General features: G+C 69.8%; 59 protein-coding genes (1 of these 59 cut by a window edge). 26 read left to right on the forward strand and 33 right to left on the reverse strand.

The features are described 5' to 3' along the window. Positions 1 to 99 precede the first annotated feature (99 nt). The 5 genes from ORI60_RS19625 to ORI60_RS19645 all read right to left on the reverse strand — a co-directional run bounded on the left by ORI60_RS19625 (position 100) and on the right by ORI60_RS19645 (position 6,011). On the reverse strand, positions 100 to 1,836 hold the full coding sequence (locus ORI60_RS19625) for an LpqB family beta-propeller domain-containing protein (RefSeq protein WP_266039027.1): 1,737 nt from the start codon (positions 1,834 to 1,836) through the stop codon (positions 100 to 102). After that, the gene (mtrB, locus tag ORI60_RS19630) at positions 1,833 to 3,587 is read right to left on the reverse strand and encodes an MtrAB system histidine kinase MtrB (RefSeq protein ID WP_266039029.1); all 1,755 of its coding nucleotides are present in this window, start codon (positions 3,585 to 3,587) and stop codon (positions 1,833 to 1,835) included. Before mtrB ends, ORI60_RS19625 begins: the two co-directional genes overlap by 4 nt. 10 nt (positions 3,588 to 3,597) lie before the next feature. Beyond that, a complete protein-coding gene (gene mtrA, locus ORI60_RS19635; protein ID WP_030471262.1) occupies positions 3,598 to 4,275 on the reverse strand; it encodes an MtrAB system response regulator MtrA in 678 nt (225 codons plus the stop codon). A 184-nt stretch (positions 4,276 to 4,459) separates the two neighbouring features. Beyond that, a complete protein-coding gene (locus tag ORI60_RS19640) occupies positions 4,460 to 5,290 on the reverse strand; it encodes an SAM-dependent methyltransferase (RefSeq protein WP_266039032.1) in 831 nt (276 codons plus the stop codon). A 76-nt stretch (positions 5,291 to 5,366) separates the two neighbouring features. Next, the gene (locus ORI60_RS19645; protein WP_266039034.1) at positions 5,367 to 6,011 is read right to left on the reverse strand and encodes a dTMP kinase; all 645 of its coding nucleotides are present in this window, start codon (positions 6,009 to 6,011) and stop codon (positions 5,367 to 5,369) included. Between the two features lie 142 nt (positions 6,012 to 6,153). Here ORI60_RS19645 and ORI60_RS19650 point away from each other — a divergent pair, with 142 nt between their 5' ends. Then, entirely contained in the window at positions 6,154 to 7,122 is a 969-nt protein-coding gene (locus tag ORI60_RS19650; protein WP_266039036.1) for a hypothetical protein, read from the forward strand. Between the two features lie 194 nt (positions 7,123 to 7,316). On the opposite strand, the gene ORI60_RS19655 is transcribed toward ORI60_RS19650, so the two are convergent. Continuing rightward, complete coding sequence (locus ORI60_RS19655; RefSeq protein ID WP_266039037.1) at positions 7,317 to 9,359, reverse strand: hypothetical protein; 2,043 nt, start codon at positions 9,357 to 9,359, stop codon at positions 7,317 to 7,319. Between the two features lie 21 nt (positions 9,360 to 9,380). Then, the gene (locus ORI60_RS19660; protein WP_266039038.1) at positions 9,381 to 9,755 is read right to left on the reverse strand and encodes a hypothetical protein; all 375 of its coding nucleotides are present in this window, start codon (positions 9,753 to 9,755) and stop codon (positions 9,381 to 9,383) included. A gap of 207 nt (positions 9,756 to 9,962) precedes the next feature. On the opposite strand from ORI60_RS19660, the gene ORI60_RS19665 reads away from it, so the two are divergent. Beyond that, positions 9,963 to 10,667, forward strand: a complete 705-nt coding sequence (locus tag ORI60_RS19665; protein ID WP_266039039.1) for a DUF5753 domain-containing protein — start codon at positions 9,963 to 9,965, stop codon at positions 10,665 to 10,667. Further along, entirely contained in the window at positions 10,642 to 10,812 is a 171-nt protein-coding gene (locus ORI60_RS19670; RefSeq protein WP_266039040.1) for a DUF397 domain-containing protein, read from the forward strand. The genes ORI60_RS19665 and ORI60_RS19670 overlap by 26 nt, the downstream gene beginning before the upstream one ends. Here the strand turns inward: ORI60_RS19670 and ORI60_RS19675 are convergent. Beyond that, positions 10,802 to 11,275, reverse strand: coding sequence for a hypothetical protein (locus ORI60_RS19675; protein WP_266039042.1), 474 nt, complete (start codon positions 11,273 to 11,275; stop codon positions 10,802 to 10,804). The genes ORI60_RS19670 and ORI60_RS19675 overlap by 11 nt on opposite strands. Positions 11,276 to 11,324: 49 nt before the next feature. Continuing rightward, the gene (gene ahcY, locus ORI60_RS19680; RefSeq protein ID WP_266039043.1) at positions 11,325 to 12,788 is read right to left on the reverse strand and encodes an adenosylhomocysteinase; all 1,464 of its coding nucleotides are present in this window, start codon (positions 12,786 to 12,788) and stop codon (positions 11,325 to 11,327) included. A 98-nt stretch (positions 12,789 to 12,886) separates the two neighbouring features. On the opposite strand from ahcY, the gene ORI60_RS19685 reads away from it, so the two are divergent. Genes ORI60_RS19685 through ORI60_RS19695 form a run of 3 tightly spaced genes read left to right on the forward strand, consistent with a single transcriptional unit; the run spans position 12,887 to position 16,143 of the window. Next, complete coding sequence (locus ORI60_RS19685) at positions 12,887 to 15,292, forward strand: hypothetical protein (RefSeq protein ID WP_266039045.1); 2,406 nt, start codon at positions 12,887 to 12,889, stop codon at positions 15,290 to 15,292. A 1-nt stretch (position 15,293) separates the two neighbouring features. After that, entirely contained in the window at positions 15,294 to 15,608 is a 315-nt protein-coding gene (locus ORI60_RS19690; protein ID WP_266039046.1) for a hypothetical protein, read from the forward strand. A 10-nt stretch (positions 15,609 to 15,618) separates the two neighbouring features. Further along, complete coding sequence (locus ORI60_RS19695; protein WP_266039047.1) at positions 15,619 to 16,143, forward strand: GNAT family N-acetyltransferase; 525 nt, start codon at positions 15,619 to 15,621, stop codon at positions 16,141 to 16,143. Here ORI60_RS19695 and ORI60_RS19700 read toward each other — a convergent pair. Continuing rightward, the gene (locus ORI60_RS19700) at positions 16,136 to 16,714 is read right to left on the reverse strand and encodes a TetR/AcrR family transcriptional regulator (protein ID WP_266039048.1); all 579 of its coding nucleotides are present in this window, start codon (positions 16,712 to 16,714) and stop codon (positions 16,136 to 16,138) included. The genes ORI60_RS19695 and ORI60_RS19700 overlap by 8 nt on opposite strands. Positions 16,715 to 16,791: 77 nt before the next feature. Here ORI60_RS19700 and ORI60_RS19705 point away from each other — a divergent pair, with 77 nt between their 5' ends. The 3 genes from ORI60_RS19705 (at position 16,792) to ORI60_RS19715 (ending at position 17,910) form a co-directional block, all read left to right on the forward strand. After that, a complete protein-coding gene (locus tag ORI60_RS19705) occupies positions 16,792 to 17,271 on the forward strand; it encodes a DUF2975 domain-containing protein (RefSeq protein WP_266039049.1) in 480 nt (159 codons plus the stop codon). Continuing rightward, on the forward strand, positions 17,271 to 17,489 hold the full coding sequence (locus tag ORI60_RS19710) for a helix-turn-helix domain-containing protein (RefSeq protein ID WP_266039051.1): 219 nt from the start codon (positions 17,271 to 17,273) through the stop codon (positions 17,487 to 17,489). The genes ORI60_RS19705 and ORI60_RS19710 overlap by 1 nt, the downstream gene beginning before the upstream one ends. 64 nt (positions 17,490 to 17,553) lie before the next feature. After that, the gene (locus tag ORI60_RS19715; RefSeq protein WP_266039053.1) at positions 17,554 to 17,910 is read left to right on the forward strand and encodes a hypothetical protein; all 357 of its coding nucleotides are present in this window, start codon (positions 17,554 to 17,556) and stop codon (positions 17,908 to 17,910) included. A gap of 67 nt (positions 17,911 to 17,977) precedes the next feature. Here ORI60_RS19715 and ORI60_RS19720 read toward each other — a convergent pair whose 3' ends face one another. Then, positions 17,978 to 19,213: a glutamate mutase L gene (locus tag ORI60_RS19720; RefSeq protein WP_266039055.1), complete on the reverse strand. Its 1,236-nt coding sequence runs from the start codon at positions 19,211 to 19,213 to the stop codon at positions 17,978 to 17,980. Between the two features lie 17 nt (positions 19,214 to 19,230). Between ORI60_RS19720 and ORI60_RS19725 the strand changes: the two genes are divergently transcribed. Continuing rightward, entirely contained in the window at positions 19,231 to 19,836 is a 606-nt protein-coding gene (locus ORI60_RS19725; protein WP_266039057.1) for a hypothetical protein, read from the forward strand. Here ORI60_RS19725 and ORI60_RS19730 read toward each other — a convergent pair. The 8 genes from ORI60_RS19730 to ORI60_RS19765 all read right to left on the reverse strand — a co-directional run bounded on the left by ORI60_RS19730 (position 19,833) and on the right by ORI60_RS19765 (position 27,287). After that, the gene (locus ORI60_RS19730; RefSeq protein ID WP_266039059.1) at positions 19,833 to 20,288 is read right to left on the reverse strand and encodes a MarR family winged helix-turn-helix transcriptional regulator; all 456 of its coding nucleotides are present in this window, start codon (positions 20,286 to 20,288) and stop codon (positions 19,833 to 19,835) included. The two genes, ORI60_RS19725 and ORI60_RS19730, sit on opposite strands and share 4 nt — an antisense overlap. Positions 20,289 to 20,313: 25 nt before the next feature. Next, positions 20,314 to 21,852 (reverse strand): amino acid permease, encoded by a 1,539-nt coding sequence (locus ORI60_RS19735; protein WP_266039061.1) that lies wholly within the window; start codon positions 21,850 to 21,852, stop codon positions 20,314 to 20,316. Positions 21,853 to 22,010: 158 nt separating this feature from the next. Then, entirely contained in the window at positions 22,011 to 22,934 is a 924-nt protein-coding gene (locus tag ORI60_RS19740) for a cation diffusion facilitator family transporter (RefSeq protein ID WP_266039063.1), read from the reverse strand. Between the two features lie 43 nt (positions 22,935 to 22,977). After that, positions 22,978 to 24,192, reverse strand: a complete 1,215-nt coding sequence (manA, locus tag ORI60_RS19745) for a mannose-6-phosphate isomerase, class I (protein ID WP_266039065.1) — start codon at positions 24,190 to 24,192, stop codon at positions 22,978 to 22,980. A 19-nt stretch (positions 24,193 to 24,211) separates the two neighbouring features. After that, on the reverse strand, positions 24,212 to 25,276 hold the full coding sequence (locus tag ORI60_RS19750; RefSeq protein ID WP_266039066.1) for an SIS domain-containing protein: 1,065 nt from the start codon (positions 25,274 to 25,276) through the stop codon (positions 24,212 to 24,214). A gap of 5 nt (positions 25,277 to 25,281) precedes the next feature. After that, entirely contained in the window at positions 25,282 to 25,482 is a 201-nt protein-coding gene (locus ORI60_RS19755; protein ID WP_189154297.1) for a Trm112 family protein, read from the reverse strand. 10 nt (positions 25,483 to 25,492) lie between these two features. Next, on the reverse strand, positions 25,493 to 26,845 hold the full coding sequence (locus tag ORI60_RS19760) for a phosphomannomutase/phosphoglucomutase (RefSeq protein WP_266039068.1): 1,353 nt from the start codon (positions 26,843 to 26,845) through the stop codon (positions 25,493 to 25,495). An 82-nt stretch (positions 26,846 to 26,927) separates the two neighbouring features. Then, a complete protein-coding gene (locus ORI60_RS19765) occupies positions 26,928 to 27,287 on the reverse strand; it encodes a DUF3499 domain-containing protein (RefSeq protein WP_189154299.1) in 360 nt (119 codons plus the stop codon). 93 nt (positions 27,288 to 27,380) lie between these two features. On the opposite strand from ORI60_RS19765, the gene ORI60_RS19770 reads away from it, so the two are divergent. Continuing rightward, positions 27,381 to 27,824, forward strand: a complete 444-nt coding sequence (locus ORI60_RS19770) for a metallopeptidase family protein (RefSeq protein WP_030476538.1) — start codon at positions 27,381 to 27,383, stop codon at positions 27,822 to 27,824. A 100-nt stretch (positions 27,825 to 27,924) separates the two neighbouring features. Here ORI60_RS19770 and ORI60_RS19775 read toward each other — a convergent pair whose 3' ends face one another. Beyond that, positions 27,925 to 31,101 carry a glycosyltransferase family 2 protein gene (locus ORI60_RS19775; protein WP_266039070.1) on the reverse strand — a complete coding sequence of 1,059 codons (3,177 nt, stop codon included), beginning with the start codon at positions 31,099 to 31,101 and terminating at the stop codon, positions 27,925 to 27,927. 39 nt (positions 31,102 to 31,140) lie between these two features. Then, positions 31,141 to 31,446: a WhiB family transcriptional regulator gene (locus ORI60_RS19780; RefSeq protein WP_051784712.1), complete on the reverse strand. Its 306-nt coding sequence runs from the start codon at positions 31,444 to 31,446 to the stop codon at positions 31,141 to 31,143. A gap of 245 nt (positions 31,447 to 31,691) precedes the next feature. Here ORI60_RS19780 and ORI60_RS19785 point away from each other — a divergent pair, with 245 nt between their 5' ends. The 4 genes from ORI60_RS19785 to ORI60_RS19800 are packed head-to-tail and all read left to right on the forward strand — an operon-like array spanning position 31,692 to position 35,273. Next, positions 31,692 to 32,447 (forward strand): site-2 protease family protein, encoded by a 756-nt coding sequence (locus ORI60_RS19785; RefSeq protein WP_266039074.1) that lies wholly within the window; start codon positions 31,692 to 31,694, stop codon positions 32,445 to 32,447. A gap of 33 nt (positions 32,448 to 32,480) precedes the next feature. Next, a complete protein-coding gene (gene cofD, locus ORI60_RS19790; protein WP_266039076.1) occupies positions 32,481 to 33,434 on the forward strand; it encodes a 2-phospho-L-lactate transferase in 954 nt (317 codons plus the stop codon). After that, positions 33,427 to 34,749 (forward strand): coenzyme F420-0:L-glutamate ligase, encoded by a 1,323-nt coding sequence (locus ORI60_RS19795; protein WP_266039078.1) that lies wholly within the window; start codon positions 33,427 to 33,429, stop codon positions 34,747 to 34,749. Before cofD ends, ORI60_RS19795 begins: the two co-directional genes overlap by 8 nt. After that, on the forward strand, positions 34,746 to 35,273 hold the full coding sequence (locus ORI60_RS19800) for an NUDIX hydrolase (protein ID WP_266039080.1): 528 nt from the start codon (positions 34,746 to 34,748) through the stop codon (positions 35,271 to 35,273). The genes ORI60_RS19795 and ORI60_RS19800 overlap by 4 nt, the downstream gene beginning before the upstream one ends. A 43-nt stretch (positions 35,274 to 35,316) precedes the next feature. On the opposite strand, the gene ORI60_RS19805 is transcribed toward ORI60_RS19800, so the two are convergent. The 3 genes from ORI60_RS19805 to ORI60_RS19815 are packed head-to-tail and all read right to left on the reverse strand — an operon-like array spanning position 35,317 to position 37,457. Beyond that, entirely contained in the window at positions 35,317 to 35,505 is a 189-nt protein-coding gene (locus ORI60_RS19805; RefSeq protein WP_266039082.1) for a hypothetical protein, read from the reverse strand. 10 nt (positions 35,506 to 35,515) lie between these two features. Further along, the gene (locus ORI60_RS19810; protein WP_266039084.1) at positions 35,516 to 36,397 is read right to left on the reverse strand and encodes a DNA-3-methyladenine glycosylase family protein; all 882 of its coding nucleotides are present in this window, start codon (positions 36,395 to 36,397) and stop codon (positions 35,516 to 35,518) included. Further along, a complete protein-coding gene (locus ORI60_RS19815) occupies positions 36,390 to 37,457 on the reverse strand; it encodes an NDP-sugar synthase (RefSeq protein WP_266039086.1) in 1,068 nt (355 codons plus the stop codon). The genes ORI60_RS19810 and ORI60_RS19815 overlap by 8 nt, the downstream gene beginning before the upstream one ends. Before the next feature lie 101 nt (positions 37,458 to 37,558). Between ORI60_RS19815 and ORI60_RS19820 the strand changes: the two genes are divergently transcribed. Further along, positions 37,559 to 37,945 (forward strand): hypothetical protein, encoded by a 387-nt coding sequence (locus ORI60_RS19820; protein ID WP_266039088.1) that lies wholly within the window; start codon positions 37,559 to 37,561, stop codon positions 37,943 to 37,945. A 15-nt stretch (positions 37,946 to 37,960) separates the two neighbouring features. On the opposite strand, the gene ORI60_RS19825 is transcribed toward ORI60_RS19820, so the two are convergent. The 3 genes from ORI60_RS19825 to ORI60_RS19835 all read right to left on the reverse strand — a co-directional run bounded on the left by ORI60_RS19825 (position 37,961) and on the right by ORI60_RS19835 (position 41,020). Beyond that, positions 37,961 to 38,824 carry a glycosyltransferase family 2 protein gene (locus ORI60_RS19825; protein ID WP_266039090.1) on the reverse strand — a complete coding sequence of 288 codons (864 nt, stop codon included), beginning with the start codon at positions 38,822 to 38,824 and terminating at the stop codon, positions 37,961 to 37,963. 16 nt (positions 38,825 to 38,840) lie between these two features. After that, on the reverse strand, positions 38,841 to 39,968 hold the full coding sequence (locus ORI60_RS19830; RefSeq protein ID WP_266039366.1) for a glycosyltransferase family 4 protein: 1,128 nt from the start codon (positions 39,966 to 39,968) through the stop codon (positions 38,841 to 38,843). Between the two features lie 80 nt (positions 39,969 to 40,048). Beyond that, positions 40,049 to 41,020, reverse strand: coding sequence for a glycosyltransferase family 4 protein (locus ORI60_RS19835; RefSeq protein ID WP_266039092.1), 972 nt, complete (start codon positions 41,018 to 41,020; stop codon positions 40,049 to 40,051). 20 nt (positions 41,021 to 41,040) lie between these two features. On the opposite strand from ORI60_RS19835, the gene ORI60_RS19840 reads away from it, so the two are divergent. Genes ORI60_RS19840 through ORI60_RS19860 form a run of 5 tightly spaced genes read left to right on the forward strand, consistent with a single transcriptional unit; the run spans position 41,041 to position 46,588 of the window. Further along, positions 41,041 to 41,943, forward strand: coding sequence for a glycosyltransferase family 2 protein (locus tag ORI60_RS19840; protein ID WP_266039093.1), 903 nt, complete (start codon positions 41,041 to 41,043; stop codon positions 41,941 to 41,943). Next, on the forward strand, positions 41,940 to 42,458 hold the full coding sequence (locus ORI60_RS19845) for a hypothetical protein (protein WP_266039094.1): 519 nt from the start codon (positions 41,940 to 41,942) through the stop codon (positions 42,456 to 42,458). Before ORI60_RS19840 ends, ORI60_RS19845 begins: the two co-directional genes overlap by 4 nt. Further along, positions 42,455 to 43,006: a hypothetical protein gene (locus ORI60_RS19850; RefSeq protein ID WP_266039095.1), complete on the forward strand. Its 552-nt coding sequence runs from the start codon at positions 42,455 to 42,457 to the stop codon at positions 43,004 to 43,006. The genes ORI60_RS19845 and ORI60_RS19850 overlap by 4 nt, the downstream gene beginning before the upstream one ends. Positions 43,007 to 43,009: 3 nt before the next feature. Further along, positions 43,010 to 45,496, forward strand: a complete 2,487-nt coding sequence (locus ORI60_RS19855) for a glycosyltransferase (protein ID WP_266039097.1) — start codon at positions 43,010 to 43,012, stop codon at positions 45,494 to 45,496. Continuing rightward, positions 45,497 to 46,588: a glycosyltransferase family 4 protein gene (locus ORI60_RS19860; RefSeq protein ID WP_266039098.1), complete on the forward strand. Its 1,092-nt coding sequence runs from the start codon at positions 45,497 to 45,499 to the stop codon at positions 46,586 to 46,588. 237 nt (positions 46,589 to 46,825) lie between these two features. Here the strand turns inward: ORI60_RS19860 and rfbD are convergent, their stop codons facing one another. Further along, positions 46,826 to 47,674 (reverse strand): dTDP-4-dehydrorhamnose reductase, encoded by an 849-nt coding sequence (rfbD, locus tag ORI60_RS19865; RefSeq protein ID WP_266039100.1) that lies wholly within the window; start codon positions 47,672 to 47,674, stop codon positions 46,826 to 46,828. 4 nt (positions 47,675 to 47,678) lie between these two features. Beyond that, positions 47,679 to 48,665: a dTDP-glucose 4,6-dehydratase gene (rfbB, locus tag ORI60_RS19870; RefSeq protein ID WP_090067301.1), complete on the reverse strand. Its 987-nt coding sequence runs from the start codon at positions 48,663 to 48,665 to the stop codon at positions 47,679 to 47,681. A 195-nt stretch (positions 48,666 to 48,860) separates the two neighbouring features. Between rfbB and ORI60_RS19875 the strand changes: the two genes are divergently transcribed. The 3 genes from ORI60_RS19875 (at position 48,861) to ORI60_RS19885 (ending at position 52,303) form a co-directional block, all read left to right on the forward strand. Beyond that, entirely contained in the window at positions 48,861 to 50,333 is a 1,473-nt protein-coding gene (locus ORI60_RS19875; RefSeq protein WP_266039105.1) for an LCP family protein, read from the forward strand. A gap of 68 nt (positions 50,334 to 50,401) precedes the next feature. Next, positions 50,402 to 51,607, forward strand: a complete 1,206-nt coding sequence (locus ORI60_RS19880) for an LCP family protein (RefSeq protein ID WP_266039107.1) — start codon at positions 50,402 to 50,404, stop codon at positions 51,605 to 51,607. A 9-nt stretch (positions 51,608 to 51,616) separates the two neighbouring features. Further along, entirely contained in the window at positions 51,617 to 52,303 is a 687-nt protein-coding gene (locus ORI60_RS19885) for a TIGR03089 family protein (protein ID WP_266039108.1), read from the forward strand. Here the strand turns inward: ORI60_RS19885 and ORI60_RS19890 are convergent. Next, positions 52,284 to 52,700: a DoxX family protein gene (locus tag ORI60_RS19890; RefSeq protein WP_266039109.1), complete on the reverse strand. Its 417-nt coding sequence runs from the start codon at positions 52,698 to 52,700 to the stop codon at positions 52,284 to 52,286. The two genes, ORI60_RS19885 and ORI60_RS19890, sit on opposite strands and share 20 nt — an antisense overlap. A 162-nt stretch (positions 52,701 to 52,862) precedes the next feature. Between ORI60_RS19890 and ORI60_RS19895 the strand changes: the two genes are divergently transcribed. Further along, complete coding sequence (locus ORI60_RS19895) at positions 52,863 to 53,375, forward strand: hypothetical protein (RefSeq protein ID WP_266039110.1); 513 nt, start codon at positions 52,863 to 52,865, stop codon at positions 53,373 to 53,375. A 42-nt stretch (positions 53,376 to 53,417) separates the two neighbouring features. On the opposite strand, the gene ORI60_RS19900 is transcribed toward ORI60_RS19895, so the two are convergent. The 3 genes from ORI60_RS19900 to ORI60_RS19910 form a co-directional block, all read right to left on the reverse strand. Further along, positions 53,418 to 54,191: an META domain-containing protein gene (locus tag ORI60_RS19900; protein ID WP_266039111.1), complete on the reverse strand. Its 774-nt coding sequence runs from the start codon at positions 54,189 to 54,191 to the stop codon at positions 53,418 to 53,420. Between the two features lie 8 nt (positions 54,192 to 54,199). Continuing rightward, complete coding sequence (locus ORI60_RS19905; protein ID WP_266039112.1) at positions 54,200 to 54,961, reverse strand: META domain-containing protein; 762 nt, start codon at positions 54,959 to 54,961, stop codon at positions 54,200 to 54,202. An 85-nt stretch (positions 54,962 to 55,046) separates the two neighbouring features. Then, positions 55,047 to 55,979, reverse strand: a complete 933-nt coding sequence (locus ORI60_RS19910) for a trypsin-like serine peptidase (RefSeq protein ID WP_266039113.1) — start codon at positions 55,977 to 55,979, stop codon at positions 55,047 to 55,049. A gap of 312 nt (positions 55,980 to 56,291) precedes the next feature. Between ORI60_RS19910 and ORI60_RS19915 the strand changes: the two genes are divergently transcribed. Then, a protein-coding gene (locus ORI60_RS19915) for an ArsR/SmtB family transcription factor (RefSeq protein WP_266039367.1) crosses the window boundary here: on the forward strand, positions 56,292 to 56,423 show its beginning. Its footprint extends 195 nt past the window's final position; the window shows 132 of its 327 coding nt (coding positions 1–132); the start codon lies at positions 56,292 to 56,294; its stop codon lies off the right edge, out of view.

Raw genomic sequence — 56,423 nt, forward strand, 5'->3', positions numbered from 1 at the left:
GCCGCGCGACCCAGCTCAGCCGTGCCAATCCAGCCGCGTCAGCCCAATCAACTGAGCCGCGTCAGCCCAACCGTGCCAGCCCAGCCACCCCGAGCCGCGTCAGCCCGGGTAGAACACCAGCGCCCCCGCCGGCACCCGAATCCCGCTCGACCTCCACACATCGGTGATGTCCGAAGCCGACCACAGCCCGGAAGGGTCCACCACCTGCACCTGACGCGCCGCCGCGGCCGCCACCGAACCGACGGGCACGTTGAGGTTCGACTGGCTGTAGCGGTCCATCTTGTAGCCGTCGGTGTAGACCCTGGTGACCGGCCACGAGGGCAGCGAGGAGGAGACCACCAGCACGTCCTGCGAGAGCCAGTCGATGGACTGCACGGCCGCGCCGAGGGTCGACGGCTGCAGTTGGCGGGGCGCGCGGAGGGCCACGTCCTGGTTGTTGCGCACCACCGAGGCGATGTAGAGCTTGCCGGCGATCACCAGGGCGGCTCGGGTGCCGTCTCGGGAGAGGCGCAGTTCGCTGATCGAGCCGAACGGCACGATGTCGGTGATGTTGACGCCCTTGGCGGTCCAGCTGCCGTTGTCGGAACGGGTCACCCTGGTCACCGAGGTGCCGTTGACCGCGGTCCAGACCTCGGTGCCGGGTTCCTTCGGGCCTGTCGAGAGCTGCCAGGTCGGTCTCGACAGGGTGGTCGCAGTCATGTCCACTTCGGACAGTTCCTGTTCCAGCTCGCCCACGCGCAGCCTCACCCCGCCGCTGGAGCGGGAGACCACGGCGAGTCTTGAGCCGTCCAGGGACTGCGCGGCGGAGACGACGCTGTACGCGCCCGTGCCCGCGGGGCCCTTGATCGGGGCGCCGTCGGTCAGCGAACGGACCGAGCCGTCCGCGACGATCATGCCCTGGAGGTTCGCGTTCAGCGCCAGCAACGCCTCGCCCGCGGTCGCCGACACGTCGGACGGCCGGTAGTCGCGCTGGTCCGGCAGGATCTGCTGGCCGTCCACCAGGACGCGCACGCGGGACGAGGTGACGCCCGAGTACGACTTCACGACCTGCGCGACGATCTGCTTGCGCTTCTCGGGGGTGAGGTCCTTGCCGACGTTGGTGAGGTTCACCTCGAGTGCGCCGTCGTCGGCCTCTCTCGTGTCCTCGAACTTGTCGGCGTCCGGGCCCAGCGCGCTCACGAGGGTGTCGCGCACCGCGTCGCCGGGGCCCGCGATCAGCAGTTCGGTGACGCGGGTCGGGATGCTCGTCGCGGGCGGGATCACGACGTAGCGCGGGTCCGGCACCAGCACGGTGAACTCGGGGTTGTAGAAGTACAGCGTGATGCGGCGGTACGTGGTGTTGAACAGGTTCTGCGGCATGTAGATGCCCGCGGGCGGTTCGGAGATCCGCCACTGGTTCTCGCTGTTGCGCTCGACCTTCACCGGCTTCTGGAAGTCGCCGAGCTGCGGGACGAACGCGTTGTCGCTGCCGAGCCTGCCGACGTACTTGCCTTGCAGGAGAACGGTCTGCGTCTTGTCCTGCGGCGCCTGCGAGGTCGGCACGGTGGAGAAGCCGGTCTCGATGATCGTGGGGTTCTTGGTGTCCCACGTCTTGCTGGCCTCCGGCGTCATGAACGCGCGGGCGGCGGCGTAGTTGTTGTCCGGGTTCGACGTCGCGTCGATGAAGTCGCGGACGAGCATGAACGGGTCGATGTTCTGCCGCGGTTCCGGTGCGGCGGGCGTGTTGGACGCCTTGCTGTCCTTCGAGCCGATCGGTTTCGGCTGCGTGTTCGTCGGGATCGCGGCGCACCCGGACAGGGTGACGAGCACGAGCACCAGCAACGCCAGCCGCTTCACCGCACTTCCTCCGAAACCTCGTCCGACGTCGCGGGCGGCCCGTCCACGGGCTCCGCGGGCTGCCAGGTGATCTCCTCGGGCCGCAGCTCGATCTCGCCGGGCTCCTCGGCGGCGATCGGCTCCTCGACGACGGTGACGGGTTCGAGCTCGATCGCGGGGGCCAGCGGCAGCGGGCTCTCGCGCAGCTCCTCACCGTGCCTGCGCGGCAACGTCAAGCGGAACACGGCACCGTGGCCGGGCTCGCCCCACGCCTCCAGCCAGCCGCCGTGCAGGCGGGCGTCCTCCAGCGAGATCGAGAGGCCCAGGCCGGTGCCGCCGGTGCGGCGGTTGCGCGACGGGTCGGCGCGCCAGAAGCGGCTGAACACCAGCTCGGCCTCACCCTGGCGCAGGCCGACGCCGTGGTCCCGCACGGTGATCGCGACGGCGTCGTCGTTGCCGCGCATGGTGAGCTCGACCGGCTGGCCCTCGCCGTGGTCGATGGCGTTCGCGAGGAGGTTGCGCAGGATCCGTTCCACACGCCGGGAATCGAGCTCGGCGACGAGCTCGGAGTCGGGCAGGTCCAGCACCACCGGCGAGTTGGCGCTCGTGGAGATGGCGCGCACCGAGTCGTGCGCGCGACGCGCCAGCACGCGGATGTCGACCTGGTCGGCGGTCAGCTCCTCGACGCCGGCGTCGAGGCGCGAGATCTCCAGCAGGTCGCCCAGCAGCGACTCGAACCTGTCGAGCTCGTCGACCAGCAACTCGGTGGACCGGGCGAGCCCGGCGGGGAACTGTTCACGCGAGGCGTGCAGGACGTCCGCGGCCATGCGCACCGTCGTCAACGGCGTGCGCAGCTCGTGCGAGACGTCGGAGGTGAACCGGCGCTGCAGCTGGCCGAACTCCTCCAGCTGCTTGAACTGCGCCTGGATCGACTCGGCCATCTCGTTGAACGACTCGGCCAGGCGGGCCACGTCGTCCTCTCCGACGACGTGCATGCGTTCGTGCAGGATGCCGTCCGCGAACCGCTCCGCGACCTCGGCGGCCTGCCGCACGGGCCGCACCACCTGGCGCGTCACCAGGTTCGCGATCAGCGCGAGCAGGACCAGCAGCACGATGCCGCCGACCGCCAGCGTCGACTGCACGACCTCGGCCGTGCGCTGCTCGGCGGTCAGCGGGAAGATCAGGTACAGCTGCATCGAGCGCGCGGACGTGCTGATCGGCAGGCCCACGACGAACAACGTGGTCTGCGCGCCGTCGCGCTGCACGGTGTGGATCTGGGTGCCGGAACCGCCGTCCTCGACCATCTCGCGCAGGCCGCGCGGCACGTCGTCGAGCTTGCCCACGGACGGCACGCGCCCGGCGCCGGCGGAGCCCAGCCCGTCGGCCAGCACCGGTTCGAACGCGCCGGCGCCCGCCGTCGTGGCGTCCGTGCCGGCCCCACCGACGGCGAGCTTGTTGATCGCGCTGGTGAACCGCGTCTGCACGCTGTCCGGGCCCGGGTTCAGACCGACCAGGTCGGACTGGATCAGGCTGCGCGAGGCCATGGCCTGGCGCACCGCGGCCTCGTCCTTGGTGTTCAGCAGCTGGTTGGTGATCTGCATCTGCAGCACCATGCCCAGCACGAACACCACGGCCGACGAGAGCGCGAGCGTCGACACGACGACGCGCAGCTGCAGCGAACGACGCCAGAGGTCACCAAACGCGGACCACCGCTTACGCGCTTCCTCGAGGAGGAACTGCGCCTTCGCGATGGCCGGCCGAACGAACTTCATACGCCACCTGTCACGGAGGGCCGGCCTTGTACCCGACACCGCGGACAGTCAACACCACCTCGGGGTGTTCCGGGTCCCGTTCGACCTTGGAACGCAGCCGCTGCACGTGGACGTTCACCAGGCGCGTGTCGGCGGCGTGGCGGTAACCCCACACCTGCTCGAGCAGCACCTCGCGGGTGAACACCTGGCGCGGCTTGCGGGCCAGCGCGACGAGGAGGTCGAACTCCAGCGGCGTGAGCTGGATCGGCCTGCCCTCGCGCAGCACCTCGTGGCCGGGGACGTCGATCGTCAGGTCGCCGATCTGCAGCACCTCGGATGGCTCGGCCTCGGTGCGCCGCAGGCGCGCCCGGATGCGAGCCACGAGCTCCTTGGGCTTGAACGGCTTGACGACGTAGTCGTCCGCACCGGACTCGAGGCCCAGCACCACGTCGACCGTGTCGCTCTTCGCGGTGAGCATCACGATCGGCACGCCCGACTCGGACCTGATCGCCTTGCAGACGTCGATGCCGTTCATCCCCGGCAGCATCAGGTCGAGCAGCACGAGGTCGGGCTTGAGCTCGCGCAGCGCGGGCAGGGCACGGGCACCGTCGGCGACCACCGCGGTGTCGAAGCCCTCCCCACGCAACACGATCGTCAGCATCTCCGCCAGGGCGGGGTCGTCATCGACGACGAGCACGCGTGCCTTCATACCCAACATCGTTGCACTGCCGGTCGCGCGTTCGCGCACCGCCCACGTTCCGTTGCTGCTGGTGGCGATGTGCGCTCGTTCGGTAACCGGCCGGAACTGTCGTTCCACGTACCCCACCTCGCCCCGTTTGACCTGTTCGTCGCGGGAGTATCCCGCGAGGATCACCTTTCGTTACCAGGTGTTCTCAGGCCGTGCGGACGGCGGAGGCCAGCCAGATGCGCGCGTCACCCACCTTCCGGGGGTCGGTGATCGCCGGGACGGCGCGGTCGTGCCGGGCGGCCAGGTCGACCTGGTGGGTCACCGTCGCGTCCCAGCCGTAGCCGTCGAGCCACTCGACCGGGTCCTCCACGTCGGACCGCCAGCGGGCGTCCAGCGCGTCGAACCGCTGGTGCACGGGCTTCATCTGCGGCAACTCGCGGAAGGCCCGGTTGACGTGCTCGAGCGCGAGCGTGCTGCCGCGGGCGGACAGCGCGCTCACCCAGTACAGGATCCGCTCGCCCGCGTCCGGCGGCAGGAACATGAAGAGGCCCTCCAGCAACCACGCCGTGGGCCTCTTCGGGTCGAACCCGGCGCGTATCAGCGCTGTCGCCCAGTCGTCCCGCAGATCGCACGGGACGGCGACGCGGTCGCAGGCGGGCTGGGCGAGCTGGTCGCGCAGGGCGTCCTCCTTGAACTCGACCAGCTCGGGCAGGTCGAGTTCGAAGAGTGTCGTGCCCGGTGGCCACCGCAGCCGGAACGCTCTTGTGTCGAGGCCCGCCGCCATGATCACCACCTGGGGTTGTGGCGTGCCGAGAAGCTCGTCGTCGAAGTAACGGGTGCGCAGGACGAAGTGGTCGCCCGCGAGGGTCCGGACGCCGTTGAGGTCGCTCGCGGAGCCGGCGGCCTCCACGAGTCCGGCGGCCAGCGGGTCGTCGAAGAGGCGGCGGGGATGACTTTGCTCGTTGGCGCGGGCGGCAGCGATCAGCACCGCCGTGCGGGCGACACCGACCGGGGTTCGCTGCAATACACGCTTCAAATTGTGATCTCCTATTCACTCACAGTGACAAACCGGACACTCGATCGTGTCAATCGGTACGCACGTGAGCGACCACTCAAGGAGTGAAGAGTGGTTCCAGAAGCGAATGAAAGTTCACGTTTGACCGCCCATCGACCACTTGCCACGGAGCGAGCCAGCCGATGTTCGCCAATCCGTCGTAAACGACACCGCATCTGGCCTGCAACGAGCCATCGGATTCATAAATGTCCCTGGCCCGCGCCGCGTCGGCCTGCTCCCGCTTCGCCGCCCGTTCGGCCGCGACCTCCACGGGCACGCGCAGCAGCAGGTGAAGATCGGGAACGGGCAGCCCGAAGCGTTCGATCTCCAGCTCGTACACCCACCGCACGAACTCGCCGTGCTCGTCCTGGTGCAGCCGCGCGGCGCTGTACGCGGCACTCGACGCCACGTACCGGTCGAGCAGGACGACGTCGTGCTCCTCGAGGTCCTCGCGGATCTCGTCCGCCGCGCCGCGCCGGTCGAGCGCGTAGAGGACGGCCATCCCGTAGACCGAGTCGCTCAGGTCGCCGAGCCTGCCGTAGAGGCCGTCACGGACCAGGTCGGCGTGCACGCTGACGCCGTAGCGCGGGAACGCGTGGCTGGCCACGGTCCTGCCCTGGGCGGCCAGCGCCTCGGTCAACCCGTTCGCGAGGGTGCGCTTGCCGGCACCGTCCAGACCTTCGATCACCACGAGCTTTCCCACGCCAGAACCCTAACGGGACCGGTTCCGGCCACTCACACGGCCGCAGCGCGTCCCCCACACGGGCGAAATCCGATCTTTCGATCACCAGAACGAGTGACTACGGTGAACAGTCACACAGCGCGTGTGAAGGGTAGGTGCCGCGGTGACCGCGGATTCCGGGCACGCCGGGTCGGTCGACGAACCGATCGGGCACCCGACCGGGGGTCTGCCGACCCCTCTCGCCGAGACGCTGCGCTACGGGCCGTTCCACCGCGCATTGCGCGAGTCGATCGCCCACCGGGGCCTCTCGCTGGCAAGGCTGCGCGCACATCTCGAACAACTGGGTGTCCAAGTTGGCCAGTCGACTCTCTCGTACTGGCAACGCGGCTTGCGCCATCCCGAGGTGCCACGCGCCATCAGCACAGTGCGCGCGCTGGAGACCGTGCTGCGGCTGCCGCCGTCGTCCTTGTTGGACCTCATCGGCCCGCGCAACGCGAACACCTACGCACCACGGCCGGTCGCGACCTGGCCGGACCACGCGCCTCTGCTCGCAACGTTCGACTCCGTACCAGAGGCCGCCCGCGGCAACGCCGACCTCGAAGTGCTCTCCGTGCACGACACCGTCCAGATAGGCATGCACCGCGAGCAGCGCTCCATCACCACACGGCTCGTCGTGCGCGCGGTGCGCCAGGGACCGGACCGGTACCTGGCGACGCACCACGGTGACGACGGCTCGTTGATCGAGAACGCGATGGTGAGAGCCGGCGAAGGCTGCCGGCAGGGGCGGCTGCGCCGGGAAAGCGCTTCCCGCAACCTCGCCGTGGAGATGCTGTTCGACCGGCGGCTCGCGGCGGGCGAGGAGCACGTCTTCAGCTTCACGATCACCGACGACACCGGCAACGCGACCCCCGGCCACCACCGGACGTTCCGCGACACCTGCGCCTCGTACCTCGTGCAGCTCTCGTTCCACCGGCGGGCGATGCCCGCGCGCTGCATGAAGCAGTTCCTGGCCTCGGCCGACGCGACGCCGGTCGACGTCGACGAGCTGGTGTGCGGGCTCGGCGGCGTCGTCAGCGCGTACTTCGGCGACGTCGGGCCGGGGATCGCGGGCATCGCCGTCGAGTGGAGCTAGACCTGGGGCCTGGGGTGTCCCCAGAGGACACCCCGAGCGACGCGGTCCGCGCGTTCCGCGGACGCACGTCCCCTGAGTGAGGGCGAGGAAAGCGAGAGGGCTAAAGACCGGCGCTCCGAAGAGCATTCCGGTTCCGGAGTTTAGAAGGAAGCTCTCTCATGGCCTCGCTGTCCCCACGTTAGCAGCGATGAGGGTCAGTCCGACAGCAGTTTCCCGAGTTCTGACACGGTGGTGACGGTTCCGGTCTCGTCCTGCGCCAGACCGATGCGGAGCACCGGAGCGTCCTTTGTGGATGCCCCGCGCGCGAGCAGGTCCCGAAGCCTCGCCACGGTGAAGTACTTGCGCCGCAACGCCGCCGCGGCGATCAGCTTCACGACGTCGCGGTTCTCCTCGACCCGGTTGCCCCACGACGCGCCACGCAGGTACAGGTGCAGCCAGGTGCCGAACCATGAGTCGCCCTCCCGTTCGAACATCACCGGCAGCGCGACCTTTCCCTTGCCGCGCATGGCGGAGCGCGCTCGCACCGTGCTCGGTTCGAACGGCTTGCCCATCTGGTCGCGGTCGCGGCTCATGAACCCGAACATCGACTCCGCGACCTCGTCGAACCCCTCACCCGAGTACACGTTCACCTGCGGCACGACGTACTTGGCGTCCAACGAGTTGCGGTGCAGGTCGATGAACTCCGTCGCGCCGTCCGAGGCGTCGGTGACGTCACCCGAGTAGAGCGCGCCCTCGCCCTTGAGCCGCGTCCACGAGACCTGCCCCTTGTACTCGAAGTCCTCGCCCAGCAGCACCGCGGACAGGTCGTAGTCCGTCCGCTTGGCCTGCTGGCGCCAGTGCACGAAGAACCGCAGCACGTCGCCGTCGAAGGTCAGCTTCGATCCGCGCGGAAGCACGCCGAAACCCTCCTCGGTGCCGGAGACCGGCACCACGACGTCGAGCACCTCGTCGTCCACGACCAGCTCCGAGTAGTCCGGAAGCCTGCGGACCAGCTCGTTCTCGACCACCTCGACGACCGCCGCGACCGCCTGGGGATCGAGCGGCGCGCGGTCGTCGTCGGCGATCCACACCCTGCGCGAACGAGTCGCGAAGACGCGGGCGGTGTCCGGCGTCGTGCGGTTCGAGAGGTGTTCCAGCACCGAGACGAGCACACGGCTGGACACCTCCGGCACCGCGGCCTCGACGAGCGCGGCGAGGTCGGCGGCTCCGTTGCGGAGCAGCCTGTCGAGCTGCCGCAGCAGCAGTCCGGGCGCCTTGGCGAGAATCCGGGCGGCGCGGTCGGCGTCGTTCTCCGCGAACGCCAATTCGACCTGCCCGGCGAACGACCGCGCCACCTTCTCCCTGCGCGCCACCGCGAACACGTCCTGCGCCCGCTCGAACGGGTACTCGTGCGGGTGCAACCGCTCACCGAGCCGCTTCCACGCCTCGCGGTGCTGCCCGACGTCGCCGAGCTTGCTCTCCGCCACCTCGTTCAACGCGCCGAGCAACGCCCTGCGCTCGGGCCGGCGGAACGACCGGAAGCGCGTCGGCTCCACGAGCGTCACGTCTCCCCCGGACGCCTCGGCCGCGAGCCGCAGCACGTCGGTGACGGTGTCGATGTCCTGGAGCGGCCGCTGCGCCACCAGCCGGGCGGCGTTGAGGATCGCGCGGTTCTCCCGGACGGGCACGTCCAGCGCGCCGTCGGGGCAGACCACGGCCAGCTCGCCGAGCAACGCCCTGTCGTTCTCCGCCAACGGGATCGGACTCGTGGCGAGCTCTTCGAAGAGGCGCTGCGCCTCTTCTTCGAGCGTGCCACCGAGGTGCACGAGCGTGACGCGGTCCTTCAACGACGGGATCAGCTCGTCGTGCACCCGCAGCATCTCCTCGTAGGAGTGCTGGACCCGGCCGTACTTCGGCAGGTCGAGGAGGTTGTTCGTCGGTGCGACGCCCTGCTCCAGCGCGTCCCGCAGGCACTCCCACCAGAACGCGAGGGTGTCCGGCACGTTGTGCGGGAACTCCTTGAAGTACGGGTTGTGCTGCCCGCGCGCACCGATCAGCTCCTTGACCGCGCGCACGACCTCCGCCGCGTAGTCCTCGGCGCCGGCCAGGCCGGAGACGTGGTCGAGCAGCTCCCGCGAGGCCTTGAAGCCCGACCTGATCAGCGCGGCGTCCAGCTGCCTCGCGACCACGGCGCCGTCACCCGGCGCACCGTCCGATGTGGGCACCCGCAGGGTCTTCTTGATGATGGTCGTCCGCACCTGGTCAGTAAAACCCGCACGTCAACGCAATTCCAATAGCTTGTCCAACGCCTTCTCGTACTGCTTGCGCCCGAAGGTGTAGGGCCCGAGCTCGGCGTACACGGTGCCGTTGCGGTGCGGCCGCCGGAAGCTGTCCCATACGACCGTCTTCTGGTCGGCCCGGATGCGCGCGACCAGTGGCCCGCAACTCGCGATGCCGCAGTTGCAGCCGAGCACCAGCTGCGCCTTGCCGGGCTGGAACGGCTTGGCGTCGAGATCGTCCTTGCGCACCCCGCCGAACCACGGGTCGTCGTAGAACTCGAGCCACTCGGTCAGCGGAATGCCGTCGACCGCCGGCACGACCACGTTCTCGTGCATGACGTCGTGCGGTTCGATGATGAGCCCGAACTCGTTCACGGACGCAGCGTAATTCCACCCGTTTGGGCACGCTGTTGTTTTTCCTCCATCGCCTAACGTCGAATTTCATGAACGGCGATCCGTCCACCCCTTACAGCCGCGACCTGGGCGACGAGTTGCGCCAGGTGCGCGAGCGCTTCACGACCTTCCGCGGGAGGAAGATCGCCCGGATGCTCGGGTGGGGTCTCCAACGTCGAGCACGGCAAGGTGCGCGCCACGGAGATCGACATCATCCAGTACCTGGGGCGGTGCGGACGCAGTCAGGCCTTCATCACGGACTTCCTGGAGCGGTACCGCTCGGCGTTCAACCTCTACTTCGTGCAGGTGCCCGACAACCTGCGCACGATGACCATGGCCGAGTCGGGTGCGGACAAGATCACGTCTTTCAACATGACGACCATGCCGGGCCTTGCTCAGTCGAAGGAATACGCGTTGGCGCTGTTCCAGGCCCACGGCCAACTTGCTCCGGAAGCGATCGAGAGGGCTGTCCGCTTTCGCATGGAACGCCAGGCGATCCTTCTGCAGCCCAACCGCCCAGCGTGCACCTTCTACATTCATGAGAACGCTCTGAGGCTCAAGGTCGGCAGTGACGAAGTCATGGAAGACCAGCTCATGAGGCTGCTCTTCCACACGCACACCATCCGAATCGTGCCCGCCGCCAGCGGTGCGGCAGGTGCCTTTTCCGCCGAGTACATGCTGTGGGAGTACGAGAAGCGCAGCAGCGTCGCCTACACGGAATCGGACCTCGCCCAGGTGTTCGTGCAGGACCTGGCCGGGGTCAAGCGATGCAAGTCGATCTTCGCGCACCTGGATGCAGTCGCGCTAGATGAGGAACAATCGCGGTCGATGGTGGCGGATCTCGCCAGCCGATCGCGGGAGGACCTCAGTGACCGGAAACTGCGCCTGGCGTAAGAGCAGCTACAGCGGCGGCAGCAGCGAAGGCAGCTCATGCGTCGAGGTGGCGTTCGCCCAGGCCGTGCGCGTGCGCGACTCCAAGAACACCGCGGGCCCTGAGCTGGAGTTCAGCGTCGAGGCCTGGCGGGCGTTCATCCGCTGAGCCCGTCGGGCACCGGCAGGTCGAGCGCCGCGAGGAACCGCCGGGTCTTGACCTCGACGAACACCTCACCGTCGTCGATCTCGTCGATGTCCTCGGACTCGTCCCACTCGAACGCGTTCGGGTCCTCGTCCTCGGCCAGGAACGCGAGCAGCTCGGCCTGCTTGGCCGGAACGTCCCCACCGGGGTTGAGCGACCCCCACCACTCGGCCAGTCCCGCGGACTCGCGCAGGACGTCCGTCGGGTCGGACGCGCTGGGGTTCTCGAAGTACGTGCGCGGCGTCAGCCCCAGGTAGGCGACGCCGGACCCGGTGCCGGCCGGGGCGTAGACGACCGAGGTGATGTCGCTGTCGTGGACGTCGATCCAGAGGAACGGCTCCGCGAGGGGCGGCAGTTCGCCCTCGGACAGCGTCTTCCAGGAACCGTGCTCGTAGGCGTAAGTGCCGAAGAATCCCACGGTGGACATGAAACAGGGGCCTCCCGCGGCGCGCGCGGGAGGCCCCTGCTGAACAGCGTCAGTAGCGGTAGTGCTCCGGCTTGAACGGGCCCTCGACGTCGACGTCGATGTACTCGGCCTGCTCCTTGGTGAGCTTGGTCAGCTCGCCGCCGAGCGCCTCCAGGTGGATGCGCGCGACCTTCTCGTCCAGCACCTTGGGCAGGCGGTAGACCTCGTTGTCGTACTCCTTGTACTTGGTGAACAGCTCGATCTGAGCGATCACCTGGTTAGAGAAGGAGTTCGACATCACGAACGACGGGTGGCCCGTCGCGTTGCCCAGGTTCATCAGGCGGCCCTCGGACAGCACGATGATCGTGCGGCCCGACGGGAAGATCCACTCGTCGACCTGCGGCTTGATGTTGTTCTTGCGGATGCCGGGGTAGCGCTGCAGGCCGGCCATGTCGAGCTCGTTGTCGAAGTGGCCGACGTTGCCCAGGATCGCCTGGTGCTTCATCTGCGCCATGTGCTCGACGGTGACGACGTCCTTGTTGCCCGTCGTCGTGATCACGATGTCCGCGACCGGCAGGACCGACTCCAGGCGAGCGACCTGGAAGCCGTCCATGGCGGCCTGCAGGGCGCAGATCGGGTCGATCTCGGTGACGATGACGCGGGCGCCCTGGGCGCGCAGCGACTCCGCGGAGCCCTTGCCGACGTCGCCGTAGCCGCAGACGACCGCGACCTTGCCGCCGATCAGGACGTCGGTGCCGCGGTTGAGGCCGTCGACCAGCGAGTGGCGGATGCCGTAGCGGTTGTCGAACTTCGACTTGGTGACGGCGTCGTTGACGTTGATCGCGGGGAAGAGCAGCTCACCGGCGGCGGCCAGCTGGTACAGGCGCATGACGCCCGTCGTGGTCTCCTCGGTGACGCCGCGGATGCCCTCGGCGATGTTCGTCCACTTCTTGCCGTCCTTCTCGAGCGACGCGCGGAGCGTGTCGAGAACGATCGCGTACTCCTCCGAGTCGTCCTCGGTGGCCGCCGGGACGACACCGGCCGCCTCGTACTGGACGCCCTTGTGGACGAGCAGGGTGGCGTCGCCACCGTCGTCCAGGATCATGTTCGGGCCCTTGCCGTCCGGCCAGGTGAGCATCTGCTCGGCCGTCCACCAGTACTCCGGCAGGGTCTCGCCCTTCCAGGCGAAGCAGGCGACGCCCTTGGGCTCCTCCTCCGTGCCGTGGGGGCCGACGACGACGGCAGCCGCCGCGTGGTCCTGCGTCGAGAAGATGTTGCAGGAGGCCCAGCGCACCTCGGCGCCCAGGTCAACCAGGGTCTCGATGAGGACGGCCGTCTGGATCGTCATGTGCAGCGAGCCGGAGATGCGGGCGCCCTTGAGCGGGTACACCCCGGAGTACTCGCGGCGGAGCGCCATGAGGCCGGGCATCTCGTGCTCGGCCAGCCGGATCTCCTTGCGACCGAACTCGTGGAGCGACAGGTCGGCCACTGCGAAGTCGATGCCGTTGCGGGTCTGCAACCGGTCCGCGGTCATTGCGAAGTCCTCCAAGGCACTTCAGAGAGGGTGTCGTCCGACCATACCGCCCGCTGATGCACCACTATGGCCCCCACGTTGGGTGAGGGAGGTCTCGGGTGTTGCTTACCGGCCCGGACACACGTGTCGTCGAACTGCGTGTCCACGGCGTCCAAGGAACGACGCCGCAGACGCTCGTCGACGCCGTTGCGGCCGTGGACGTTGCGGGGGACGGGCTCGGGCGCATCGTGCGCCCGGCCGACAGACTCCGCAGGCCCGCGCCTGGACCAGTCTTGCAGACCGAGGGCCGTCCCATCCCCCGCGTGGTCGAGGGGTACCTGTGGGGCGGGATGACGTCCGGCGGTGTGGCCAAGGCCACGTGGGCGCTGCTCTTCCCGTTCAGCATCGCGAACGTCGCGCACTGGATGCTCCCTCCCGTCCCCGAGCAGAACCTGCCCGCCCACCTGCTCGGCATCGGCCTGCGGTCGCTGTTGCGGGTGTTCGCGCTGCTGCTGACGGCGTTGCTGGTCGCGCAGATCTCGGTGGTCAGCCTCGACCTGCTCGCCGCCCAGTGCCTGCGGCCCGCCACCGCGTGCCTGACCAGCATTCCGGGTGACGTTCGCGCTTTCCCCTGGTTCCGGACCTTCCTGGGGTTGCTGCCGATCCTGGTGGTGGTCGCGGTGATGCGGCGCGTCTCGCACGTCGAGTGGCGGATCGAGCGCAAGGAGATCGCCGACGCCGAGGAACAGGACAGGCAGCCCGCGTCCGGACTGCCCGGTGCGCACGTGGCGACGGACCCGGACACGCCGGCGTTGAGGTCGCTGCACGTCGTGGCCGCGCTCGCGGTGACGTCGCTGATCGCGCTGGGCGGGCCGTTGCAGCAGCTCACGGCCGCCGGCGGCATGGGCGTCGCGATCACGGCGGCGTGGACTGCGTCGCTGGTGCTCATCGGTGTGTCCGTGCTCGGCGTCTTGTTGTTGGACGACCCCACGGGCGGTGCGCCTCATCGCGGCGGACGGTGGCTGCGCGCGGCGTTGAGCCGCAAGCCGCGCCGGATGCTGCTGGTGCTCTCGGTGCTGCTGGTGCTGACGACCCTCGGGCTGCAGGAGCAGCTGCCGTTGCGGGTGCCCGGCGCGGACGTGACGGTGCAGGTCGTGGCGTTGCTGATGGCGTTCGTGCTGGTGCTGTTCGGGCTGATGCTGGTGCCCGCGGCGCTGCTGGCCCGCAAGACGTGGCGCTCGCTGCCGCGCGAACTGCGGCCGTGGGCCGGCGGCTGGTTCGCGGCGCCGGTGCTGGCGATCGGCGGGCTGCTCGGCGGCGGCTTCGGCGCCGGAGTGGCGTTGCCGGTGCGCAAGGCGCTGGGCGACGACCTGGACCTGCCGGTCGGGTACAGCTACATCACCCTGCTGTGGGGCGTGGCGGGTGCGTTGGCGCTGCTGAGCACGCTCGCGGTGGCCTCGTTCACCGGTGCCGTGCGGTGGCGGGCGTTCCGCAAGGGCAAGGTGTGGGCGCGTGAGGCGTCGCTGCTGCACTCCGGCCGGATGCGCGACCTCCGCATGGCGACGCGGGCGTGGTGGTGGGCGCGCTGGGAACGCAACCACGGCCATCACATGATCATGATCGTGGCGTCCGTGCTGGTGGTCGGCGCCGTGCTGGCCTCCTTGCAGCGGCTGCGCGACGTGGAGCTGGCTTCGTGGACGTACCCGTTCTCGGCGTTCGGCGTGTTCGTCCTCGGTCTGCTGGCCGTGTCGCTGCTGCGCGCGGTGTACCTGGCGGCGCGGCAACCGGAGTCGGGCCGGCGGCTCGGCATCATCGCGGACATCGCGCAGTTCTGGCCGCGCGAGGCGCACCCGATCGTGCCGCCCTGCTACGCGCTGAAGGTCGTGCCGGAGCTCGTGGCCCGCGTGCAGGACCACCTGCGCGACCCCGGCACCCGCGTCGTCCTCTGCGGGCACTCGCAGGGCTCCCTGCTGGTCGCCGTCGCCGCGGCCCGCCTGCTGGAGGAACTGCCCGCGCACGACCGCGAACGGATCGGCCTGCTGACGGCCGGTTCGCAGCTGCAGTGGGCGTACCCGCGGGCGTTCCCGGCCGTGGTGCCGCACGCGTCGCTGGCCAAGCTGGCCGGTGGCCTGGACGGGCGCTGGCGCGCGCTGTGCCGGGGCACGGACCCGCTGGGCGGCGCAGTGACGACGTGGCGGCGGCAGGTGTTCGACGGCATGCTGCTCGGCGTCGGCTACCGCGAGGACGGCTCCGAGGGTGCCCTGGCACCTGCCCTGCGCGGGCCCACCGGGGCGTTGGTGCTGGGCGGCGACCACTGGCTGCCGGACCCGCAGCGCGGACCGTTCCCCGGACGGCGGTGGCGGTCCGGGGTGTCGGCGCACTCCGACTACACGTCGGACCCGGAGTGGGACCGGGCGGTGGCGATCGCGGCGGGGCTGTTGCAGGTGGACGCGCCGGAGTCGCCCTCGCTGCCGTTCGCGCGCAAACCGGAAATGCGGTCGCGGGACGGGTCGGGCGGCTTCTGACGTGAGGGAGCACATCGACGAACCCGTCGCGGAAGCGGTGATCAGGTGGCGGACGGCGGAGCAGGGCGGGCGGCGATCCGGCCCGCCCACGGCCCCCGTCTACATGGCGACCGCGGTGTTCGCGCCGGGTGACGCGCACATCAGCGTCCTGATCGAACAGCTCGACGAGCGCGAGGACGGAAGCCGCACCTGCAAGGTCGACTTCCTCGTGCGCGAGCTGGCCAGGCACGTCCTGGTTCCCGGCGCGAGGATGCTGGTGATGGAAGGGCCCAGAGTCGTGGCGGAAGCGGAAGTCCTGGTCGTCCGCGCTGGGTAGTCTGCGGACCATGCTGACTGGGGATCTCGTCCGGCTGCGTCCCGTCGAGCCGGAGGACGCCGACGCGTTCCACCGCTGGCACAACGACGAAGAAGTGATGCGGTGGCTGCAGAGCTACTACCACTCGTCGCTGGCGTCGGCGCGCAAACGCTTCGCCGACCGTCAGGAGAACTCGTACGAGAAGGTCACCTTCTGCATCGAGACGTTGAAGGACGGCAAGCTCATCGGCGTCGTCGTGCTGCGGGACGCGGACCCGATCAACGCGCGGGCCGAGGTCGACATCTACATCGGCGAGAAGGACCACTGGGGTGGCGGCTACGGCACCGATGCCCTGCGCACGGTCTGCCGGTACGGGTTCGACACGATGCGGCTGCACTCGATCGAGCTCGGTGTCGTGGAGGCGAACGAGCGCGCGATCAAGTCGTACAAGAAGGTCGGGTTCCAGGTCGACGGGCGGTTCCGGCAGTCGTTCTTCCGCGACGGCGAGTGGCACGACGCGCTGCTCATGTGCGTGCTGAAGGACGAGCTCACCTGAGTGCGGGCGCGAGGTGGCCGATCGCCTCGCGCAGGTGGTCCTCGACCGAGGCCGCCGAGACCACGGCCAGGCCGGACGGGCGCAGGTCCACCCAGCGCTGCACGGCGAGGCGGGCAGCCGCGGAGACCGCCGCGGCCAGCACCTCGGCACCGAGGGCGGACTTGCCGAGCCTCGAAGCGATCACGTCGGCGATCGGTGGTTCCAGCTCCGCCACCGAGTCGAGGAAGGCCGCTCGCAACGCCGGTGTCGAGGTGATCAGGGCGAGGGCCTCGGTCGGTGGTTCGCGGTACTGCTCGGCGAACGCGGCGACGATCGAGTCGGCCAGGGGCTCGTCGGACGGCCTGGCGCGCAACGCTTCCGCGACCTGGAGCGCGCGGGTGGCCGTGATGCCGGCGACGATCGCGTGCTCGCGGCTCGCGAAGTAGTTGTTGTAGGTGCGCGGCGAGACGTTCGCCGCCTCGGCGATCTCGTCGACGCGCACCTCGTCCACGCCCTTCTCCAGGGCGAGCCGCAGCGCGGCGGCCGACAGCGCCGCTCGGGTCTCGGTCTTCTTGCGCTCGCGCAGTCCCACGGCGATCACTGTAGAGACCTGCCGCAACACGATCACTACCGATTGACTTTCGATAGATGACTACCGATACTCGATGCATGATTTCTGAGCGTTGGGCGGTGACAGCCCTCCGGGTGTTCCTGGTGGCGTTGTTCGGCATCCTCGTCATGCTGGAGACGTTCTCGTTGCCCGGTCAGTACGCGCACATGGCGCAGCAGAACCCGGAACAGGCCTACCTGAGGTGGCCGTCGACGATCGTCACGGTGTTCTGGGTGGTGTGCGTGCAGGTGGTGATCGTTGCCACGTGGAAGCTGCTCACGCTGGTGCGCAAGGATCTGATCTTCACCGAGGCCGCGATCAGGTGGGTCGACGTGATGGTGTGGGCGATCGCGGCGGCGTGGGTCGTGCTGGTGGGCGTGTTCCTCTGGGTCGGCTTCAACGCCGACGATCCCGGCGTGCTGGTGTTGTTCTTCTTGTTCACAACGGGGGTGTCCGTGGTCGGGCTCGTGCTCGTGGTGATGCGGGCGCTGCTCAAGCGCGCCACGGAACTGCGGGCTGACATGGAATCGGTGATCTGATGGCCATCGTCGTGCGCATCGACGTCGAACTGGCCAAGCGCAAGATGAGCGTCGGCGAGTTCGCGGAGAAGGTCGGGCTGACGCCCGCCAACGTCGCGGTGCTGAAGAACGGACGGGCGAAGGCCGTGCGGTTCAGCACCCTGGAAGCCATGTGCCGGGTGCTGGAGTGCCAACCGGGCGACCTGCTCGAGTTCGTGGACGACGGCGAACCCGCCTGAAGGTCGTCCCGCAGGTGCGGGGTTCCACCGCCAGGTGCTGGATGGATAATCGTACGACTCGCGCGTGCAGCTGTGGCAGCCTGCGGGCATGCCAGAGCTGCGCGTTCACGCAGGCCGCCACTACGCCGTTCAGTTCATCTACGCCCTACCGGACGACAGCTGGTGCGTGGAGTTGAGCGAGGCCGTTCCGGCGCCGGCGTCGTGGGCCGGGATTCCCGATGCGAAGACCCATCTGCCTGGGGACATGCTCATGGCGGCGGTGGTGCCCGACGAGGACCCGAGCCTGGAGCCGACCATCCACGTCCACACCGACGAGCCCATTCCCTACGCGATCATGCGCTGGTTCATGGACCACGTGACCGAGCAGGTCGAACACTGCCGCCGCGGGTTCGAGCAGGCAGCAGCCGAAGCGTCGGAGTGACCGGCTCGAGCACGGCGGCGACCACCTGGACGGCTCGAGTTCAGCGAACCACCTCGCGGGACAACGCTCAGCCCAGCCGTTTCGCCAGTCGGTCGGCGGCCTCGAGCCGCCCCGACTCGGCGAGCAGGCCCACCGGTGCCAGCACGTAGTCGCGGTCGACGGTGATCTCCGCGGTCTTGAGCACCGGCCGCAGCACCGGGTCGGCCCGCAGCGCCTCGACGATCGGCCCGATGTCCGGCGTGTGCCGGAAGACCCCGCCCGACAGCACCAGCAGACCCGCGCCGTGCGGTCCGAGCTGCCCGTCGACCTGCCGGAGATGCCTGCGCACGGCCAGGATCGCCGCGAACGACGCCAGCTTCACGTCGACGGACGGGTCGTCCGGCAGCCAGCCGACGTTCTCGGCCCGCTTCTGGGCCTCCTCGGTCAGGTCCTCGGTCGTCAGTCGTTCGGTCAGCGCCTCCTTGACCACGCCCGGCGCGGACCAGCGCATGCCCAGATCGCCCTCGACGGTACGGCGGTCCGGCGGCAGCGCGACCGTCCTCTCCAGACCTTCACTGTCCGCTGTGGACACGGCCGAGTACACGTCCGTGGTCGCACCGCCGACGTCGACCACCAGCACGGCACCTTCGCGGTCCTGCGCCGCGAGCCGGGAAACGCCTGCCAGCACTGCATCCGGCGTCACGGCCCGCACGAGCTGGCGGAACCTCGGGCCCTTGGACAGTCCCTTGCCTCCGATCACGTGCTGGAGGAACGCTTCCCGAATCGCCTTGCGCGCGGGTTCCGGGGCGAGCTGACCGACGTCCGGCAGCACGTTCGGACAGGCCACCACGGTGCGCTTCGCCAGCAGTTCCACCGCTTCCGGCTGCGCCTCGACGTTGCCCGCCAGCACGATCGGCACGGCCACGCGGGCGAGCTTCGCGGCGTTGTGCAGCAGGACTTTCCGGTCGCCGCCGTCCGTGCCGCCGACCAGCAGGACCAGGTCCGGAGCCGACGCCCGCAGCGCCTTCACGTCGACCGGGCCCGCGCTGACGTGCACGATCTTGGCGCCCGCGCTGAGCGCGACCCGGTAGCCGGCCTCGGCGCTCACCACCCGTTCCTGGCCGACGACCGCGAGCCTGAGGCCGCCGCCCGCCGAGGAGCACGCGAGGATCTCCCCGTCACCGACCTCGGAGCGCAACACGTCGATGCCCCGCAGCACTTCCGGTGGCGTGGTCGGGTGCTGCCCGGTCCTGACCAGCTCGCCCTCGGGGGTGACGAGAGCGGCCTTGGTCCAGGTGGAACCGACGTCGAGACAGAGGATCACGGGGTTAGCTTGCCATCATGAAGCTCACACCCAAGGTGATCCTCGAAGGCACGCGGCTGACCGGCAAGACGGACCTGGCCTTCGCGTTGAACGAGCACCCCCGTCTGGTCGGTCACCGCAGGTACCGGTACCACTCACCGTTGATCTCGGGTGAGTGGAGCGGTTTCAGCAACGAGCCCTGGGGCCGGGGGCTGATCGACTTCGCGCCGGAGGAGACCGCGCACGCGATGGAGACCTACGAGACATGGGCGCGGATGTTCGAACTGCAGCGCTACTACTCGTGGATCGTCGACCGGTTCCACCTGTCCACGACGGCGTACCAGGCGCGGCAGGGGCGCGACTTCGACTTCGGCTGGCTGGAGGAAAGACTGAAGCCGCTGAACTTCGCGATCGTGCTGTGCACCCGGCCCGAGGACACGTTCGAGGCTGCGCGGGAAGAACGGCTGAAGATCAGCGCGAACCCGAAGCAGTACGTCTCGCTGGAGCCGTTCGTCGAGGAGCAGCGCCAGCTCCGAGAGCTCGCGGCGAAGTCGATCCTGCCGGTCCTGGAGCTGGACGTGACGCGGCAGGGCCCGGACGACGTGGCGCAGTGGCTGGACGAGCGGGGTCTGCTGACGCTCTAGTCGTCGGCCTTCTCGTGCACGATTTTCATGAACGACCCGAGCTGCGCGAGCTGCTCCGGCGTGAAGAGGTCGACCAGGTATTCGCGCACGGTCCCGACGTGGCCGGGCGCGGTGATCCGCAGCAGGTCCTTGCCCGCGTCGGTGAGCACGGCGAGGATGCCGCGCTCGTCGGACTCGTGCGGCTCCCGCCGCACGAGTCCGGCCTTCTCCAGCTTGCCGATCTGGTAGGTCAACGAGCTCTTCGACACCACGACCCTGCGCGCCAGCTCGGTCATGCGCATGCGGTTGCCCGGCTGTTCGGACAGCACGATCAGCACGTTGTACTGCGCGTGCGAGAGACCCGCGTCGCGCTGCAACTGCTGTTCGATCTGCCTCTCGAGGAGGTGGTAGGCCTGGACGAAGTGGTGCCAGGCCGTCGCCTCCTCCTCGGAGAGCCACCGCGCGTTTTCCATGGTGCGCAGGTTAGTTGGTGACGAGCTAGATGCCGGGCTCTTCGCCGTGCTTGACCACCGGTTCGGGTTCGACCTTGCTCTGGCCCGTCTTGCCGAGCACCGAGTTGCGACGGCTGTAGACGAAGTAGACGACGACACCGAGCGCCATCCAGATGAGGAACCGGATCCACGTGAGCGCGGTCAGGTTCAGCATCAGCCACAGGCAGGCGAGGATCGCGAGGATCGGCACCAGCGGCACGAGCGGCACGCGGAAGCCGCGCGACAGGTCGGGCCTCGTCTTGCGCAGCACCAGCACACCCGCGGAGACGAGGATGAACGCGAACAGCGTGCCGACGTTCACCATCTCCTCGAGCTTGCCCGCCGGGAAGAAGCCAGCGGCGACCGCGACGAGCACACCGATGATGATCGTGATGCGCGTCGGCGTGCCGTGGCTGCCGGTCTTCGCGAGCTTGCGCGGCAGCAGTCCGTCGCGAGACATCGCGAACAGCACGCGGCTCTGCCCGAGCATCAGCACCATGACGACGGTCGTCAGACCGGCGAGCGCACCGACCGAGATCACCGTCGCCGCCCAGTCGACCCCGTTCTGCGCGAACGCACTCGCCAGCGTCGCGCGCGTGCCGTCCGGCTGCGTCGCCAGCTCCGTGTACGGGACCATGCCGGTGATCACCAGAGTGACGGCGACGTACAGCACCGTGACGATGGCCAGCGAGCCGAGGATGCCGCGCGGCACGGCCTTCTGCGGGTTCTTCGTCTCCTCCGCCGTGGTCGCCACGACGTCGAACCCGATGAACGCGAAGAACACGATGCTCGCCGCCGCCAGCATGCCGAGCACGCCGTAGGTGCTGCCCGAGTAACCGGTGATCAGCGAGAACAGCGACTGCTCGACCCCGGTGTGCGTGGCAGGGCCACCACCTTCGGCGGCCGGCGGGATGAACGGCGAGTAGTTCTCGGCCTTGATGTAGGTGATGCCGAGCACGATCACGAGCAGCACCACCGCGACCTTGATGGCCGTGATGACCGCGCTGACCCGCGAGCTCAGCTTCGTGCCGATGACGAGCAGCGCCGTGAGCACCGCGACCAGGAGCACGGCGCCCCAGTCGAACTTGATGCCGTCGCCCACCTCGGTCTTCACGTCGAGACCCATGAGCCCCAGCGTCGTCTGCAGGTACGCGGACCACCCCTTGGCGACCGCGGCCGAGCCGACCGCGAACTCCAGCACCAGGTCCCACCCGATGATCCACGCGGCGAACTCGCCGAACGTCGCGTAGGAGAAGGTGTACGCGCTACCCGCGACCGGCACCGTCGAGGCGAACTCGGCGTAGCACAACGCGGCCAGCGCACAGGCGATCGCCGCCAGCACGAACGACAGCGAGACCGACGGCCCCGCGATGTTGCCCGCGGTGCTCGCGGTGAGCGTGAAGATGCCGGCACCGATGACGACCGCCACACCGAAGACCGTGAGGTCCCACGCCGTCAGGTCCTTGCGGAGCTTGGTACCCGGCTCGTCCGTGTCCGCGATCGACTGCTCGATCGACTTCGTGCGCCACAACCCGTTCCCCGGCACGGTGCATACCTCCTTGATGGAACCTGAATTGGCCCACCCTAGAGGTAACCACCAGGTGAGATGCCCATAGCTCGTGTCCGCAGGTTGTCCGGCGTTCTGTCTCGACGACGACGAAGCCGCCCCGGGCAACACCCGGAGCGGCTTCGAGGAACGTCAGATCAGGAGCTGGAGACCGTGGACCGGTCCAGGTCCGGCTCCAAGTAGATCAGCCGGGCGTACGGCACCTTGGCCCGCACCCGCTCCTCCGCGTCGTTGATCGCCTGCGCCACCTCGTCCAGCGGCAACCGCGGCTCCAGCGCGATCTTCGCCGCCACGAGCAGCTCCTCCGGGCCGATGTACTGCGTCTTGATGTGGATGACGCGCTGCACCTTGCCGGCGGCCAGCTCGTCGATGATCACGTCGAGGTCCTTGTCGGACGCGCCCTCACCGATGAGCAGCGACTTCATCTCGATGATCAGGATGATCGCGATGATGCCCAGCAGCACGCCGATGGCGATCGTGCCGAGTGCGTCGAAGACCGGGTTGCCGGTGATCGTCGCGAGGCCGACGCCGATCAGCGCCAGCACCAGACCGATCAGGGCGCCCGCGTCCTCCAGCAGCACGACCGGCAGTTCCGGCGTGCGGGAGTTGCGGATGAACTGCCACCAGGTGGCCTCACCCTTGATCTTCTTCGACTCGACGATGGCCGTGTAGAAGCTGTAGCACTCCAGGCCGATCGCGACGACGAGGATGCCGACCGCGACGAGCGGGCTGGAGAGCGCCTCGGGGTGCTGCAGCTTGTGGATGCCCTCGTACAGCGCGAAGACCGAGCCGAGGGTGAACAGCATCAGTGCCACCACGAACGACCAGAAGTAGCGGTCGCGGCCGAAGCCGAACGGGTGCAGCCTGGTCGCTTTGCGCTGGGCCGTCTTCTGGCCGAGCAGCAACAGGCCCTGGTTCGACGTGTCGGCGACCGAGTGCACCGACTCGGCGAGCATCGACGACGAGCCGGTGATCAGGAATCCGATGAACTTGGCCACCGCGATTCCGGCATTCGCGATCAAAGCCGCGACAATGGCCTTGGTTCCGCCCCCTGCTGACACGCCTGTCTCCTCGCAACAAGTCCGGTTTGTCCGGTCGTGAACCTTAGTCTGTTCCGGCCGTGGCGCGGAAAAGTTCAGCGGATTCAACACCATCCGGCTGCACGAGCACCGCCGGGTCCGACGCGGGGAGCCACACGGACTCGCCCCGCGCCAGCCGCAACTCCTCGCCACGGGCGTTGGTGAGTACCACGGCGCCCGCGGTGCAAATCATGATCTGCGGGCCCTCGTGGTTGATCCGGGTCTCGTGGGCCAGGTCCAACCTGGACAGTTCGAACTCCGGCGCAGGCGTGCGGTACACGCGGACGCCCGGCTGGACCTCCTCGCCCAGCAGCACTTCCATGTCACCGCACGTGAAGTCGAGCACCCGCAGCAGCTCGGGCACGTCGACGTGCTTCGGCGTGAGGCCGCAGCGCAGGACGTTGTCCGAGTTCGCCAGGATCTCGATGCCGGTGCCCCGCAGGTAGGCGTGCAAGTTGCCGGCGGGCAGGTGGATGGCCTCGCCCGGCTGCAGCACGATGCGGTTGAGCAGCAACGCCGCGAGCACGCCCGCGTCACCGGGGTAGGACTCGCCCAGCTCCAGGATCGTGCGGCACTCCAGGTCGAACTCGCCGTGCTCCTTCACGTGCAGCACGCACGCGTCCAGCACCTGCGGGAGCAGCGACGACAGCGACGTCTGCGGCAGCGTGATCAGCATCGTGAACAACGCGCGCAGGCCCGACGAGTCCGGCTGCGCGACCAGCATCTCGGTGTACGGCGAGAGCGCGGGCGCGTCCAGGCTGCGCAGCAACGAGACGGTCCGCGACGGCTCGCGGAACCCCGCCAGGGCGTGGAACTCGGTCAGGGCGCAGATCAGCTCCGGCTTGGCGGCCGGGTCCTTGTAGTTGCGGACCGCGGCGTCGAGCGGAACGCCACGGCGCTCCTCGGCCGCGAAGCCCTCCGCCGCCTGCTGTGCCGACGGGTGTGCCTGCAGGCTCAGCGCCTCGTCGGCGGCGAGCACCTTGAGCAGGAACGGGAGCCTGCTGCCCCACCTCTCGGCCACCCGCGGGCCGAGCTGACCGTCGGGGTCCGCCGTCAGCAGCTCGAGCAGCGAGCGCTCGTTCCCGTCCGCGCCGCGAACGCGGGACGGGTCGCCGGGGTGGGCGCCCATCCACAGTTCGGCCTCGGGATGGGGTGCGGGCACCTCCTTCCCGAGCAGCTCGGCGATGGCCGTGCGCGAACCCCACGCGTACGGCCTTACCGCGTTGTGCAGCAGGTCCACTTCTAAGTCAGCTCCCAAATCAGTACGGGTTGCCGCCGAGAGTTCCGGCGGCGAGCCCGAGGTACAGCGCGGCCAGTTCGAAGCGCAGCGCGAGCAGCGCGGCGCTGACCGCGTCGCCTCCCGCCACCTCGACGGCCGGCTCCAGCACGTCGGCGCCCGGCAGGGCGTCCTCGGCGGCGTGCCGCACGGCGTCGGCCACGGGGCCTTGGCGCACGGCCAGCAACAGCACGCGCACGAGTCCGCTGCCCGGCTCGTCGTCCGGGTCGGCGAAGAGGTCCGCACCCGAGGTCCCCTGCACCGCGCGGCGGTGCAGGACCGGGCGGGTGAGCGCCTGCGGGTATCCGGAGACGTCGCAGGCCACACCGGCGAACGCCCCGAGCACACCGGCGCCGTGGACGCCGACGGACGTGGCGACCTCGTCGAGGCCCCACAGCAGCGGCGTGCGGTCGGCGACGCGCAACGCGAGCGACTTCGCCGGGTTCACGAACGACTCGTGCACCGGGTGGTCGCGCTCGGCCTCCCGGTCGAGCTCGTCCGCGATCAGTTCGACGTCGGCCTTCAGCAGGCCGAGCGAGTGCAGCACCAGCAGCCACGCGGCGAACGCGCGCGGGAAGCTGAAGCCCGGTGGTACGTCGATGCGGGGCGGCAGCAGCACGGCCCGGCCCGCGGCGGCCGCGGCGATCGGACCGGAGTCCGGCGCCGTCAGCAGCGTGCGGGCGCCCCTGCGGACGGCCCTGTCGATCGACTCGGCGAGCACCCGGTCACCGGGGTCCTCGGTGTGGGCGAGCACCACGTCGAGAGCGCCCACCCAGGGCGGCACCTCGTCGGCCACCACGACCGGCACCGAGCAGCCGGGACCGAGCAACGCCATGACGACGGCGGCGACGGCGACCGAGTGGCCGGGCCGGGTGATGAGCACCACAGCGCGCGGGCGTTCGGAGAAGATCCGCTCCACCCCCGCCTCGGCCGCGGCCTCGGCGGTGGAACGGACCTGTGCTCCCGCCCGTGCGGCGGCGCGCAGCCAGCCACCCGTGTCGGCGTCGGCGAGGCGGCTCTGGTCGTCGAGCAGCGTGTCGTCGAGCACCTACGTCACCCAGCCGACGGCGGCTCGACCGCCTCGTCCAGCAGCAGCACCGGAATGCCGTCGCGCACGGGGAACGAACGACCGCACGCGGTGCACGTGAGGAAGTCCGCCTCCGGGTCGGACGGCGTACCGACCTGCAGCGGCGCGTGCTCGGGGCACGGGCAGGCGAGGATCTCCAGCAACTGCTCTTCGAGCTTGACGGCCACGATGTTCTCCTCAGGCCCGCACGATCGCGAGGACCTCGTCGCTGAGCGCGGCGACGGCCTCGGGGGTGGCGGCTTCGACGTTCAGGCGCAGCAGCGGCTCGGTGTTCGAGGCGCGCAGGTTGAACCACGACCCGTCCGCCAGCTGCACGGTGAGACCGTCCAACTCGTCGATCGTGACGCCGTCCTTGGAGCCGTACGCGGCCTTGATGGCGGCGATCCGACCGGCCTGGTCGTTGACCGTCGAGTTGATCTCACCGGAGGCGGCGTAGCGGTTGTAGATCGAGGTCAGCGCCGACAGCGGGCCGTCCTGCTCACCCAGAGCGGCCAGCACGTGCAGCGCGGCCAGCATGCCGGTGTCGGCACGCCAGAAGTCGCGGAAGTAGTAGTGCGCGGAGTGCTCGCCACCGAAGATGGCGCCGGTCCTGGCCATCTCCTCCTTGATGAACGAGTGGCCGACGCGCGTGCGCACGGGCTTGCCGCCGTGCTCGGTGACGATCTCCGGCACGGCGTGCGAGGTGATCAGGTTGTGGATGATCGTGCCGCCGGGGTCCTTGGCGAGCTCGCGCACAGCCACCAGCGCGGTGATCGCGGACGGGCTGACCGGGTCGCCGTTCTCGTCCACGACGAAGCAGCGGTCCGCGTCGCCGTCGAACGCGACACCGGCGTCGGCACCCTCGGCCTTGGTGCGGGCCTGCAGGTCGACGATGTTCTTGGGGTCGAGCGGGTTCGCCTCGTGGTTGGGGAAGCTGCCGTCCAGCTCGAAGTACATGGGGACGACCTCGATGGGCAGGCCCTCGAAGACCTGCGGCACCGTGTAGCCGCCCATGCCGTTGCCCGCGTCCACGACGATCTTGAGCGGGCGGATGTTCTTCAGGTCGACCAGGTCGTTGAGGTAGGCCGCGTACTCGACGAGCATGTTGCGCTCCTCGAACGTGCCCGGCTCGACGCCCTCGACGTCGGGCACCTGGTTCTCGGCGTCCTGGCGGATCTGCGCGAGACCGGTGTCCTGACCGACCGGCGAGGCACCGGCGCGGCACATCTTGATGCCGTTGTACTGCGCCGGGTTGTGGCTCGCGGTGAACATGGCGCCGGGCAGGTCGAGCTTGCCGGACGCGAAGTACAACATGTCGGTGCTGGCCAGGCCGATGCTGATCACGTTGACGCCCTGGGCCTGAGCGCCCTCGGCGAACGCGCGGGACAGCCCCGGTGAGGAGTCACGCATGTCGTGACCGATCACGATGGCCGGTCCACCGACCAGGCGCGCGAAGGCGGCGCCGAAGTCCCGGACCAAGCCGGCGTCCAGCTGTTCGCCGACCACCCCGCGGATGTCGTACGCCTTGACGATGCCGGACAGGTCACGCACGCCGCACACTCCCGAAACTCGCTCTTGACGGCCACTGCCAGGGCAGCCTACCGGCGAGAAGATTAGTGGTGCGTGTGGTCAGTCAGTCCTCGTGCGGATCGGGCAATACCCGCAGGTGGCCACGCCGATGAGAGCCCGCAGGCACATCGGGCAGCTTCGGGCTCACATCAGCCCGCCCAGCCTCCCGCACGGCCTCGGCCAGGGCCGTCAGGTCGTCCACAGTCGGCTCGGGCGCCGCGAACTCACCCTGGTGCCTCACGACCTCCCAACCCCGCGGCGCAGTGAGCCGCAAGGCGTGCTCCTCGCACAGGTCGTAGCTGTGCGGTTCGGAGTACGTGGCAAGCGGCCCGACGACCGCGGTGGAGTCCGCATAGGCGTAGGTGAGCGTGGCGACAGCCGGGTTAGCACACCCGGTTCGCGAGCACCGTCTCACGCTCCGCACGATCGGGGACGATAGCGCGTCCACGGGAGGCTGTGTGTGAGGCACGCTGTGTTTAGTCGTCAGGGGTAGCAACTAGGCTGCTTGGTTGTGGTGATGGCACGGGGTTCCCAGCGGCAGGATTCGCCGCGCCGACGCAACCGCGACCGGCACGGACGGGGCCTGCGCGGCCCCCTCTACCCGGCCACGCTCCCGGCGGCCCGCTCCCGCGCCGAACGCTTCGACGCCCTGGTCATCGAGGCCCTGGAGCCCATCGAGGCCCGCTGGCGCACCGAACTCACCCAGCTCGACGTGGCCGTCGACGACGTGCCGGACGTCCAGGTCGAGGGCGAGGACGGCGTGGTGGAGGACGGCAACGTCCCCCTGGCACGGCTGCTGCCCGCGGGCTCGGACAACCGCGCCCGGATCGTCCTGTACCGCCGCCCGCTGGAAGCGCGTGCGAAGGACGGCGCCGACCTGTCCGACCTGGTGCACGACGTGCTGGTGGAGCAGATCGCGAACTACCTGGGCCTGGACCCCGACGTGGTGGACGAGGGCTGAGACTCCTCTCACACCGGCAGTTCGGCGAGCGCCCTTCGATCGCGCGCGAAGCCGCGCCACCAACGCAACAACCCGCGTGTGGCGTGGACCCGCCTTTGGATCAGCTTGACGGAGCCCCAGGAGTCCGCCGCCGAGTGGGCACAGCGGTCAACAACGTGAACAAAGCCGCCGCAGCCTGCCCCAACAGCAAGAAGTCCCGCAAAGTGCTGGACACCGTCACCCGAACCTCGGCCCCACCGGACGGCAACGGCACCCCGACCAGATGCCCCCAGGCCCGGACGACGGGCACCTGAGCCCCGTCCACGGAGATCTGCCACCCCGGCTCGTCCTCGGCGGCGAGCACCAGCACCCGCCCCTCCCCACCGGGCGAGACCCGAACAGCCACGTCGGGCAGCGACACGTTGACCGGCGCCACCCCGTCCGCGCCGAGCTCGGACGGCGGCTCGCCACCGGTGCGGGCACGACGGGCGAGGTCCGGCGCCAGCAGCACCCCGGTGTCCGCGACCAGCCGCATCCGCAGCACGGGTCGTCCGTCCACTGTGCGCGGCGCCTCCGACACCAGTTCCCCGGCGGCCGACCGGATCCGGGCTGAGGCCTCGTCGGACGGCGGCACCACGAACGTGACGCCGGACGACGCGGCCTGGCCGAGCGCCACCTTCACGGCCGGGGCGGCTCCGTCGAGCAACGACGAGTTCCACCGCCTCAGCCGCGCGGGCGACGACACAGTGGGCACGAGATCGTCGTCACCGAACGCGGGCATCCGTCCGGCCACCTGGCGGACGGGGGTCCCGAGGATCAGCACCGAGCGCCCGGTCCGTTCCAGCTCGGCGGTCAGCGACGCGTTCAACGCAAGCCCGCCGTCTGCCTTCAAAGGCCCGGTGCGCAGGTCCAGGAACCCCGCCACGCCCAGGCTGACCAGCGTCACCACACCGACGACGTACACGGCCCGCCGGACGCCCGCTCGCCCGGCCACGCCCGGTTGCACCCCGCGCTGACACCCGGCCAGCACCACGCAGACGAGTCCCCAGGCCAGGATCACCAGTGGGGCTCCGGGCCAGGCGCCCACCGCGGCCACCGCCGCCAGGGCACCGATGGCCAGCACGATCACCGTCAGGCCCGGCAGCATCGAGGCGTTCGGCCGCAGGACGGCGGCGGCGAACGCGGCGGCCGCGAAGACCGAGCACACGATCAGGTTCGGCGGTGGCGACTCGAACGCGGCACCTAGGCCGTTGAGGACCATCTCCGGGTGTTGCAGCAAGACGGCCGGCCACGGCAGAAGCAGGCCCATGGGCAGAAGCACGATCACGAACAGAGCGGCGATCCGGCGCGCACCGCCGGTCACCGCGATGAAGCCGCCCAGCGCGCCGATGATCACCACTACGTGGGTCAGCGGCGAGAAGGCCCCCAGGACCGCTACGCCGATGGCGGTGCCGGAGGCCATGGGCAACCAGGCGTGCGTCGACGACGCGCGCAAGACCGCGTACACGCCGGCGAAGACCACGGGCGTGACGATGTGCACAACGACGACGTCCAGACGGCCTTCGGCCACGGCGGTCGTCGCGACCGGCAACAGGCCGTAGAAGGCAGCCACCACCGCGCGCACGGAACGGCGTACGCGCAAGCCACGTGACGCGATGTAGGCCGACAACGCGGCGAGGGGGATGTCGCCGAGCAACAGCAGGGCGACGGCGAACGACGGTCCGCCGGGGACCAGGCCCAGGACGGCCAGCGCGGCGGGCGCGGGGGCCGCGGTGCCGCCGAAGACCGGGTGCCAGGAGGACAGGTAGGTCGACCAGACCGACCCCAGCGACCCGACCGGGAGCAGCCGGCCGCCCGCGAGGTCGAGCCCGAGGCGGGACCAGTTCGCGATCACCGCGACGGCCGAGAGCGCCAGCAGCAACAGCACCGGGGGCGCCAGCAGCAGGGAGCGCAGCACCCGCGACTGGTCGACCTCGACGAAGACCATGCCGGAGCCGGAACGCGGACCGGGCGACGGACGGGGGCGCGGCGAAGGACGCAGTGCGCCGGGCAGTGCGGCGTCGACCGGAACGACGACGGGCGGGCGGCGCAGACCGGCGACCCGCGGGCGGCCGCGGGACGCGCCGGCCGGCAGGGCGGACGGGCCGACGAGCCGGGAGTCCACTTCGGACGGTTCGAGCCACGCCGAACCGGAATCGGTTGCGGGCAAACGACCCAGCGCGGCGTCGGCCTCGACCCGGCGGCGGATCAGGAAGGTGGCGCCGGCGCGCACCGCGTTGCGCAGCCGGGTGAGTCTGCTGGTGAAGAGGCCGCGCACGACGGCGGAACCGCGACGGGCACGCCGTCCCTGCAGCAGACGGCCTCGCGTCAGGAGGTAGCGGGCCGCGCCGACCTCGGCGTGTGCGTCCGCGAAACGCCGTAGGAGCAGGAAGCCCAGAGCACGCAACAGCGACAGGAACAGCAGCCGCGGCACTCCGACGAGGAACGAGAAACTTGAACAATTGACCAAAAAAGTACGCATGCCGTGCGCGCGGTCGACGCCGCGAAATGACGGACCCGGACGCGCCATCGCAGCGTCCAAACGGCGTGCGCCTTTAGTTGCGGCGCGTGCATGTCGCATGCGTGCGACCGGTACGCACAGGACCAAATGACCCGCGCGATTAGCGCGCCAGCCGAAGTCGACATCATCACGCAGCAGCGGCATCGCTTCGTCGTAACCGCCGAGCGAGTGCCACACCTCACGTTTGATCAACGATCCGGCGGACGAGACGGCGAGAACCTCGGTGCTCTGCTGAAACGATGCGGAATGTTCCGCGGAGGACAGACCGGTCTGTCGATGTCCTGAAGAATCGGTGGACAGACCCGCCTCGACGACCAGACGAGAATCCACCCAATCGAGGCACAGCGGACCGAGCACAGCGGCCGACGGCGACACCTCGGCCGCGGTCAGCAGAGCCGCCAGGCAGTCCGGTTCGGGGGCGCTGTCGTCGTGCAGCAACCACAGCCACTTGCCCGGGTCGCCCCACCGTTCGACGGCGTGTTCCACCGCGAGGCGCACGGCGGTGCCGAAGCCCGTGCCCCGCGGAGCGGTCAGCACTCCGTCCAGCAGATCCCCGGCCTCCGCCAGGACTTTTGCCGTGCGGTCCGTCGACCCGGTGTCGACCGCGATCACGTGCCGGGGACGAATTCGCTGGCGCCGCAAGGCAGACAGCGCCGTGCTGAGCCACTGGTCGCCGTCGTGGCAGACCAGGACGCACAGCACCGGCGCTGTCCGGAGCCTCGGGTGAGGACTTGTCACGTCCTCAAGTTAAGGCAGAAAGATCACGCTTCTGACCGACTAGACGGCTCGCTTCTTCAACTTGCGGCGTTCTCTCTCCGAGAGACCGCCCCAGATGCCGAAGCGTTCGTCGTGCTGGAGTGCGTACTCCAGGCACTCCGAACGCACCTCGCAGCCCAGGCAGATGCGCTTGGCCTCCCGAGTCGAACCACCCTTTTCAGGGAAGAACGCCTCCGGATCCGTCTGGGCGCAGAGCGCACGCTCCTGCCAGTCCTGCTCGTCGGCAGGGTCGAACAGGTACGACAGCTCGCCCTGTACGACCGGCTGCGTGACGTGATCTTCTTCGAGCTCTTCGAATTCCTGCATTTCGTCCGCCTCCTCGCCTTCCGCTCTCCCCGGTTGGCGGACGCCAGACGCCGTTCCCACAACGACGAATGACACCGATGTGATTACACCTGCGTCACAGCGGGCGGTCAAGCGGAGTCCACACGTCGGGGGATATTCCCGCAGATGGCCGCAAAAACCTTGACTGACTGCACAGACAGTGATTCAGGTGTCGCAACCCGTCCCCGAACGGCCCACCACGCCGTCCGACACGCCACACTGGAGGGGTGAAGCGATCAGCGGTTCGCCCCAGCCCACTGTTCCTCGGCCTGCTCGCGGCAACCGTCGCCGGAGCTGCGCTCACCCTGCTCGAAGGTGACGTCGCCATCATCTCGGGCACCATCCTCTTCGTACTCGCCGGGTGGGCGGTGACGCTGTGCCTGCACGAGTTCGGGCATGCCGCCGTCGCGTACAAGGGCGGCGATTTTTCGGTGCGCGACAAGGGTTATCTGACCCTCGACATCCGCCGTTACACCGATCCCGTGCTCAGCATCGTGCTGCCGCTCGTGCTGCTGGTGATGGGCGGAATCCCACTTCCGGGTGGCGCGGTGTGGATCAACCACCACGCCCTCCGGTCGAAGAAGATCGAGTCGTTGGTCTCACTCGCGGGCCCGATCTCGAACCTCGTGATCGGTGTTCTGCTCGCGCTGGTCGTGTCGATCTTCTCGCCGCCGGCCGCCCTCGCCGCCGCGATTTCGTACCTTGCTTTGTTGCAGGTGTTCGCGTTCGTGCTGAACATCCTGCCGATTCCCGGCCTGGACGGCTGGGGTGCCCTGGAGCCGTTCCTGCCCTACGAGGCGCAGCGGCTCGGCGCGAAGGCCCGGCCGTGGGCGCCGCTGGTCCTGTTCGCCGTCCTGATCGGCTTCTCGCAGGTCAGCCGTCTGTTCTTCGAGGTGTCGACCTGGCTGTTCGAGCTCGTCGGCGGTGACTCGTTCGCGGCGTACCTCGGCTCCGCGACGTTCTCGTTCTGGCGCTCCCTGTAGGCCGCTCACCGCGCTGTGGAAGCATGGGCGGGCGTGAAGGTCGTAGCACTCGTCGGCGGGGTCGGCGGCGCGAAGTTCCTGCAGGGACTCAAAGCACTCGGAGCGGACGTCACGGCGGTGGTGAACACCGGCGACGACGTGTGGATGCACGGGCTGCGCATCACGCCCGACCTCGACACCTGCATGTACACGCTGGGCGGTGGCATCGACGTCGAACGCGGCTGGGGCCGCGAGGACGAGTCGTGGACCGTCAAGGAGGAGCTCGCGGCGTACGGCGCCGAGCCGACCTGGTTCGGGCTGGGCGACCGGGACATCGCGACGCACCTCGTTCGCACCCGCATGTTGCGCGCCGGCTACCCGCTGTCGGCCGTCACGGAGGCCCTGTGCGACCGGTGGAAGCCGGGCGTGAGGCTGCTGCCGATGTCGGACGACCGGGTCGAGACGCACGTCGTCGTCGAGCTCGACGGTGAGACGAAGGCCATCCACTTCCAGGAGTGGTGGGTCAAGCACCGGGCAGGCCTGCCCGCGCAGTCGTTCGCGTTCGTCGGCGCCGAGAGCGCCACTGCCGGGCCCGGTGTGCTGGACGCGATCGGCGAGGCCGACGCGGTGGTCCTGGCCCCGTCCAACCCCGTGGTGAGCATCGGCACGATCCTCAACGTGCCCGGTGTGCGCGACGCGCTGCGCAAGACCGAGGCCGGGGTCGTGGGCCTGTCGCCGATCGTCGGCGGGAAACCGTTGCGGGGCATGGCCGACGCCTGCCTGGACGCGATCGGCGTGGAGACCTCGGCCGAGGCGGTCGGACGGCTCTACGGCTCCCGCAAGTGCTCCGAGGACGGCCTTCTCGACGGGTGGCTGGTGCACACCGGCGACCGCGCCGACGTGCCGGGTGTCGCGGTCCGCGCGGTTCCGCTGCTGATGTCCGATGTGGACACCACGGCGCAGATGGCACGGGACGCTCTGGAACTGGCCGGAGTCGACGTTGACTGATCACGCCGCGGCGGCGCTGGAGCTGCTGCCGATCACCGGTCTGCCGGAATTTCGCCCCGGCGACGACCTGGCCGGTGCGATCGCGGAGGCCGCGCCCTGGCTGCGCGACGGCGACGTGCTGGTCGTCACGTCCAAGGTGTTGTCCAAAGTAGAGGGACGGCTCGTCCGCGTGCCGGCCGATCCCGAGGAGCGGGACAGGATCCGGCGCGAGCACGTCGCCGCGGAGTCCGTGCGGGTGCTCGCCCGCAAGATGCGCACGCTGATCACCGAGAACAAGCTCGGCATCGTGCAGGCCGCGTCCGGCGTCGACGCCTCGAACGTGGCCGGTGACGAGATCGCGCTGCTGCCCGTGGACCCGGACGGCTCCGCGGCGACCCTCCGCGCGGCGCTCAAGAAGTCGCTGGGTGTCGAGGTCGCCGTGGTGATCACGGACACGATGGGCCGCGCGTGGCGGATGGGCCAGACGGACGCCGCGATCGGCGCGTCCGGCATCCGCGTGCTGCACGACTACGCGGGCGCGGTGGACGAGCACGGCAACCAGCTCGCGGTGACGATGGTCGCGGTCGCCGACGAGATCGCCGCGGCCGCCGACCTGGTGAAGGGCAAGCTCGGCGCGGTGCCGGTGGCGGTGCTGCGCGGGTTCGACGTGGTGGACGACGGTTCCACGGCGCGCGACCTGAACCGGCCGGTCGAGGAGGACCTCTTCAGCCTCGGCACGGAGGAGGCGCTGGCCGCCGGCCGGGCGCAGGCCGTGCTGATGCGCCGGTCCGTGCGGTTCTACGCGGACGAGCCCGTCGACCTCGCCGTCCTGAAGCGCGCGGTCGGTGCGGCGCTGACCGCCCCCGCGCCGCACCACACGAAGCCGCTGCGGTTCGTGCTGGTGCGGGAGAAGCGCGCGGAGCTGCTGAAGGCCATGCGCGAGCAGTGGGAGACCGACCTGCGCGCCGACGGGTTCACCGACGAGCAGATCGCGCGCCGGGTGCGCCGGGGCGACCTGCTGGTTGAGGCACCGGAGATCGTCGTGCCGTTCCTCGTGCGCGACGGCGCCCACTCCTACCCCGACGACCGCCGCGCGGACGCCGAGAAGACGATGTTCACGGTCGCCGGCGGCGCCGCCGTGCAGGGCCTGCTGGTCGCACTGGCCGCCGAGGGGCTCGGCTCGTGCTGGGTGTCGTCGACGATCTTCTGCGCGGACGTCGTGCGTTCCGTGCTGGGTGTTCCCGCCGACTGGGAGCCGCTGGGCGCCGTCGCGGTCGGGCATCCGACCGAGCCGCTGACGCCGCGCGAACCGCTGGAAGGGCTGATCGAGCTGTGACACTGCACGCCGACGCCGTCTCGACGCTGAGCCGGTTCTCGGGCCAGGACGCCCTGCGCGAGGCCTACCTGGGCTTCCTGGCGGCCCGCGAGGACGCCTGTCAGCGCTCCTGCGAGCCCGGGCACATCACGGCCTCCGCACTGGTCCTGGACGCCACCGCGCAGCACGCGTTGCTGACGCTGCACCCGCGGGTGGGCCGGTGGCTGCAGCTGGGCGGCCACTGCGAGCCCGAGGACGAGTCCCTGGCCGCGGCGGCTCTGCGCGAGGCGACCGAGGAGTCCGGCATGCGCGGGCTGCGGATCGAGCCGACGCCGATCCACCTCGACGTGCACCCGATCACGTGCTCGCTCGGCAAGCCGACGCGGCACTTCGACGTGCGGTTCCTGGTGCGCGCACCCGTCGGCGCGGAACCGGTGCGGTCCGCCGAGTCCGTCGACCTGCAGTGGTGGCCGCTGGACTCGTTGCCGGACAACGTGGACGACCTGCACCCGCTGATCGAGAGCGCTCTCGCACGCCTGCGCTAGCCGCTGACCGGAAGCGCTCCCGCGCTTGCGGCAGCCGCCGATCTCAGCGCCGCATCGCCCGGTAGCGCTTGAGCAGGGCGGTGATCCGCGCGGGATCGGCGGCGGCGTTCAACTCGGCGAGGAGGTCGTCGGGGCACAGCTCGTAGTGGTCGCCCCACCACCGCCGCGACTTGTTGTTCCAGATGCGGTAGCCGCCGGGCACGCCCCTGGCCACGTACTGCCGCTTCGCCACCGAGGCTCCCTCAGAACTTGCGGTAGTCGCGCGGCGAGAACCTCGGTGCCCGCCGCGGCCGCCGCAGACCCGCCGCCTCCAGGTACATGACGGCGCGGTGGCGTTGCGGCTTGTAGGGCTCCAGCAGTTCCATCATGCCGTCGTCGTCGCCCGGCGTGCCGGTCAAGGCCCACGTGACGTTCTTGGCGACGTGGTAGTCGCCGACGCTCACGGCGTCCGGGTCGCCCCAGGCCCGTTGCGCCACCTCGGCCGACGTCCAGACGCCCACTCCGGGCACCTTTTCGAGGAGCTCGCGGCTGCGCATCTCGGCGGCCTTCTCCAGCCGGTGCGCGACCTGCGCGACGTTGATCAGCGTGCGCCGGCGGGCACCGTCGAGCCCGCACTGGTGCCACTCCCAGTCCTGCAGGCCCAGCAACCGCTGCGGTGTCGGTGGGACCTTCAGCGGCTTCGGTCCGGGAGCGCTCTCACCGAACCTCCTGCCCAGCTCGCGCCACGTCCGGAAGGCCTCCACGCCGGTGACCTTCTGCTCCAGGACCGAGGCGAACAACAGGTCCCAGACACGTCCGGTGGCACCGAGTCGCAGCCCGGGGCGTTGCCGGCGCGACTCGGCGATGATCGGGTGGTGCGCGACGAACTCGTCCACCGTGTCGTCCGCGCCCAGCAGAGCGGGCAGGCCGTCGAGCAGCCACGGCCCGCCCTCGCCCCACGCTTCCGCCAGCACCTCACCCGCTGTTCTGGTGATGTGCAGCGTGCCGGGCCCGCACGGGGTGTTCGCCGCGAACCAGACGCCGCCCTCCGCGCTGAAGGACGGGTCGCCGGGCCCGCGGCGCAACCTGCCGAGCACCGCTCCCAGATCGAGTGGGAACGGTGGAGTCCAGGCTCTGCTAGGCATCCGTCGAGAAGCGCACGCCGGCCTCGGGCAGCACGACGCCCGGCCACACCCGCGCTCCCCCGATCAGCTCGCACCGCGCACCGATCACCGCGGAGTCGCCGACCACGGCGTCCTTGAGGACCGCGCCGGCCTGCACGAGCGCACCGGCGCCCACGATCGAACGCTCGACCAACGCGCCCTCGCCGACAACGGCACCGTCGAACAGGATCGCGCCGTCGAGCACAGCACCCTCCGCGACCGTGCAGTTCGCACCGACCGTGCTGCCGCCCTTGAGCGTCGCACCCTCGTGCACCGCGGAGCCCTCGAGCACCAGGTAGTCGCCCGGCTGTGCAACTGCCGCCGACGGCGCGACGCCGCGCACGAGGTCCGCGGACCCCTGCACGAACGCCTCGGGCTTGCCGAGGTCCAGCCAGTACGTGGCGTCCACGTGCCCCTGCAACCTCTTCCCGGCCTCCAGCAGCCCGGGGAACGTCTCGCGCTCCACCGACACCGGCCGTCCGGCGGGAATCGCGTCGATCACCTCGCGCCGGAACACGTAGCAACCGGCGTTGATCTGGTCCGTCGGCGGGTTCTCGGTCTTCTCCAGGAACGCCTGGACGCGTCCCTCTTCATCCGTCGGCACGCACCCGAACGCCCTGGGGTCCTGCACCTTCACCAGGTGCAGCGTGACGTCCGCCTCGTGCTCGCGGTGGGTGTCCACGATCCCGGTCAGGTCGACGCCGGACAGGATGTCGCCGTTGAAGACCATCACGTCGGGCTCGCGCAGCTTGTCCGCCACGTTGCGAATCGCGCCCGCCGTGTCCAGCGGCACCTCTTCCACCACGTACTCGAGCTCCAGCCCGAGCCTCGACCCGTCCCCGAAGTACTCCTCGAACACCTCGGCCTTGTAACTCGTACCCAGCACCACGTGCGTGATGCCGGCCTCCTTGATCCGCGACAGCAGGTGCGTCAAAAATGGCACCCCCGCGGTAGGGAGCATGGGCTTGGGAGCGGACAGGGTCAGCGGGCGAAGGCGGGTGCCCTTGCCCCCGACCAGCACCACAGCTTCGACGCCGTGCACCTTTTTCCTCCTCCGCGTTACAGCGAGCCGTTCGACGGAATACTCTGACACGAAGCAGATCGTCATACGGGATCTGGTCCCGGCAAGGAGCTAAATCCGACATGGACCCCCGCGACCGGGCCGACGCCATGCTCGCCCGCGCCCGTGCACGTGGGCGGAACATCGTGACGCCGGACAACATGACGTCCCCGATGGACGCGTCAGACACGCAGCAGATCCCTCGCGCGCTGGTCAACGCCGTGGACCCGCGCCAGGACCCGGACTCGACCATGATCCTCGCGCCCGCCCAGATGGGCCACCAGCAGCCGCAGCGCCCCCAGCACCACGCGCCGCGCCAGCCCATGCCGACGCAGCCGATGCCGCAGCAGCAGGCCCCGGCGGAGGAAGCGGAGATCACACAGGTGGTCCAGCCGGGCCTGATCCCGACGGTCTCGCACCACCAGCAGTCCCGCAACTCGCTGTCGCAGCGGCTGAGCGGCGACATGTAGGGGTGCTCGGGGAGCTCAGCCCGGCTTGCGGGTGAGAATCTTCACCCGCGCCGCGAGCCCGGCCTTCAACGCCAGGCGGAACGGCGCCCACAGCACCCCGGCATGCCGATCGGCCATGTACCGGTAGGCACTGCGGTGGTGCTCGCGCAGCATCCGGTCCGAGGACCGGGCGGTCGAGTGCCCGCCGATGTGCGTGACCTCGGCATCGGGCACGTAGACGTTCAACCACCCGGCAGCGCCGACGCGCTCACCGAGGTCGACGTCCTCGAAGTACATGAAGTACCTCTCGTCGAACCCGCCGACGGCGTCGAAGGCCTCACGGCGCATCAGGAAGCAGGACCCGGACAGCCACCCGGCGGAACGCTCCACCGGGGCCTTCTCCTGCCGGTAGGCCCGAGTCCAGGGGTTCGACTTCCAGACGGCGCCGAAGAGCGCGTGCCCGGCCCCGCGTCCCAGCGAGGGCAACAACCGGGCGGACGGGTAGACCTCTCCGTTCGGCTCGCGGATCAACGGCCCGAACATCCCGCCCCGCGGCCACCGCTGCGCCGCGTCGATCAACGCGTCCACGCTGCCGGGCGAGAACTCGATGTCGGGGTTGGAGATCAGCACCCAGCCGACGTCGGGCCCCAGCGCCGCGACGCCGCGGTTGGCGCCGCCGCCGTACCCGAGGTTCCCGCCGGTGGGCAGGAAGGTGACGTGGGCGTGGGAAGCGGCCACCTCCTCCGGCACCCCGTCGGTGGACCCGTTGTCGGCGAGGATCACCTGCGCCGGTCGGGTGGTGGCCTTCGCAAGGGTGTCCACAAAGGGAGCCAGCGTCTCGCCCGGCGAGTACGTGACCGTCACGACACCAAGTCCGTCGCCGTATTTCACGCGCGTCACCCTAGCGCCGCCCCGCTCAGCGCCGGCGACGCACCAGCACCGCGCGCTCGTAGGCCAGGCGGTGGCGCTCCGCGCTGACGGCCCACGAGAAGTCCTTGGCCCGCTGCTGTCCCGACGCCGCCAGCGAAGCACGGCGGGCCGGGTCGTCCAGGAGCTCGGCGATCGCGGCCGCGATGTCGCCCGCGCCGACGCCGCAGTACGCGACGGCCTCGCCACCCACCTCGGGCAGCGACAGGCGTCTGGTGGTGAGCACGCAGGCGCCGCAGGCCATGGCCTCCAGCACCGGCAGCCCGAAGCCCTCGCCCAGGGACGGGTACGCCACCAGCTGCGCGCCGCCCAGGAAGCCCGCCAGCTGTTCGAACGGCAGGTAGCCCGCGCGGATCACGCGGATGCGGTGCGGGACGGAGTCCAGCGCGCGTTCGACCTGGCCGTCCCAGCCGGGCTGGCCCGCCAGCACCAGCGCGGGCGGTTCGGCGCGGCCCACCATCGCCTGGGCGAAGCCGCGGATCAGCGCCGGGACGTTCTTGCGCGGTTCCAGCGCGCCGAGGAACGCGACGTACGGCGCGTCACCGAGAGACAGGGTGCGGCGCACCGCGAGCACCTCGTCCGGTGACGGCGGGTGGAAGCGTTCGGTGTCCACGCCGTGCTGCGCGATGTGCAGGACCCGGCGGTCGGCTCCGGCCACGCGCACCAGTTCGTCGGCGGTCGCCTGCGACGGGACCACGCACAGGTCCGCGCGCCGCAACGACGCTCGGGTCCAGGCGCGGAAGAAGCGGGCCTTGACCGACGAGTGCAGCACCGGGTCGGTGAAGAAGGTGGCGTCGTGCAGCGTCACGACCGAGGCGGCCTTGCCGGCCAGCGGCAGCGTGTAGTGCGGCGAGTGCACCACGTCCACGCCGAGGGCGCGGATCAGGCGCGGCAGCGTCGTCTGCTCCCAGGCCAGCCGGGCCGTCCTGGTGGCGACGGCGTCCGCGGCGCGGACCACGCGGGCGTTCGGCGCGATCTTGCTGAACAGCTCTTCGTCGCGCGGCTGGCAGACGACGGAGAGCTTGGTCCCGTCCGCGTCCAGCGCCGCGACGAGCGAATCCACGTAACGGCCGACGCCACCTCGGTCTGCGGGGATCGCGGTGGCGTCGATCAGCACGCTGGGTTCGACGGTGGGCACGATCAGCTAGCGTAATGTCATTCGCTAAAGCGTTTAACGGGAATGCACTAATCCGATCGTCAAGCGTGTGCCTTCCACACTCCCCGTGCCGTCTTTTCCCAGGTGAACTCACTCGCGCGGGTGATCCCGGCCTCGACCGTGTGACGAGGATCCGCCAGAACGGCCCGCAGACCTTCCGTCAACGACGCCAGGTCGCCGCGCCGCACGACGGTTCCGGCGCCACCCGCGACCTCCACCAGAGCCGGGTCGTCGGAGTGCACGACGGGCACACCGGCGGCCATCGCCTCCAGCACCGGCAGCCCGAAACCCTCCGCCAGGCTGGGCGCGGCGAGCACGGAGGCGCCGGCCAGCACCGACGCCAGGCGCGCGTCGGACACCCTGCCGAGCAACGTCACGTGCGGCGCGCGCAGATCGACGTCACCCCATCCCTGCGGGCCGACCACGACCAGCGGCACCCGAAGCCGTTCGGTCGCCCGCACCAGCAACCCGAAGCCCTTGCGCGGCTCCACGGTGCCGACGGCGAGCACGTAGGACGAGGGCAGGTCGTCGGCCGGTGAGCCGACCAGCCGCGTCACGCCGTTGGGCACCACGTGCACCGGCACGTCGACGCGCACGCACTCCGCCAATTGGGACGCGACGGCCTGTGTCGGCACCACCAGCGCACGCGCCTCACGAGCAGCACGTGCGATCACCTTGCGGTGCCAGGCGACTCCGCGCGGAGTCAGCGTCTCCGGGTGCGTCCACGGCACCACGTCGTGCACGGTGACGACCGCGCCCGGCAGCGGTGCGAGCGGTGTCGGGGCGTGCACGTGCGGGCCGAGTTTCGGCGGCAGGCCGCGTTCCCACAACGCCACCAGCGCCCGGCGCGGCACCCTGATCACGCGGTCGGCGCGGGCGGTCGCCGCGGTCGTCACGGTCCAGCCGGGAGGGGCGCTCTCCCCCAACGCCCCGAGCAGCTCCGCCGTGTAGCGGCCGGTCCCGCCGGGGACCGGGGCGTTCAGCTGCTCGGTCAGCACTACTAGCTCGGGCACGTCGCGTACCGTCTCACGCCGTGTCGGCAGTCAGCACCGTGGTGGTCGTGACGTGGCGCGGCCGTGACCACATCACGGCGTGCCTGGACGCCCTCAGGGCCCAGAAGAGTCCACATAGGACAATCATCGTCGACAACGCGTCCGACGACGGCACAGCCGAGCTGATCAGCGGACACGAGGTCGTGAGGCTGCCCCGCAACCGCGGTTACGCGGGCGGGCTCGCCGCCGTTCTCGACATGGTCGAGACCCCGTACGTCGCGTGGCTCAACGACGACGCCGCACCGGACCCGTCGTGGCTCACCGAACTGGAGCGCGCCCTCGACGGCGATCCCGGCGCGGCCGCCGCGACCTCGTCGATCCTGCTCCTGGACGGCTCGACGCAGTCCGTCGGCGTGGCGCTGACGGCGGACGGTCACGGCAAGGACGTGGTGCTCGCCGGCCGCGAGGTGTTCGGGTTCTGCGGTGGCGCGGCGCTGCTCAGGACCGCGGAGCTCAAGGCCGCGGGCGGCGTCCCGGCGAGCTTCTTCTGCTACTACGAGGACACCGACACGGCCTGGCGGCTGCGGCTGGCCGGCCACCGGGTGATCTCGGTGGGACCGGCGCGGGTCCGGCACCGGCACGGCGCCAGCACGCGTCCGGGCTCGGTGCTCTTCCACCGCTGGAACGAGCGCAACCGGTTGCTGATGCTGCTGCGGTGTGCGCCCGCGGCGACGGCCTTCGCCCAGCTCGCCCGGTTCCTGGTGACCACGGTGCTGCTGCCGTTCCGCGGGAACGTCCCGGACGCGGCCAACTTCCGTCTCGGACTGCGCACCCGAGTGCTGGCGGAGGTGCTGCTCAGGCTCCCCGCCACGCTCGTCCAGCGGTTCAGGATCAGGACGACGGTCTCCCGCAGGAGCGTCTGGCAGGACTGGGCGGGCCGGTGAGGGCGGCCTGGCTGTTGATCGGCGGCGGACTGGCCGGGCTGGCGCTCGGCGTCGGGGTGAGCATCACGCTGTCCTACGGGCTGGTGTTCATCGGCCTGCTCGGCGGCCTCGCCTACGCCCTGGGCGTCAGCGGGCTCTCCCAGCGCAAGTGGATCGCGCTGCCCGCGTTCGCCCTCGGGCTCGCGGCGCCGCTCGTGCTGACGTTCGGCGTGCACAGCGTGCTGATGCAGCGGATCGGGCACGTCGAGCGGTGCGCGGTCACGGCGGCCGACGAGCACCCCTTCGCCAAGTACCCCGGCGTCGACTACGTGCTGGCCTGTCCCAGCGGCGAGGTCGAGCTGGACCGGGACTGGAACGACCGCCTGAAGACGCGGGAGGCCGACGTCCTGACCGGACCGCCGCTGCGGCCGATGTTCGCGGACGAGACCCGGTGGAACCTCCTGCCGGTCACAAGCGTCCCCGCAGCGATGACTCTTCTCGTTCCGGTCGCGTGGCTGCTCAGGAAGCAGCCGTGAGGCGGCCAGCACCACTCATCGTGATCGGGCTCGCCGCCGTCGCCGCCGCGGTCCTGCTCGGTGCCGTCGTGCCCGAGCGGTACGAGCTCGCGGTGCTGGTGCCGTGCTGCCTGCTGTCGCTGGCGTTCGCTTGGGGCGTCGGCAAGCTCGGGCCGGCGTGGCTCGTGCTGCCCGCGTTCATGGTCGTGATCCCCGGCACCGCGGTGCTCGTGGGCGACGGTCATCGCGCGTTGATGGACGTCCTCGCCACGCCCCGGACGTGCTTGATCACCAGCGTCGAGGACGTGCCGGGGCCGGACAACCCGGTCTTCGCACACCAGGTCACCTGCCCGGACGGCGCCGAGCTGCGGATCGTCGTGCGGGGTGAGCAGGACAAGAGGATGCAGCCCGGTCCGGCCACCGTCCTGCGGCACCCGCTGATGCGGCCGCTGCTCGCCGAGCGCAACGACTGGTCCGCGGAGTGGGTCTTCGGGGTGCCCCTGGCTGTCGCTTTGCTCCTGATCTGTGCAACCACACTGCGGGCGCGCAGAGTGATGAGGCAGGCTTAGCGCGTGGATCGAGCCTCGCTGCCCGTCGTGTCCGTCGTCGTCGTCAACTACCGAGGTGCGGACGACACCATCACCTGCGTGCGCGGACTGGCCGACGTCGACTACCCGGCGGAACTGCTCCAGGTGATCGTCGTCGACAACGAGGCGCACGACACCGCGCGGCTGCGGGCCGCACTGCCGGGCGCCGAGATCGTCACCTCGCCGGAGAACCTCGGCTTCGCGGGCGGCTGCAACCTCGGCGTCGAGCACGCCACGGGCGGGGTGCTCGCGTTCCTCAACAACGACGCCCGCGCGGACCGGAACTGGATCAAGGCCGCGATCAGGGTGTTCCACACCGAACCGGCGGTCGCCTCGGTCGCGAGCAAGGTCCTCGACTGGGACGGCGAGAAGATCGACTTCGTCGACGGCGGGCTGACCTGGTTCGGCATGGGCTACAAGCGGCACGCCGGTCAGGACGACGACGGCAGCCACGACGGCCCCAAGGACGTGCTGTTCGGCACCGGCTCGGCGATGTTCGTGCGGGCCGAGGTCTACCGCGAGCTCGGCGGGTTCGACGACCGGTTCTTCATGTTCTACGAGGACGTCGACCTCGGCTGGCGGCTCAACCTGCGCGGCTGGCGGGTCCGCTACGAACCGGCGTCGCTCACGTTCCACCGCCACCACGCGTCGATGAGCTCGATCCACGAGAGCCGGGAGCTGTACCTCCTGGAGCGCAACGCGCTCATGTCGCTGTACAAGAACTTCTCCGACGAGACGCTGGCCAAGGTGCTGCCGGCCGCGCTCGCGCTGTGCGTGCGCCGGGCCACGGCGCGCGGTGAGATCGATCCCGCTCAGCTGGAGATCACCCGCCGCCCGGCCGACCCCGCGTCCGACCGCGAGCCCGTCGGCGTGTCCCGCCAGGCGCTCGCCGGGTTCCTCGCGATCGACCAGTTCGTCGAGCTCATGCCGTCGCTGGCCGAGTCGCGCAAGGTCGAGCAGGCCGCCCGCCGGATGTCGGACACCGACCTCGTCCCGTTGATGCGCAAGGCCTTGGAGCCCGCCTATCCCCTGCCGCGCTACCTCGCCGCGCACGACGTCCTCGTGGACGTCCTCGGCCTGGAGGACGTGTTCGGCAAGCCGCGCAAGATCCTGGTGATCACCGGCGACGCCATCTCGGACCGGATGGCGGGCCCCGCGATCCGCGCCTGGCACATGGCCGACGTGCTGTCCGGCGAGCACCAGGTGCGGCTGGTCACGACGAACCCGCTGTGCGCGCCGCCCGACGCGCCGTTCGCCATCGAGCGCGCCCGGCCGAAGGAGCTGCCGCCGCACGTCGCCTGGGCGGACGTGGTGGTGCTGCAGGGCCACGGGCTGGAGATGGTCGGCGAGCTGAAGAAGGAGTCGTCGACCAAGATCGTGGTCTGCGACATGTACGACCCGATGCACCTGGAAATGCTGGAACAGGGCAAGGACAAGCCGGACGACAAGCGCGCCCTCGACCTGGCGGCCGTCACGAAGGTGCTCAACACGCAGCTCGAACGCGGCGACTTCTTCCTGTGCGCGTCGGAACGGCAGCGGCACTTCTGGCTGGGCCACCTGGCGGCGCTGGGCCGGCTCACGCCGACGTTGTACGACAACGACCCGACCACGCAGTCGCTGCTCGGCATCGTCCCGTTCGGACTGTCGGGCAAGCCGCCGCAGCGCACCGGCCCGGCGATCAAGGGCGTGGTGCCGGGCGTCACGGACGCGGACAAGGTCGTGATCTGGGCCGGTGGCGTCTACAGCTGGTTCGACCCGCTGTCGCTGATCGAGGCGATGGACCACCTGCGCCGGCGGCAGCCGTCCGCGAAGCTGTACTTCCTGGGCATGAAGCACCCGAACCCCGAGGTCCCGGACATGGACATCGCCGGCCAGACGCGGGCGTTGTCCGCGAAGCTGGGGCTGACCGGCGAGACCGTGTTCTTCAACGACGGGTGGGTGCCCTACACCGAGCGGCAGAACTGGCTGCTCGACGCGAGCTGCGGTGTCACCACGCACTACGAACACGTGGAGACCACGTTCGCGTTCCGCACGCGGGTGCTCGACTACCTGTGGGCGGGACTCCCCATCGTCACCACGTCCGGCGACTCGTTCGCGGACCTGGTGCTGCGGGAGGGCTTGGGCGTCGTCGTGCCACCGGAGGACCCGGAGGCACTGGCCGGCGCGCTGGAGAAGGTGCTCTACGACGAGGAGTTCGCGGCCGCGTGCCGTGAGCGCATCGCCGTCGTACGCGAACGGTTCACCTGGGAGACGGCGCTCGCGCCGCTGGCCGAGTTCTGCCGCAACCCCAGGCCCGCCGCGGACCGTCTGCCCGGCTCCGCCCCCATGGTGCGCACACCGGGGCTGAGCAAGGCGGACAAGGTGAAGCGGGACCTGCAGCTGGTGCGCGAGTACCTGGACGCGGGTGGCCCGACCGAGTTGGCCAAGCGGGCGACGGGGCGCCTGCGCAAGATCGCGCGTGGTGGCAGGTAAATGGCGAGATCCCCGAAACCCCTCAAGGTGCTGCTCGACGGCACCCCCCTGCTCGGAAACCGCACCGGGATCGGCCGCTACACAGCGGCACTGGCGGAAGAACTGGCGTCGATGGCGGACGACGTCGACGTGCGGGCGGTGGCGTTCACCCTGCGCGGCTGGCGCGCGTTGCGGACGGTCCTGCCGCACGACGTGACGGCGCGCGGCCTGCCCGTCGCGGCACGGGCGTTGCGCCAGATGTGGCTGCGCGCCCCGTTCCCTCCCGTCGAGTTGCTGGCCGGGTTCACCGACGTCATGCACGCCACGAACTTCGTGCTGCCGCCGACCTTGCGGGCCGGTCGCGTCGTCACGATCCACGACCTGGCGTTCCTGGACTCACCCGGCGACCTGCCGGCGTCCGATCGGCGGCTGCCCGAGCTCGTCCGGCTGTCCGCCGGCCGGGCCGACGTGATCTGCACGCCGACCGCGGCCGTCGCCGACGTGGTGGCGGACCGGTTCTCCGTGCCGCTGGAGAAGATCGTGGTGACGCCGCTGGGCGTCGACCCCGCGTGGTTCGCGTCCCGTCCGCCGTCACCCGCGTTGCGCGGCCGGCTGGGACTGTCCTCGGAGTACCTGCTGTTCGTGGGCGCGGACGGGCCGCGCAAGGGCCTGGAGTACCTGATCAAGGCGCACGCGTCCGACCCGTCGCTGCCGCCGCTGGTGATCGTCGGGCCCGGCCGGTCCGGCGTGGACGGCCGGGTGCTGCGGACCGGGTACCTGTCGGACGTGCACCTGCGGTCGGTCGTGGCGGGTGCCACGGCGCTGGTGCTGCCGTCGCGCGACGAGGGTTTCGGGCTGCCGGTGCTGGAAGCCCTGGCGTGCAACGTGCCCGTGGTGTGTTCGGACGTGCCCGCGTTGCGCGAGGTCGCCGGTGGGCACGCGTTGCACGTGCCCGTGGGAGACGTCGAGGCGCTGGCGGACGCGCTCGCCCGTGCCGTCGCGGCCCCGGCCACCCCCGAGGCCCAGGCTGAACGACGCGCGCACGCGTCCGGGTTCACCTGGCGGCGGTGCGCGGAGAAGACGGTCGAGGCGTACCGGCGCAGCCGCGCCTGAGATGCTCGCTGGAGGGCGTCAGGAAACCCTGACGCCCCAACGACTTCACCGAGAGTGCGGCCTCGGTGAACGCTTGTCGAGCTGGCTCATCGACACCTGTCGCGAACCCGTGACAACAGCAACGCACTTCAGGAAGCGCTGCCGATCGGAATCCTCTGTCGCGGGACGCTGAGGGTTGCGCCCGGAATCGAACATGCCGAAAAGGGTCCCGCACTCGGAACTACGGGACCAGACCGGTCACTCCAATGGCGCAGCACCGGCACGGGGAGCTACCACCCCTGCCCGAAATGCCTCCGAAAGGGCGCTGCGCCAGTGCGGCAAAGGGCGCAGTCCCGCCGCTGCCCACGCCGCGCCCGACAGCACCGAGTAGGCAGGTCGCGGGGCCGGGCGCGGGAAGTCCGCCGTGGTGCACGGCTGCACACGCGCCGGGTCGGCGCCCAGCTCCTCGAAGATCGCCCGTGCGAACCGGAACCACGTCGTCTGGCCGCCACCGGTCGCGTGCAGCAGACGCGTCGCGGGCAGCACCGAGACCAGTTCCAGCAGCCCGGCGGCGAGGTCGTGCGACCACGTCGGCGCACCGGCCTGGTCGTCCACAACGGACAGAGTCGGCCGCGAGGACTCCAGTGCCGCCATGGTCTTCACGAAGTTCGCGCCGTGCACGCCGTACAGCCACGAGGTGCGCACGACGTAACCGCCCGCTTCCAGCACGCGGTGTTCGCCTTCGAGCTTCGTGCGGCCGTAGGCGGACTTCGGGCCGACCGGGTCGGTCGTCTCGTACGGCCGCACGCCGTCGCCGGAGAACACGTAGTCCGTCGAGACCTGGACCATCGGGATGCCCAGGGAAGCGCACGCCCGCGCCAGCAGGCCGGGGCCGACGGCGTTGACCGCGAACGCGCGTTCCTCGTCGGTCTCGGCGGCGTCGACCGCGGTGTACGCGGCGCAGTTGATCACCGCGGAGGCGCCGGCCAGGTCGGCGGCCGTCACCGCGGTCACGTCCAGCTCGGCGGAGGACACCGCGCGGACGTCCGCGGACAGTGCGGCGAGGTCGTGGCCGAGCTGGCCACGACCACCGGGAACGAGGATCACCGGGTCAGCCCTTCACCAGCGCGGCGCGCTCCTTGAGCGGCTCCCACCAGGCGCGGTTCTCGCGGTACCACTCGACCGTGTCGGCGAGACCGACGGTGAAGTCGACCTGCGGCGCATAGCCCAGCTCGGAGGCGATCTTGGAGATGTCGACCGAGTAGCGGCGGTCGTGGCCCTTGCGGTCCTGCACGGGCTCGACGGCCGACCAGTCGCGGCCCGTCGCCTCCAGCAGCTTCTCGGTCAGCTCGCGGTTGGTGAGCTCGGTGCCGCCGCCGATGTTGTAGATCTCACCCGGCCGGCCGCCCTCGGCGACGAGCTGGATGCCGCGGCAGTGGTCGGCCACGTGCAGCCAGTCGCGCACGTTCAGGCCGTCGCCGTAGAGGGGCACGTTCCTGCCGTCGATCAGATTGGTGACGAAGAGCGGGATCACCTTTTCCGGGAACTGATACGGCCCGTAGTTGTTCGAACACCGCGTGATGCTCACGGGCAGTCCGTGAGTGCGGTGGAACGCGCGGGCGAGCAGATCGGAAGAGGCCTTGGAGGCGGAGTACGGGGAGTTCGGTTCGAGGATGTGCGTCTCGGTCCAGGAGCCCTCCTCGATCGAGCCGTAGACCTCGTCCGTCGAGACGTGCACGAACTTGCCCACGCCCGCGTTCAGGGCGCCCTGCAGCAGCGTCTGCGTGCCCAGGACGTTGGTGAGCACGAAGTCCGCCGATCCCGTGATGGACCGGTCCACGTGCGATTCGGCCGCGAAGTGCACGACCACGTCGATGCCGCGCATCTGCTCGGCGACCACGGCGGCGTCGCAGATGTCGCCCTGGACGAACTCGAACTTGCCCGCGACCGGCGCGAGGTTGGTCTCGCTGCCCGCGTAGGTGAGCTTGTCGAGCACCACAACTTCGGCACCGGCGAACGCCGGGTAGGACCCGCTCACCAACTCCCGCACGTAGTGCGAGCCGATGAAACCGGCCCCACCTGTCACCAGTACGCGCATGCCATTTCCTCTCGTGGTGTACCCCGACAGCAGTCTGTCACCTACCTGATCGCTGCAACCCACAGCAACGTCACGTCGTGTGACTTATAAACGACTAAACTCAGTGTGGTGGGGGAGGAAACGGCTGTGGAAGGCAGGAGTCTGCCGCTCAGAGGGGTCGGAAACCGGCCATCTGCGGCCCTTCGCGCTTTCCTGGTGACGGGGAAGATCTTCGTGGCCCTCGTCTCGACCGCTGTGCTGCTCGTCACGTCGTACGGCTGGAACAAGCTGCGCACGACGAACGAGGGGATCGTGAAGACCGAGGTCATCTCGGACGAGCTCACCAAGCAGGGCCCGAAGCCGCTCGACGGCGCGGTCGACATCCTGCTGGTCGGCATGGACAGCCGCACGGACGCGCAGGGCAACCCCCTCTCGCAGGAGGTGCTCGCCATGCTGAACGGCGGCATCCCCGACGGTGAGCAGAACACCGACACGATGATCCTCGTGCACATCCCCGTGGACGGCACGCGCGCGGTCGCGATCTCGTTCCCCCGCGACGCCTACGTCGAGATGGCGGACGGGTTCGGCAAGCACAAGCTCAACTCGGCGTTCGCCCGCCAGCGCAACACGGTCGACCAGGAGCTCCGCGCACAGGGCGTGACGGACGAGGCACGGATCCGCACCGAGTCGATGGCCGCTGGCCGCAAGACGCTGATCAAGACGATCGAGGGCATGTCCGGTGGCGCGGTGCGCGTCGACCGGTACGCCGAGGTCAACCTCGCCAGCTTCTACGAGGTCACCAAGGCCATCGGCGGCGTCGAGGTGTGCTTGAAGGAGCCCACCTCCGACCGCGACTCCGGCGCGAACTTCCAGGCGGGCCTGCAGACGATCGAGGGCGCGTCCGCGTTGTCGTTCGTGCGGCAGCGCAAGAACCTGCCCGGCGGCGACCTCGACCGGATCGTGCGGCAGCAGGTGTTCATCGGGGCCCTCGCGAAGAAGGTCCTGTCGACCGGCACGCTGACCGACACGACCAAGCTCAACGGGCTCGTCGAGGCCGTGCAGAAGTCCGTGATCCTCAGCTCCGGGTGGGACATCACCACGTTCGCCGAGCAGATGCAGGGCCTCGTGGGCGGCAACATCGAGTTCAAGACCATTCCGGTGGGCGAGCCGACGGACACGTACAGCGACGGCAACGTGCTGCCGGTGAACCCGGCGGAGGTCCGCAAGTTCCTCACCAGCCTGGCGTCGGACAAGAGCACGTCGAGCGCCCCGCCGACGACGAGCACGAGCCTGCCCGCGCCGCCCAACTCCGCGATCAGCGTGGCCGTCTACAACGCGTCCGGCGTGCAGGGGCGCGCGGCGGAGGTGATGACCACGTTGACGGCCAAGGGGTTCCAGCGCGGCACGGTGGCGTCGGCGGCGCAGAACAGCGACACCACGGTCGTGCGGCACGCGGCCGGCGAGGAAGGCTCCGCGCGCAAGGTCGCCGCGGAACTCGGCTCCGGCGTGGCCGTCGAGGAGGACGCGTCCGTCCGAAAGGGACAGATCCAGGTCTTCGTCGGCAGCGACTACCGGCCCCAGGACGACTCGGAGGACGTAGACCCCCAGGGCGTTCCCGGCACGTCGACGGCCGCGAGCTCGAGCAGCACCCCGCCGATCACGGCGGGCGGACTGGTCTGCGTGAACTGAAACCCCCGGCGTAACGCTCTTCCGATAGTTACGCTGAGCACGCAATCCAGTTCACGGAGGGTCGTACGTTGAGCACTGCCGCACGCGCGAAGAAGACCGCACGGGTACTGGGCCGTGTGGTGGTCGCGCTACTGGCCGTGACGACGCTGGTGTTCTCCGGCTACTTCTGGACCGCGCTGCGGCTGGTGAAGCAGAACACCAACACCACGCAGATCCTCCAGGTGCTGGAGGACATCCCGAACTCGCCGCCGGTCGAGGACGGGGCGATCGACATCCTGCTGGTGGGCAGCGACAGCAGGACGGACGCGCAGGGCCGGCCACTGCCCGCGGACGTGCTGCGCAAGCTGCGCACCGAGGGCACGGACACGGTGAACACGGACACGATCATCGTGATGCGCGTGCCCCGCAACGGCGGCAAGGCGAGCGCGATCTCGATCCCGCGCGACACGTACCTCCCGATCGCCGGCTACCGCGAGGACAAGATCAATTCCGCGTACGGCGCCGTCAAGTTCCTGACCGCCGAGCGGCTGCAGGCCGAGGGCGTGACCGACCAGCAGGAACGCGAGCGCCGCTCGGACGAGGCCGGCCGCAAGGCGCTGGTGCAGGCCGTGCAGGACCTGACGGGGATGCGCGTCGACCACTACGCGGAGATCAACCTCTACGGGTTCTACCTGCTGACCGAGGTGATCGGCGGCGTGCAGGTGTGCCTGAAGGCGGGCACGTCGGACCCGAACTCCGGCGCGAACTTCCGCGCGGGCCCGCAGACGATCTCGGGCGGCGACGCGCTGTCGTTCGTGCGGCAGCGGAACATGCCCGGTGGTGACCTCGGTCGCATCGCGCGGCAGCAGGTGTTCATGTCGCAGGCGATGAAGCAGTTGCTGTCGGCCGGCACGTTCACCGACCCGGGCAAGATGAGCGGGCTGCTCGACGCGGTGTCGAAGTCCGTCGTCGTGGACCAGAAGCTGGACATCGCGACGCTGGCGACGCAGGCGCAGGGCCTCGCGTCGGGCAACGTGGAGTTCGCCACGATCCCCGTGACGAGCATCGACGGCCGCAACGAGCGCGGGCAGAGCATCGTGACGGTCGATCGCGAGGCGGTGAAGGCGTGGGTGGCCCAGCAGATCGGCGAGACCGCGAAGCCGGCGCCGTCGTCGGTGGCGCCGACCTCCGAGACCCCGAGTACCCCGTCGCGGTTCGGTCCTGAAAAGCTGCTCTCGCTGGACGGCGCGCACGCCGTCGCAGCCGCCCGACAGGATGTGCCCTGCGTCGACTAGGAGTGCCGCGTGAGCGTGACCGAGATCCTCTTCACGCCCCTGCTGAAGGCCGATCCGGGTCGTCCGCTGATCACGCACTACGACGACGCGGCGGGCACGCGGATCGAGCTCTCGCGGGCGACGGTGAAGAACTGGGCCGCGAAGACGGCGAACTGGCTGCGGGACGAGCACGACGTCGAGCCCGGTGACCCGGTGGCGGTGCTGCTGCCCGCACACTGGCAGACCGTGGGCCTGCTGCTCGGCGCCTGGTGGTGCGGCGCCCGCGTGGTCGGTGCGGACTTCTCCGGCGCGAAGGTGGCTGTGGTGCCGCCCGGCGGCACGGCGGACGCGGACGTCGTCGCGGTGGCCTCGCTGCACCCCATGGGGCTGGGCTCCGGCGCGCCGGTCGACTACGCCGACGACGTCCGCGTGCACGGTGACGACTTCATGCCGTGGGAACCGGTAGCGGGTTCGACGCCCGCGCTGGGCGAGTCCACTGTGGATGAGGTGGTCGCTCAGGCACGCGAGCTGGGCGTCGCGCTCGGCTCCGAACCCCGCGTGCTGTCCACTCTGGAGTGGGACTCGCCTTCCGCTGTGCTGGAAGGTTTTCTGGCCGTGCTCGCGGCCGGTGGCTCACTCGTGCAGGTGAGCAATCCCGACGCGGGCCTGCTGGCCGCGCGCCGGGAGAGCGAGAAGGTCACGCAGCAGCTGGGTTGAGCACCTTGTTGTTCTTGAACAGCACGCGGTCCAGCGCGTAGGCACCGCCGTTGAAGCCGAGCGCGAGAGCGGCGGCGCCGAGCACGATCACCAGTTCCGCACCACCCTCGCCGAGCAGGCCGTTCGGCAGGTGGACGAGCAGCCACGCGCCGAGCATGTTGACGGCGAGCAGGATGCCGGCGATCGGCAGCGCCACACCGGCGATCAGCGCGAGGCCACCGGCGAGCTCGACGACCGCGGCGAACCACGCGGACACCGACGGCAACGGCACACCCATCTTGTCGAACGATCCGGCGGTGCCGGCCATGCCGTACTCGGTGAACTTCTGCCAGCCGTGCGCCACGAACACGATGCCGACGGCGATGCGCCCGATGAGTGCGGCGACGTCCTTGACCATGATGTTTGCTCCCCGATCCTGTCGTTCGGCTGTAGGTCGTTCAGCCTCGAACCAAAAGTAGTGCAGGTTTGAACGACCTCATGATTTCGACAGGAATCCAACAGCCAGTCCTTAGGTTCGCAGGTCTGGTACAAGATCAGGGACGAGTTTCTGGGGGTCTCGATGGGTCAACACGCCTATTTCGCGCTCGTGGGTCAGTGGGACGCGGTGGAGAACCCGTACACCGTCGTGCGCACGGGCGGCGAGCACGACGAGGTCTTCTCCGCGGAGTTGCGGTGGGAGCCGACCGATCTGCTGCGCCGCGAAGATCCCATGCGCGGGTATGACGACGTCGTACCGATCAGCGAGAAGGACGCCAGGCGGTTCGAGACGACCCAGGCGAAGCGGGTCGAGGAAGAGGAGCACACCTGGAGGAGCCGCTCGTACTTCGCGATCGTGGGCCTTTCGAACACGGTGGACGATCCGCACACCGTGGTGCGCCGGGGAGGCGAGCACGACGAGCACTTCGGCGGCCGGCTGACCTGGCTGCGGACGGATCTGATGTACCGCATCGACAGCGGGCGCGAGTACTACGACGCCGTCCCGATCAGCGCGGAGGAAGGCAAGCGCTTCGAGGCGGTCCGGGCGAAGCGGGTCGCGGAGCAACTGCGCGGGCCGACGGAGTTCCCGCTGTGAACGCGGAGCCGGGCCGGGCGTTCTAAGCCCGGCCCGGTTCGCTCATTTCCTGAGCTTCAGGCCGACGCCGTTCGCGTTCATCAGCGTCATGGTGTCGCCGTCGATCTCGAAGGTGACCTCCCCCAGTTCGAGGGTGTCGAGGATGGCGCTCTCCACCTTCATCTTGTCCTCCGAGCACAACATCAAGGTCATGGCGAGGCTGCTGCCGAACGTGATCCGCTGACCGTCCACTTCGTACTTGTCGGCGCCGGTGACGTCAGTGGAGCCGCTGTTGCAGCCGCCCTGCACGTAGATGTGGCCGTCCTTGAAGGCGATCGTGCCCGTCACGCCTTCCGGCACCGACGACACGGCGTCCTTGGTGACGATGCCGTCGACGGTCCAGGTGACGCCTTCCAGCGGTGCCTGGGGTTTCGGTGCGAGCACCATCTCAGTGTTCGCGCCGGTGAGCACGAGGTTCTGGCCGTCGAGCCTCCAGGACGGCTTTGCGCCGAGCAGCCCGGACAGCCACTCGTCCTGCTCCTGCAGGCCCTCGCCGGGGCAGGCCATGTCGGTGGTGCTGAGGTCGGTGACCGTGAGCTTGCCGTCGTCGAGCTTCACCGGGCCCTGCATCTGGTTGCAGCCGGCGTTGGCGAGCAGCCTGCCGTCCGCGGTGAACCTCAGTTCCACCTTCGTGCCTTCGACCAGGGGGCGCGGCTTGCCCTGTTCGGTGACGGACGTGGACGTGAACGTCTTGCCCTGCACGTCGTTTCCTCCTCCTCCAGCGGTTCCGCACGCCGTTGCCAGCAGGACCAGTGCGACGAGAAGCCGGGGTCCCATGCGCGGCTCTACTTCCCGAGCTTCAGGCCCGCGCCGGACGCGTTGGTCAAGCTCAGCGTGGCGCGGTCGATCTCGTGGGTGGCCTCTCCGTTCTCGAACGTCGCGCGGACGGCGTTCTCCACCTCGTCCACGGCACCGCACGACCGCTGGGTGCTCGTCCCCAGCTCGGCCTTGATCACCTGGCCTTCCAGCACGTACGGCGTTCCGGCGCCGTTGAGGTTGCAGCCGGTGTCGACCAGCATCTTGCCGTTCTCGAAGGCGATGGTGACCTTCACGCCCGCGGGCACGGACGAGACCGCGTCCCGCGTGACGAGGCCGTTGACGGTCCAGGTGCCCTCGAGCGTGGCGGGCTGTTCCGGCGCCAGGACGATCTCCGCGTTCGAGCCGGTGACCACGAGGTTCGTGCCGTCGAGCTGCCAGGACGGTGTCGCCCCGAGCAGCTTCGACAACCACTCGTCCTGCTGGTGCAGCTCGGGTTTGGGGCAGCCCATCGCCGTCATGCCGAGATCGGCGACGGAGAGCTTGCCGCCGTCGACCTTCACCGGGCCCTGCATCTGGTTGCAGCCGGCGGTGGCGATGAGCCTGTCGTCGTCGGTGAATCTCAGCTCGACCCGCGTGCCCTCGACCATGGCGCGCGGCTTGCCCTGTTCGGTGACGGAGGACGAGACGTACACCTTGCCCCGCAGGTCGGCGCCTTGGCCCGCGGAAGGACTGCCGCAGGCGGAGGTGACGGCCACGAGCAGGACGGCGAGGACGATTCGGGTGCTCATGTGCGTAGGACGGAACGTCGTGGCGTTGAGGTTGCCCGAAGGCCGGGAGCGGGATATCCGCGCCCGGCCAACGGAAAATTCGATGTCACGGGGACAGCGACTCAGCGAAGTCGTAGAGGCTCTTGATGTCGTTGTCGAAGTACGGCCCGTCCATCTGGCTCGCGTCGGCGTGCCGGTGGCTGACCACGCTGTTGATGTAGCCCAGCCCGTTCTGGTCGTTGTACTCCTGCAGCCACGGACCGCCGGACGATCCGCCGGTCATGTTGCACCAGGCGCGCACCTGCTGGCCGTGGCCGTTCCAGGTCGTGCCCTGGCAGAAGTACTGCAGCTCACCGGTGAACGGCGCACCCGCGGGGTAGCCGAGGATCGTGACGGACACCGAGTAGCCCCAGTTCCAGCGCAACCCGTTGCCGCCCACGACGTTGGCGATCGAGCTGCCGCCGAGGGTGTTCATGACGACGATGCCCATGTCCTCGTCGCTGTTGCTGGAGTTGATCCACGCCGTGCGGGTGGTGAGCGTGTACGCGCTCCACGTGCCGAACGGGCGCGCCCCGTCGCGGTAGCGGGGGACGAACACCCAGTTGGTCATCCACTGGCCGCCGGCACCGCCGTGCACGCAGTGCCCCGCCGTCTGGACCAGCTTCCTCTTGGTGCTGCTCACGGTCGCGCCGGAGCAGACGTAGTTCAGGCCGTTGGCCGGGTTGGTGAAGAACACCTTTCCGACCGTCTGCGACTCGTTGAGCATCGTCCCGATGCCCTGCGCCTGCTCGGTCTTGACCTTCACCGAGGGTGCGACGCCCTCGATGCTGCCCGCACGACCCGAGGGCTGGCGTGGGGAAGAGGCCTTGACGGTGGCGGGAGCCTGCGCCGGGATCGCCTTGGCCATGCGCTCCGGGGTCCAGTACGCCTCGGCCGCGGCGGCCGACTGGATCTTGTTGTCGGAGGTTCTGGCCTGGCTGGCAGCACTGCCGTTCGGTGCCGCCTGCGCGGTCGGCACGAAAACGGAAGCAGCCAGCACAAATCCGAACACTAAAGATACGGCTTTTTTCGTTCTCATTCGAAATACCCCACTAAGCGAGGTTGACTTGCGGCTTTGCGAACGTAGCGACGCCTCTAACCTGCTGTCCAGGCGCAATCCGAAATTGCTCCACTCAGACCCGTGCGCATTCCATGCCCTTTAGAAAGGAGTCCGTACGGGCCATTTCGCGCATTAATGCGCCGCATCGGAAAGCGCTATCCACACAGTCGATCTTGAACTGGGGGTTGACAGCCGCCGCGCCCACCGCTCTACTTAACCCAGAGGTTAGATAACCAAGTGGTTAGGTACGAGATGGACCAGCTGAGCTCCACCTTCGCCGCACTGGCGGACCCGACCCGCCGGGCGATCCTCGCCCGGCTCACCGAGGGCCCGGCAACGGTGAAGGAGCTCTCCGAGCCGTTCGACATCAGCGGCCCGGCGATC

Origin of the sequence: Lentzea sp. NEAU-D7 (genome assembly GCF_026242055.1) — a bacterium.
Classification (GTDB): domain Bacteria; phylum Actinomycetota; class Actinomycetes; order Mycobacteriales; family Pseudonocardiaceae; genus Lentzea.

What these genes read in the sequence shown, in the direction of transcription:
- ahcY (WP_266039043.1), bottom strand. Translation starts at nt 12,788, where the DNA reads ATGACCGCGGACCGGTTGCAGACCCGCAACGGCATCGACTTCGCAGTG.
- ORI60_RS19730 (WP_266039059.1), bottom strand. Translation starts at nt 20,288, where the DNA reads ATGGAAAACGCGCGGTGGCTCTCCGAGGAGGAGGCGACGGCCTGGCAC.
- ORI60_RS19895 (WP_266039110.1), top strand. Translation starts at nt 52,863, where the DNA reads ATGGGTCAACACGCCTATTTCGCGCTCGTGGGTCAGTGGGACGCGGTG.
- ORI60_RS19900 (WP_266039111.1), bottom strand. Translation starts at nt 54,191, where the DNA reads ATGGGACCCCGGCTTCTCGTCGCACTGGTCCTGCTGGCAACGGCGTGC.
- ORI60_RS19810 (WP_266039084.1), bottom strand. Translation starts at nt 36,397, where the DNA reads ATGCCTAGCAGAGCCTGGACTCCACCGTTCCCACTCGATCTGGGAGCG.
- rfbB (WP_090067301.1), bottom strand. Translation starts at nt 48,665, where the DNA reads ATGCGCGTACTGGTGACAGGTGGGGCCGGTTTCATCGGCTCGCACTAC.
- ORI60_RS19780 (WP_051784712.1), bottom strand. Translation starts at nt 31,446, where the DNA reads ATGCAGGAATTCGAAGAGCTCGAAGAAGATCACGTCACGCAGCCGGTC.
- ORI60_RS19725 (WP_266039057.1), top strand. Translation starts at nt 19,231, where the DNA reads ATGAAGCTCACACCCAAGGTGATCCTCGAAGGCACGCGGCTGACCGGC.
- ORI60_RS19820 (WP_266039088.1), top strand. Translation starts at nt 37,559, where the DNA reads ATGGACCCCCGCGACCGGGCCGACGCCATGCTCGCCCGCGCCCGTGCA.
- ORI60_RS19905 (WP_266039112.1), bottom strand. Translation starts at nt 54,961, where the DNA reads ATGAGCACCCGAATCGTCCTCGCCGTCCTGCTCGTGGCCGTCACCTCC.
- ORI60_RS19695 (WP_266039047.1), top strand. Translation starts at nt 15,619, where the DNA reads ATGCTGACTGGGGATCTCGTCCGGCTGCGTCCCGTCGAGCCGGAGGAC.
- mtrB (WP_266039029.1), bottom strand. Translation starts at nt 3,587, where the DNA reads ATGAAGTTCGTTCGGCCGGCCATCGCGAAGGCGCAGTTCCTCCTCGAG.
- mtrA (WP_030471262.1), bottom strand. Translation starts at nt 4,275, where the DNA reads ATGAAGGCACGCGTGCTCGTCGTCGATGACGACCCCGCCCTGGCGGAG.
- ORI60_RS19710 (WP_266039051.1), top strand. Translation starts at nt 17,271, where the DNA reads ATGGCCATCGTCGTGCGCATCGACGTCGAACTGGCCAAGCGCAAGATG.
- ORI60_RS19860 (WP_266039098.1), top strand. Translation starts at nt 45,497, where the DNA reads ATGGCGAGATCCCCGAAACCCCTCAAGGTGCTGCTCGACGGCACCCCC.
- ORI60_RS19890 (WP_266039109.1), bottom strand. Translation starts at nt 52,700, where the DNA reads ATGGTCAAGGACGTCGCCGCACTCATCGGGCGCATCGCCGTCGGCATC.
- ORI60_RS19705 (WP_266039049.1), top strand. Translation starts at nt 16,792, where the DNA reads ATGATTTCTGAGCGTTGGGCGGTGACAGCCCTCCGGGTGTTCCTGGTG.
- ORI60_RS19675 (WP_266039042.1), bottom strand. Translation starts at nt 11,275, where the DNA reads ATGTCCACCGTGGGATTCTTCGGCACTTACGCCTACGAGCACGGTTCC.
- ORI60_RS19770 (WP_030476538.1), top strand. Translation starts at nt 27,381, where the DNA reads ATGGCACGGGGTTCCCAGCGGCAGGATTCGCCGCGCCGACGCAACCGC.